The sequence below is a fragment of the Veillonella sp. LMAG:90 genome, from assembly GCF_008679445.1.
In the GTDB taxonomy this organism is placed as follows: domain Bacteria; phylum Bacillota; class Negativicutes; order Veillonellales; family Veillonellaceae; genus Veillonella_A.
The window spans coordinates 2,130,858-2,188,528 of record NZ_NAND01000001.1; the positions used below are offsets into that span (position 1 = coordinate 2,130,858).

Annotated in this window: 57 protein-coding genes and 1 other annotated feature (2 of these 58 cut by a window edge); of the genes, 4 read left to right on the forward strand and 53 right to left on the reverse strand. The window is 43.4% G+C overall.

Annotated elements, in window-relative coordinates:
• The 10 genes from rodA to CCC71_RS09475 form a co-directional block, all read right to left on the reverse strand.
• A protein-coding gene (gene rodA, locus CCC71_RS09430) for a rod shape-determining protein RodA (protein ID WP_021841678.1) crosses the window boundary here: on the reverse strand, nt 1–297 show its start. The gene continues 807 nt to the left of window position 1, outside the view; only the first 297 of its 1,104 coding nucleotides appear in the window; the start codon lies at nt 295–297; its stop codon lies beyond the left edge, outside the window.
• 22 nt (nt 298–319) lie between these two features.
• Nucleotides 320–1,849 carry an AAA family ATPase gene (locus CCC71_RS09435; RefSeq protein WP_156704640.1) on the reverse strand — a complete coding sequence of 510 codons (1,530 nt, stop codon included), beginning with the start codon at nt 1,847–1,849 and terminating at the stop codon, nt 320–322.
• 166 nt (nt 1,850–2,015) lie between these two features.
• Nucleotides 2,016–4,007 carry a penicillin-binding protein 2 gene (gene mrdA / locus CCC71_RS09440; RefSeq protein WP_296333526.1) on the reverse strand — a complete coding sequence of 664 codons (1,992 nt, stop codon included), beginning with the start codon at nt 4,005–4,007 and terminating at the stop codon, nt 2,016–2,018.
• 20 nt (nt 4,008–4,027) lie between these two features.
• Nucleotides 4,028–4,519 carry a rod shape-determining protein MreD gene (gene mreD, locus CCC71_RS09445; RefSeq protein ID WP_021841682.1) on the reverse strand — a complete coding sequence of 164 codons (492 nt, stop codon included), beginning with the start codon at nt 4,517–4,519 and terminating at the stop codon, nt 4,028–4,030.
• Nucleotides 4,516–5,433 (reverse strand): rod shape-determining protein MreC, encoded by a 918-nt coding sequence (gene mreC, locus CCC71_RS09450; protein WP_021841683.1) that lies wholly within the window; start codon nt 5,431–5,433, stop codon nt 4,516–4,518. The genes mreD and mreC overlap by 4 nt, the downstream gene beginning before the upstream one ends.
• A complete protein-coding gene (gene mreB, locus CCC71_RS09455; RefSeq protein WP_021841684.1) occupies nt 5,433–6,470 on the reverse strand; it encodes a rod shape-determining protein in 1,038 nt (345 codons plus the stop codon). Before mreB ends, mreC begins: the two co-directional genes overlap by 1 nt.
• 308 nt (nt 6,471–6,778) lie before the next feature.
• Nucleotides 6,779–7,477, reverse strand: a complete 699-nt coding sequence (radC, locus tag CCC71_RS09460; RefSeq protein WP_127058765.1) for a RadC family protein — start codon at nt 7,475–7,477, stop codon at nt 6,779–6,781.
• A gap of 73 nt (nt 7,478–7,550) precedes the next feature.
• The gene (locus tag CCC71_RS09465) at nt 7,551–8,147 is read right to left on the reverse strand and encodes a Maf family protein (RefSeq protein WP_156704644.1); all 597 of its coding nucleotides are present in this window, start codon (nt 8,145–8,147) and stop codon (nt 7,551–7,553) included.
• A 107-nt stretch (nt 8,148–8,254) separates the two neighbouring features.
• Nucleotides 8,255–9,469 carry an acetate/propionate family kinase gene (locus CCC71_RS09470; protein WP_127058763.1) on the reverse strand — a complete coding sequence of 405 codons (1,215 nt, stop codon included), beginning with the start codon at nt 9,467–9,469 and terminating at the stop codon, nt 8,255–8,257.
• Between the two features lie 3 nt (nt 9,470–9,472).
• Nucleotides 9,473–10,033, reverse strand: coding sequence for a hypothetical protein (locus CCC71_RS09475; protein ID WP_021841687.1), 561 nt, complete (start codon nt 10,031–10,033; stop codon nt 9,473–9,475).
• 249 nt (nt 10,034–10,282) lie between these two features.
• Between CCC71_RS09475 and CCC71_RS09480 the strand changes: the two genes are divergently transcribed.
• On the forward strand, nt 10,283–11,509 hold the full coding sequence (locus tag CCC71_RS09480) for a tRNA(Met) cytidine acetate ligase (protein ID WP_296333527.1): 1,227 nt from the start codon (nt 10,283–10,285) through the stop codon (nt 11,507–11,509).
• A 130-nt stretch (nt 11,510–11,639) separates the two neighbouring features.
• Here the strand turns inward: CCC71_RS09480 and pyrR are convergent, their stop codons facing one another.
• The 35 genes from pyrR to CCC71_RS09655 all read right to left on the reverse strand — a co-directional run bounded on the left by pyrR (nt 11,640) and on the right by CCC71_RS09655 (nt 47,017).
• Entirely contained in the window at nt 11,640–12,158 is a 519-nt protein-coding gene (pyrR, locus tag CCC71_RS09485; protein ID WP_021841689.1) for a bifunctional pyr operon transcriptional regulator/uracil phosphoribosyltransferase PyrR, read from the reverse strand.
• A 10-nt stretch (nt 12,159–12,168) separates the two neighbouring features.
• Nucleotides 12,169–13,116, reverse strand: a complete 948-nt coding sequence (locus CCC71_RS09490; RefSeq protein ID WP_156704671.1) for an RluA family pseudouridine synthase — start codon at nt 13,114–13,116, stop codon at nt 12,169–12,171.
• A gap of 65 nt (nt 13,117–13,181) precedes the next feature.
• The gene (lspA, locus tag CCC71_RS09495) at nt 13,182–13,625 is read right to left on the reverse strand and encodes a signal peptidase II (RefSeq protein ID WP_021841691.1); all 444 of its coding nucleotides are present in this window, start codon (nt 13,623–13,625) and stop codon (nt 13,182–13,184) included.
• A gap of 179 nt (nt 13,626–13,804) precedes the next feature.
• On the reverse strand, nt 13,805–13,972 hold the full coding sequence (locus CCC71_RS09500; RefSeq protein ID WP_021841692.1) for a DUF362 domain-containing protein: 168 nt from the start codon (nt 13,970–13,972) through the stop codon (nt 13,805–13,807).
• A 304-nt stretch (nt 13,973–14,276) separates the two neighbouring features.
• A complete protein-coding gene (locus CCC71_RS09505) occupies nt 14,277–14,678 on the reverse strand; it encodes a hypothetical protein (protein ID WP_021841693.1) in 402 nt (133 codons plus the stop codon).
• A gap of 1 nt (nt 14,679) precedes the next feature.
• Nucleotides 14,680–15,324, reverse strand: coding sequence for a hypothetical protein (locus CCC71_RS09510; protein ID WP_021841694.1), 645 nt, complete (start codon nt 15,322–15,324; stop codon nt 14,680–14,682).
• Nucleotides 15,325–15,459: 135 nt separating this feature from the next.
• Nucleotides 15,460–16,758 carry an SLC13 family permease gene (locus tag CCC71_RS09515; protein WP_296333528.1) on the reverse strand — a complete coding sequence of 433 codons (1,299 nt, stop codon included), beginning with the start codon at nt 16,756–16,758 and terminating at the stop codon, nt 15,460–15,462.
• 145 nt (nt 16,759–16,903) lie between these two features.
• Nucleotides 16,904–17,146 (reverse strand): hypothetical protein, encoded by a 243-nt coding sequence (locus tag CCC71_RS09520; RefSeq protein ID WP_295224243.1) that lies wholly within the window; start codon nt 17,144–17,146, stop codon nt 16,904–16,906.
• Between the two features lie 201 nt (nt 17,147–17,347).
• Nucleotides 17,348–18,469, reverse strand: coding sequence for a methylmalonyl-CoA decarboxylase subunit beta (gene mmdB, locus CCC71_RS09525; protein ID WP_021841697.1), 1,122 nt, complete (start codon nt 18,467–18,469; stop codon nt 17,348–17,350).
• A 65-nt stretch (nt 18,470–18,534) separates the two neighbouring features.
• Nucleotides 18,535–18,921, reverse strand: coding sequence for a methylmalonyl-CoA decarboxylase subunit gamma (gene mmdC / locus CCC71_RS09530; RefSeq protein WP_021841698.1), 387 nt, complete (start codon nt 18,919–18,921; stop codon nt 18,535–18,537).
• Nucleotides 18,922–18,985: 64 nt separating this feature from the next.
• Nucleotides 18,986–19,159, reverse strand: coding sequence for a methylmalonyl-CoA decarboxylase subunit epsilon (gene mmdE / locus CCC71_RS09535; protein WP_021841699.1), 174 nt, complete (start codon nt 19,157–19,159; stop codon nt 18,986–18,988).
• 26 nt (nt 19,160–19,185) lie between these two features.
• Nucleotides 19,186–19,524, reverse strand: a complete 339-nt coding sequence (gene mmdD, locus CCC71_RS09540; RefSeq protein ID WP_021841700.1) for a methylmalonyl-CoA decarboxylase subunit delta — start codon at nt 19,522–19,524, stop codon at nt 19,186–19,188.
• Nucleotides 19,525–19,605: 81 nt separating this feature from the next.
• Complete coding sequence (gene mmdA, locus CCC71_RS09545) at nt 19,606–21,135, reverse strand: methylmalonyl-CoA decarboxylase subunit alpha (RefSeq protein WP_021841701.1); 1,530 nt, start codon at nt 21,133–21,135, stop codon at nt 19,606–19,608.
• Between the two features lie 47 nt (nt 21,136–21,182).
• A complete protein-coding gene (mce, locus tag CCC71_RS09550; RefSeq protein WP_021841702.1) occupies nt 21,183–21,605 on the reverse strand; it encodes a methylmalonyl-CoA epimerase in 423 nt (140 codons plus the stop codon).
• Between the two features lie 47 nt (nt 21,606–21,652).
• Nucleotides 21,653–22,594 carry a methylmalonyl Co-A mutase-associated GTPase MeaB gene (meaB, locus tag CCC71_RS09555; protein ID WP_296333529.1) on the reverse strand — a complete coding sequence of 314 codons (942 nt, stop codon included), beginning with the start codon at nt 22,592–22,594 and terminating at the stop codon, nt 21,653–21,655.
• 72 nt (nt 22,595–22,666) lie between these two features.
• Nucleotides 22,667–23,062 (reverse strand): cobalamin B12-binding domain-containing protein, encoded by a 396-nt coding sequence (locus CCC71_RS09560; RefSeq protein ID WP_021841704.1) that lies wholly within the window; start codon nt 23,060–23,062, stop codon nt 22,667–22,669.
• Nucleotides 23,063–23,108: 46 nt separating this feature from the next.
• The gene (locus CCC71_RS09565) at nt 23,109–24,755 is read right to left on the reverse strand and encodes an acyl-CoA mutase large subunit family protein (protein WP_021841705.1); all 1,647 of its coding nucleotides are present in this window, start codon (nt 24,753–24,755) and stop codon (nt 23,109–23,111) included.
• 28 nt (nt 24,756–24,783) lie between these two features.
• Nucleotides 24,784–26,286 carry an acetyl-CoA hydrolase/transferase family protein gene (locus CCC71_RS09570; RefSeq protein WP_021841706.1) on the reverse strand — a complete coding sequence of 501 codons (1,503 nt, stop codon included), beginning with the start codon at nt 26,284–26,286 and terminating at the stop codon, nt 24,784–24,786.
• A gap of 478 nt (nt 26,287–26,764) precedes the next feature.
• Nucleotides 26,765–28,039 (reverse strand): O-antigen ligase family protein, encoded by a 1,275-nt coding sequence (locus tag CCC71_RS09575; RefSeq protein WP_021841707.1) that lies wholly within the window; start codon nt 28,037–28,039, stop codon nt 26,765–26,767.
• 11 nt (nt 28,040–28,050) lie between these two features.
• Nucleotides 28,051–29,334, reverse strand: coding sequence for a bifunctional folylpolyglutamate synthase/dihydrofolate synthase (locus tag CCC71_RS09580; RefSeq protein WP_021841708.1), 1,284 nt, complete (start codon nt 29,332–29,334; stop codon nt 28,051–28,053).
• A 9-nt stretch (nt 29,335–29,343) separates the two neighbouring features.
• Entirely contained in the window at nt 29,344–32,001 is a 2,658-nt protein-coding gene (locus CCC71_RS09585; RefSeq protein WP_021841709.1) for a valine--tRNA ligase, read from the reverse strand.
• Between the two features lie 41 nt (nt 32,002–32,042).
• Nucleotides 32,043–32,266 (reverse strand) — a binding site (T-box leader).
• A gap of 123 nt (nt 32,267–32,389) precedes the next feature.
• Nucleotides 32,390–33,313 (reverse strand): twin-arginine translocase subunit TatC, encoded by a 924-nt coding sequence (tatC, locus tag CCC71_RS09590; RefSeq protein WP_021841710.1) that lies wholly within the window; start codon nt 33,311–33,313, stop codon nt 32,390–32,392.
• Between the two features lie 3 nt (nt 33,314–33,316).
• The gene (locus tag CCC71_RS09595; protein ID WP_226973971.1) at nt 33,317–34,288 is read right to left on the reverse strand and encodes a polyprenyl synthetase family protein; all 972 of its coding nucleotides are present in this window, start codon (nt 34,286–34,288) and stop codon (nt 33,317–33,319) included.
• Complete coding sequence (gene yihA, locus CCC71_RS09600) at nt 34,285–34,980, reverse strand: ribosome biogenesis GTP-binding protein YihA/YsxC (protein WP_127059189.1); 696 nt, start codon at nt 34,978–34,980, stop codon at nt 34,285–34,287. Before yihA ends, CCC71_RS09595 begins: the two co-directional genes overlap by 4 nt.
• On the reverse strand, nt 34,977–37,289 hold the full coding sequence (lon, locus tag CCC71_RS09605) for an endopeptidase La (protein WP_021841713.1): 2,313 nt from the start codon (nt 37,287–37,289) through the stop codon (nt 34,977–34,979). Before lon ends, yihA begins: the two co-directional genes overlap by 4 nt.
• 73 nt (nt 37,290–37,362) lie before the next feature.
• Complete coding sequence (gene clpX / locus CCC71_RS09610; protein ID WP_021841714.1) at nt 37,363–38,613, reverse strand: ATP-dependent Clp protease ATP-binding subunit ClpX; 1,251 nt, start codon at nt 38,611–38,613, stop codon at nt 37,363–37,365.
• 15 nt (nt 38,614–38,628) lie between these two features.
• Complete coding sequence (gene clpP / locus CCC71_RS09615; protein WP_021841715.1) at nt 38,629–39,222, reverse strand: ATP-dependent Clp endopeptidase proteolytic subunit ClpP; 594 nt, start codon at nt 39,220–39,222, stop codon at nt 38,629–38,631.
• Nucleotides 39,223–39,265: 43 nt separating this feature from the next.
• On the reverse strand, nt 39,266–40,573 hold the full coding sequence (tig, locus tag CCC71_RS09620; RefSeq protein WP_021841716.1) for a trigger factor: 1,308 nt from the start codon (nt 40,571–40,573) through the stop codon (nt 39,266–39,268).
• 121 nt (nt 40,574–40,694) lie between these two features.
• Nucleotides 40,695–41,150: a CBS domain-containing protein gene (locus CCC71_RS09625; RefSeq protein ID WP_021841717.1), complete on the reverse strand. Its 456-nt coding sequence runs from the start codon at nt 41,148–41,150 to the stop codon at nt 40,695–40,697.
• Between the two features lie 234 nt (nt 41,151–41,384).
• The gene (locus tag CCC71_RS09630; protein WP_021841718.1) at nt 41,385–42,314 is read right to left on the reverse strand and encodes a hypothetical protein; all 930 of its coding nucleotides are present in this window, start codon (nt 42,312–42,314) and stop codon (nt 41,385–41,387) included.
• A gap of 22 nt (nt 42,315–42,336) precedes the next feature.
• Nucleotides 42,337–42,813: a 23S rRNA (pseudouridine(1915)-N(3))-methyltransferase RlmH gene (gene rlmH, locus CCC71_RS09635; RefSeq protein ID WP_021841719.1), complete on the reverse strand. Its 477-nt coding sequence runs from the start codon at nt 42,811–42,813 to the stop codon at nt 42,337–42,339.
• 33 nt (nt 42,814–42,846) lie between these two features.
• Nucleotides 42,847–43,968, reverse strand: coding sequence for a S1C family serine protease (locus CCC71_RS09640; protein WP_021841720.1), 1,122 nt, complete (start codon nt 43,966–43,968; stop codon nt 42,847–42,849).
• Between the two features lie 26 nt (nt 43,969–43,994).
• Nucleotides 43,995–44,864 carry an MBL fold metallo-hydrolase gene (locus CCC71_RS09645; protein ID WP_021841721.1) on the reverse strand — a complete coding sequence of 290 codons (870 nt, stop codon included), beginning with the start codon at nt 44,862–44,864 and terminating at the stop codon, nt 43,995–43,997.
• Between the two features lie 92 nt (nt 44,865–44,956).
• On the reverse strand, nt 44,957–45,790 hold the full coding sequence (gene larE / locus CCC71_RS09650; protein WP_156704661.1) for an ATP-dependent sacrificial sulfur transferase LarE: 834 nt from the start codon (nt 45,788–45,790) through the stop codon (nt 44,957–44,959).
• A 99-nt stretch (nt 45,791–45,889) separates the two neighbouring features.
• A complete protein-coding gene (locus tag CCC71_RS09655) occupies nt 45,890–47,017 on the reverse strand; it encodes a RuBisCO large subunit C-terminal-like domain-containing protein (RefSeq protein ID WP_156704673.1) in 1,128 nt (375 codons plus the stop codon).
• 245 nt (nt 47,018–47,262) lie between these two features.
• On the opposite strand from CCC71_RS09655, the gene CCC71_RS09660 reads away from it, so the two are divergent.
• Nucleotides 47,263–48,429 (forward strand): pyridoxal phosphate-dependent aminotransferase, encoded by a 1,167-nt coding sequence (locus CCC71_RS09660; RefSeq protein WP_021841724.1) that lies wholly within the window; start codon nt 47,263–47,265, stop codon nt 48,427–48,429.
• A 367-nt stretch (nt 48,430–48,796) separates the two neighbouring features.
• Here the strand turns inward: CCC71_RS09660 and CCC71_RS09665 are convergent, their stop codons facing one another.
• The 8 genes from CCC71_RS09665 to CCC71_RS09700 form a co-directional block, all read right to left on the reverse strand.
• A complete protein-coding gene (locus tag CCC71_RS09665) occupies nt 48,797–49,216 on the reverse strand; it encodes a flavodoxin (protein ID WP_021841725.1) in 420 nt (139 codons plus the stop codon).
• A 14-nt stretch (nt 49,217–49,230) separates the two neighbouring features.
• Nucleotides 49,231–49,800 (reverse strand): DUF3793 family protein, encoded by a 570-nt coding sequence (locus tag CCC71_RS09670; RefSeq protein ID WP_021841726.1) that lies wholly within the window; start codon nt 49,798–49,800, stop codon nt 49,231–49,233.
• A 522-nt stretch (nt 49,801–50,322) separates the two neighbouring features.
• On the reverse strand, nt 50,323–50,700 hold the full coding sequence (locus CCC71_RS09675; RefSeq protein ID WP_226973970.1) for a thioesterase family protein: 378 nt from the start codon (nt 50,698–50,700) through the stop codon (nt 50,323–50,325).
• Between the two features lie 339 nt (nt 50,701–51,039).
• A complete protein-coding gene (ttdB, locus tag CCC71_RS09680) occupies nt 51,040–51,657 on the reverse strand; it encodes a L(+)-tartrate dehydratase subunit beta (RefSeq protein ID WP_021841728.1) in 618 nt (205 codons plus the stop codon).
• Nucleotides 51,657–52,556, reverse strand: a complete 900-nt coding sequence (gene ttdA / locus CCC71_RS09685; protein WP_021841729.1) for a L(+)-tartrate dehydratase subunit alpha — start codon at nt 52,554–52,556, stop codon at nt 51,657–51,659. Before ttdA ends, ttdB begins: the two co-directional genes overlap by 1 nt.
• 104 nt (nt 52,557–52,660) lie before the next feature.
• Nucleotides 52,661–53,929: an SLC13 family permease gene (locus tag CCC71_RS09690; protein ID WP_296333533.1), complete on the reverse strand. Its 1,269-nt coding sequence runs from the start codon at nt 53,927–53,929 to the stop codon at nt 52,661–52,663.
• A 294-nt stretch (nt 53,930–54,223) separates the two neighbouring features.
• Nucleotides 54,224–55,318: an AraC family transcriptional regulator gene (locus CCC71_RS09695; RefSeq protein ID WP_296333534.1), complete on the reverse strand. Its 1,095-nt coding sequence runs from the start codon at nt 55,316–55,318 to the stop codon at nt 54,224–54,226.
• An 8-nt stretch (nt 55,319–55,326) separates the two neighbouring features.
• Complete coding sequence (locus CCC71_RS09700) at nt 55,327–55,899, reverse strand: DNA-3-methyladenine glycosylase I (RefSeq protein ID WP_021841732.1); 573 nt, start codon at nt 55,897–55,899, stop codon at nt 55,327–55,329.
• A gap of 211 nt (nt 55,900–56,110) precedes the next feature.
• On the opposite strand from CCC71_RS09700, the gene dcuC reads away from it, so the two are divergent.
• On the forward strand, nt 56,111–57,397 hold the full coding sequence (dcuC, locus tag CCC71_RS09705; RefSeq protein ID WP_226973967.1) for a C4-dicarboxylate transporter DcuC: 1,287 nt from the start codon (nt 56,111–56,113) through the stop codon (nt 57,395–57,397).
• 124 nt (nt 57,398–57,521) lie between these two features.
• Nucleotides 57,522–57,671, forward strand: the beginning of a protein-coding gene (locus tag CCC71_RS09710) for a M20/M25/M40 family metallo-hydrolase (RefSeq protein ID WP_021841734.1). Its footprint extends 969 nt past the window's final position; only the first 150 of its 1,119 coding nucleotides appear in the window; it begins with the start codon at nt 57,522–57,524; the stop codon falls past the right edge of the window.

Consider the following 57,671-nt stretch of genomic DNA (forward strand, 5'->3'; position numbering starts at 1 on the left):
CTGCGCACCTAAAGCGGATGTACCGATAAGCATAACCGCTACCAACAGTAATATGGTAATAAAATACAGTGGCCGTCCCCACGAACGAAGGCGACGATAATCAAACCATTGCATCATAACAATAACTACTGTGTTAATTACAAAAAACATAAGTTGTTTACTCACTAAATCGTTTATGTCGAGACCATCACGATTTACATGAGTGGCACTGCCAATGATGACAACACCTACGCTAATGAGCAGGAGCGTACAAATTACGACGGTCCAGTCCCATTCGCGCCAGATTCTATGCCACATATATACCTCCTAGCGCATACGGCTACGACCATAGGCTTGAAATTTTCTTTTTAAAAACTTCAAACAAGCTCATTTTCTTAGGCTGTGCCGGTTCTTCTTTCTCTTCTGCCGATTCATCTGTTACTGCTTTAATTTCAGCAGCTGTTTCCTCAGCAACTTCTTTCGCTTTATCTACTACTTCTTCCGTTTTATCTTCTACAGTTGCCACTACTTCTTCAACTTTATCTGTTACAGCTTCTACTAAGTCCTCAGCTTTTTCTGCCACCGCTTCAGCTTTGTCGGTTGCGGCATCTGCCACTGCTTCAGCTTTATCTGATACGGCATCTGCCACTGCTTCAGCTTTGTCTGATGCGGCATGTGTCACTGCTTCAGCTTTGTCGGTTACAGAATCAACTATATCTTCCGCTTTAGCCGCTGCCGTTTCAGCCGTAGATTTGGCTGCTTCAACAGCTACTTTCGCCGAAGATGCTACCGGTGCGGTCATCTCGGTTTTAACCGCCTCAACCATGGATTTTGCTTCAACCGCACTGTCCTCAGAGGCTTCATCTGCCACATCGCTGACAGCCGGAACAGCACCAACTTTAGCGCCATTGCCAACCAATTCATTTTGGGTAGCCACATCGCTATGGGCCGACACAGAGTCTCGATTTACTTCTAAAGTCTCAACTTCAACGCGTTCGCCTTCTACAATTCTGTCTACCATAGGCTCAGCTGTAGCGGCTTCGGCTACGGCCGCAGTCACTGCTGCTTCAACCTTCGTATTGGCCGTTGGCGTTATTTCTTTTGCTATTTCCTCAGCCGCTTGTAATTGATACCAACGGTCCAGCAATTTTTCTTCCGGCCAAACTTCGGATGTTTCAATGTATTCAAGGAGCGGTACCATCATGGTATCCACTGCATCATCACAGAATTCATGTAATGTACCATCCTGTGCCCAGCTCATAAGCTTAATGCTGTGAGGCAGAATGGTTGCTAATTGTTCTACCTGTAACGTCGCCAAAGCTTCTTCAACGGCTACGGCTACTTCACTGCGGCCTACGTTATTTAAAATTAAAGCATAGTTGAACTGACGTTCTTCGTGACAAAGCTGCATAACGCGCTGCACCGCACGAAGCGATACCCACATAGGTTCCGCTACGAGCAATAATTGATCAGCGGCTTTGAAAACGGCTTCATTGCCGCGACCGATACCGGCCGGCGCATCAATAATGACGAAATCATAACTTTCCGCCAGTTTTTTTATAAGTTTCGCATAACCTTTGCGCCCCACATCTTCCCAGCGGCGAGTCTGAGTTGCCGGTAAAAAGTCAAAATCGTCCGTTAACGGTATAATAGCACTGTCCTGATTGCAGTTATCTTTCCAAATATCTACAGCATCAAAAAAGATATCATTTTCTTTGCCAATGACTAAGTCTAAATCACGCATCCCAAAATCGGCATCGGTAATTAACACGCGATGACCTCGACGATTTAAAGCAGCACCAATATACGCTGTCATTGTAGTTTTACCAACGCCGCCCTTACCGGACATAATAGCTATAACCTTTCCCATAGCAACTCCTTTCCTTTCTCACTACCATAACCCACTACACAATCAATCTCAAACATACCTATAGCAGTAAAAAATTCAGAAAATAAACACATAACAAATACTAAAATTATTAACACTTAACAGATACTAAAACTTAACCGTTAAACTTGAATAACTAAACAATGTTTTAACGTTGTTGCGGTCCTGTTACCGCTGTATTCGATGAATTATCACCGCCTGCAGCGGTTGAACCGTTTGCTGTATTACCGGTATTAGTTGAAGTAGTTCCTAGAGAATTATTATTTGCTGCACTATTAGTATTGACACCGGTTGACGAACCATTCCCATTAGTACCGTTTTTATTATCAGTACCGGCACCATTAATATGGAAATATTCAGCTAGTACGTCTCTAACAATCGGACCGGCCGAGCCGGCACCAAAACTACCTTGTTCTACCAAAGCAACTACAACAATACGCGGTTTATCATATGGTGCATAGGCTACAAACCAACCATGGTCACGGCCGGTGGAGTTTTCCGCCGTACCGGTTTTACCGGCGATTTCAATAGGCCACCCTTTAAAGAGCGCACCTGCTGTACCGCCTTCGGCTGTTACGTCGCGCAATGCATTACGGATTAAATCCATAACTGTTTTTGAAACTTGTAATACGCCCATTTTTTTAGGTCCGAAAATTTCTGCCGGTGTACCGTCGCTATTATCGATACGACTTACTACATATGGTTGGTAACGAATACCACCATTAGCTACTTCCGACATCATCATAGCCATCTGAATTGGCGTTACCAAGGTAAAGGACTGACCGATGGCCGCATCGAAGGTTTCCCCTAAATACCAGTCTTGATCAAATACTTTACGCTTGTATTCCGGACTTGCCAAGTTACCGCTGGATTCACCATAGAGCTTAATGCCCGTTTTTTCACCCAACCCAAACAACTTCGCAAAACGGTCCAGTTCTTCAATGCCTACACGATTACCCATTTCATAGAAATAAACGTTATCCGATTTGGCCAAGGCTGTATTAAAATCAAGCCAGCCTAAAGCTTCACCTTCGGCATTTCGCTTGTCGATTAACCAGTGACGACCACTATCGAATATCATCTCGTTAGGCGTTACTTTTTTTAGTTCCAATGCAGCTGCACCGGTAATAATTTTAAATGGTGAGCCCGGTGGATATTCACCGGAAATAACCTTATTATCAAACGGATGATTTGGGTCGTTATTAAGTTGATTCCATTGTGCCGATGTAATACCACGGGCAAACCAGTTCGGATTGAAACCCGGTGCACTTACCATGGCGAGAATAGCCCCCGTATTCGGGTCCATAGCTACAACCGCCGCACCTTGGGCCGGAATGCCTTGAGAACGGAGTGACGCCAATTGATCGGCTACCGCTTTTTCAGCCGCTTTTTGTAACGGTAAATCAATGGTCAAATGAATGTCTCGCCCCGGAATAGTGTCCTTACGGCCCACTTCCGCCACGGGGCGACCGGTAGCATCTACTTCTACCTGCTTACCGCCGTCGATGCCACGCAATACATCATCATACATTTTTTCAAGACCGGAGCGTCCTAAAATAGTGCCCGGTCCTACCGGTGTTTCTGGATTTTCCGCTTTAAGCTCATTCAATTCATCTTCGCTGACTTCACCTACATAACCGAAGAGTTGTGATGCCAAAGAATCATATGGATAGTATCTCAATGGCTCTACATCAATGGTTACGCCCAGCAATTCATGGCGATGTTCTTCAATCATAGTTACGCGGTCCATCGTAATGTCCGTGGCCAAGCGAATCGGCTCATAGCCGCCCTTATGGGCTGCAATTTTACTTTGAATCACGTCCGGCTTAATATTAAGCATTGTGGCCAAACGGTTGAGTTCGCCCGGATCGATATCCTGCCCGGTTGGTACAATGGATACCGTATAAGCTGGCCGTGAACCGGCTACAATCTGACCGTTACGATCATACATGACCCCGCGCGCCGCCGTTACCGACACCATGCGCAGGCGATTGCCTTCCGCCTTGGTGTGGTAATATTCGCCATCCATAATCTGCAGATAAAATAAGCGAATAATAAGAATAACAAATATAGCGCTGACTATATACATTAAGGCATCAAAACGGCCTTTTTTATTCTTTTTATATAATGCTTCAAGCACGCCGATGCCTCCTTAATTGACTACCAAATATATTCGTCTTTCTCCTCCATGTTCCATAAAATTTCATGAATCATAATGCCCAAGAGCCCGTTGAGCCACCAAACAGGCCAAATATGATGCCATAAATACGAACCTACGAGAATATCTTCACGCCCCAACCAGAGCATACCAATGCGGAAAATAATATCCGCCAAAGTACCTACGGAAACCCACGCAAAGGTAATATACCACTGCTCTTCGTATACGCTGAATGACCAGATGCTCACAATGTAAGCAACGGCGATATATGGGAATAAGTGAAGTCCAAAAGAATTCGAGATCAAAATATCATGGACTAAACCGCCTGTAATAGCGGCCATAAGGCCGATACGACGGCCTTTGAGCAAAGATAATACAATAACCCAAACCAGAATCAAATTCGGTATCCACCCTTGCCTAAAGAGCATGGGCAATACATCGGCTTGAATCAAAAAGGTAAATATACCCATGAGTATGTATATTAGAGTTCTCATTGCTGCGTCGCTCCTTTTACCCCTTCAACTTGGTCACGCTGTGTTTGCGGTACCAATTTTGGAGTTAAGCTTGGCTTATCCAATTCGCCTTCGCGAGAGCGCATAATAACGAATACTTCTTCTACATTGCGTAAATCGGCCGATAATTGTACGACCGCGTTTTTAACAAAACCTTCCGAATCATTATCAATTCGCGTTACATGACCAACCAAGAGACCTTTCGGGTAAATCCCGCCGTAGCCGGAGGTAATCAAGGTATCGCCATTCAATACGTCGCCATCGCGAGCCACGTTAACCAATAAAGGCTCATCCGGATTGCTACCGTTACCTTTAACAATTGACGCTACACGCGATTCTGGACGCTGTACGATAACGCCGATAGCCGTACGCGGATCAAGTATGGTCTGTACGCGAGCTGAATGAGTATATACGTCGCTGATAAAACCAACTACCCCACCGGGAATCACAACTGGCATATTCGGTTCCAAACCGTCTTCACTACCGCGATCAATAGTAAAGGTATTGGTCCAAGTCCCCACATCGCGGGTCACCACAGTCGCCGCCATCATATCAAATTGAGGATGATTGTTCTGAAAAGACAATAACTGACGTAAACGCATGTTTTCAGCTACTACTTCATCATAGTTTGTTACGCGTTGCAGTAATTGTGCATTTTCTTCACGAATAGCGTCTATTTCTTTAGTACCATTAATAGCTGTATCAATAACGGCAATGCCGGTATGAATGGATCCTAAAAATCGCGAAGCGCCATAAGTAAACGGTGTTGTTACTCGCTCCAACGGTACCGTTACATACGGAATAGCAGTTCGTTGTTTCCACGCATAGCCTAAGAGCGCTAAAAATACGCAGCATAATCCTACTACGACTATTAACCGTCGTTCTGATGAAAACATTACGCCCTTCCTTTCCGATTTTTCGATGCAATAATAAAACGATCCATCCGTGCAAATTCTTTGGACGCTTGGCCCAAACCAACCGCCACCGCATACCCCGGTTCCGGCGGTACCTGCACAGGAATCCCCAATTCTTCACTAATGCGCTGACCAAGGCCTTCCATAAGTGCCGTAGCACCGGTTAAAGTCATACCGCGCTCCATAATATCCGCTGCCAATTCAGGTGGCGTCTGTTCCACAACGGATTTAATTTCATCTACAATCCGTTGTAATGTGTCCTGCATAACCTGGTAAACTTCCGATTTACGAATAATAATTCGTTTCATCAGACCATTGGCAATATCGCGCCCCATGAAAGAAACTTCCAATTCTTCCTGTGGCGGCAAGGCCGTTCCCAGTTCCATTTTAATACCTTCCACCGTTTCTACAGCGACCATTACGGAATAGGTATTTTTAATATATTGTAATATAGCTTCATTAAAATCATGACCGCCAATACGTGCGGAGTGAGCAATAACCTTGCCCCCTAAGGACATAACGCCGATATCGGTGGTACCGCCGCCAATATCTACAGCCATACTGCCACATGCTTCAAATACCGGCAAATTACAGCCTAAAGCAGCCGCCACCGGTGCTTCCACCAAGTACGCTTCGCGCGCTCCGGCCTGAATAATAGCGTCCGTCATGGCTCGTTTTTCCACATCTGTAATACCGCAAGGCACGGCCATAATAACACGCGTACGACCTACGGTACGAGACGCCTTACTCATGAAGTGGCGCAACATAGTGAGCATAACACGATAATCTACAATAAAACCGTCGCGCAACGGGCGAAGTTCATCCAGCATGTCAGGGGTTCTAAGCAAAAGTCGTTCCGCATCGGCACCAACAGCTACGATACCTTCCTGTTTCGTATCGGTAGCCACCAGTGACGGTTCGGACAATACGACCCCGCGCCCCTGCACATGTACATGGGTATTCACGGTTCCAATATCTATGCCTAAATCTCGTCCTAAGGACGAAAAAATACGAATCATATGTTTAGTCTCCTTACTTTACTCATCCCTATATTATACTATCGGCAGTAAGGATAAATCAACCAAATCGGCGCTTGTTCTCTAATTATCACGCCCTATTCATACTGCTGTATTTTTGTAAAAACAGGCCCGGCAAACATAAATCTCATCGCCAAAAATTCATTTTCAAATCTTCCTTTTTATACTCAGCCTGTCCCTTTATTATAGCATTTACCGTGAATTCGTTTAGACAATTTTTTCTATAAAAGAGCTTTTTAGCAAAGAATGCAGCAATTTTCATCAGCCATTTTCGCAAAGCCTTCTGTAACCTATAATAGTCCCTTCTCACAGAGACTGGTATAGCGGCCATCACCGATAACTACATGATCCAGCACGGGAATGCCCATCAGCTTGCCCGCTTTAATAAACAGTTTCGTAATACCGATATCTTCAGAACTGGGTTCCGGATCACCGGATGGATGGTTATGAATTAAAATGAGGCTCGCCGCATTGGCCTGCATAGCTTGACGAAACACGGTACGCTGCTCTGCCAAACTACCGGTTAAACCGCCGATTGAGATGGTTTCCACATCAATTAATTTATTTTTACAAGTTAAAAAGGCGGCACAGAAATGCTCTTCTTTTTCATAACGCAAGCGCTCCATAATATAGGATGCCACCGCTTTAGGGCTACTGAAATCTTCAAAATGCTCCTTCACTCGCAGCTGACCGAGACGACGCCCCAATTCAATGGCCGCACAAACGGTAACCGCCTTATCGCGACCGATGCCCTTAATCTTTTGTAAAGCACCTACGGTCGTATCATTCAGTCCATACGCGCCATGACTTACTGTATCAAGGACTTCTTTGGCCAAATCCAATACGGATGACCCCTGTCGTCCCGTTCTGAGTAAAATCGCCAATAACTCAACCGTGCTTACGCCGGCGGCTCCCAAAGTTAAAAATTTTTCACGTGGTTTCTGCCATGGCTGCCATTCTCTGACAACGCCTGTATATGTCTTAATCATATGTCCCCCTAAATCACTAACCCAACTCACTAACCTAAATTACCAAGCTAATTCACTAACCTAATTCACGCTGTTAGTCCGGCGCCCCCATGCGCCGTAAATATCGCGCTACCACTTCCACCGGAAGGCCAACCACATTCGTATAAGAACCTTCAATGCGCTCTACTAAATAAGCCCCCTGCCCCTGTATGCCATAAGCACCGGCTTTATCGAGTGGTTCACCGGTAGCCACATACGCTTTTATTTCCGCATCACTAAGCGAGTAAAAAAGAACCTTTGTTACGACGTGAAACACCTCTTGCTTAATTAACTCCTTGTCTCCATCGTAATAACAAAGCGCCACCCCGGTCACCACTTCGTGTGTATCACCAGACAATTCACGGAGCATCTGAACGGCCTCTTTTTCATTAGCCGGTTTGCCCAACACATGGCCCTTATGAGCCACAATCGTATCGGAACCAATAACCACATAAGTTTTATCGACCCCGGTCTCCGGAACCAACGCCGCCAAGGCCTTCCCCAAAGCCTGCGCTTCCACCAATTCATAGGGACTCTCAAACTCCTCATTATGCTCTTCATAGGTGCTCGTCACAACTTCAAATTCAATGTGTAATTGTTCCAATAAATCACGGCGCCGCGGCGACGCCGATGCCAAATATATTTTCATCAGTTATGTTTACCCCCGAATATGCCGTAAACTACAACGCGCAGTACCTCGAAAGGTACTGCGCGAGCATATCATCATTAGATTTTACAATCGTCAATCAGACTATTATATTACCAGTTTTTCATCACAAGACTTGCAGTAATACGTTTAGTATCACGAGCAATCATGATTTCTTCGTTAGTAGGAACTACGAAGATTTTAACTTTGGAACCTTCTACGCTGATTTCAGTTTCTTTACCGCGTACGTTGTTGCGTTCACGATCAAGACGAGTTCCGAGGTATTCAAGACCGTTACAAATAGCGTCACGGTTACCAATACCGTTTTCACCGATACCGGCTGTGAATACGATTACGTCTACGCCGCCCATAACAGCTGCATAAGCACCGATTGTGGAGCGAACTTTGTAGTGGAACATATCAAGTGCCAACTGAGCACGTTTGTTGCCTTCTTCAGCCGCTTCTTCGATTACGCGGAAGTCGTTGGACACACCGGAAATACCGAATACACCGGATTTCTTGTTCATGATGGCGTCGATTTCATGGTATGTCATATCCCATTTATCCATCAAGAAAGGAACGATAGCAGGGTCGATATCGCCGCAACGAGTACCCATAATCAAACCGGACAATGGCGTGAAGCCCATGGAAGTATCGATGGAACGACCGGCTTTAATAGCAGCCACACTGGAACCGTTACCAAGGTGACAAGAAATGATGCGCAAATCACTCATGTGTTTGCCCATTAATTCAGCTACGCGCTGAGCCACGTATTTATGGCTGGTGCCGTGGAAGCCGTAACGACGAACACCGAGTTCAGTGTATGCTTCGTATGGCAAACCGTAAAGGAATGCTTCAGCAGGCATAGTCTGATGGAAAGCCGTATCAAATACAGCTACCTGAGGTACTTTTGGCATGATAGCTTCGCAAGCTTCGATACCTTGGATGTTTGGTGGGTTATGAAGCGGTGCAATTTTAGCACATTCTTCTAAAGCTTCCATAACGGCCGGTGTAATCAACACGGAGTCAGCAAACTTTTCAGCACCATGAACCACACGATGACCAACTGCATCAATTTCATCCATGGAAGAAATTACGCCGAATTCTGCATCAATCAAGATGTCGAGCAAAATTTTAAGCGCTTGTTTGTGGTCCAAAATTGGTTCTACGCGTTCCAACTTTTCAGCATCCGGACGTTTGTGAGTGAAGATAGCATCTTCCGCACCGATTTTTTCAAATTGTCCTTTAGCTAATACCGCTTCATTGTCCATGTCAATGAGTTGGTATTTTAAAGAAGAACTACCACAGTTTACTACTAAAACATTCATTACTTATCCCTCTTTCTTAGTAATTTGAATTTTTCCTACCACAAGGTCAGAAATCTGAGCTCCCATTGTGCTGTCAACAGGATACTGATAGGTTATATTCCACAATACACCTTTATCGGCAAATGTGTATTGAAAGAAACGAATTTGGATTTTGTTAGCTACCAGTGTAGCTGACGAGATAAAGGCTTGAACACCGTCTACCGTTTTCATCTCATCCGACCATGTCAAATTGTTGCCGAAGCTTTTTTCATAAAAAGCTTTAGATTCAGCACCATAAGCCGCTGCTGTCGGCAAAGGTTGACCCGCTTTCGGGGAGATGGCTTCAATGGAAACCAGGAAGTTTTTATCGGCCCCTAAATACGTCGTTACAGGATACCCCAACGCATTTTTGGTCGTATTAGGCTGAACACCTATATCGTAAGGCAAGGCAACGGTAATTTCCGAGTTGCCGCTCTTAATTACTTTATGACCGAAACTATAAGAATCCAATGCATTATCACTGCCACAGCCGCTAATCGCAAGCATCAGCAAAGCCATGCAAAAAACAGTGAACCATTTCTTCATAATATCCCTCGATTCAAAACGTCTGTACAAGTAAAGCGTACGTTTAAATTATACCATTCTTTGCAATTACTTGCACGCCTCTTTTTAGACATATTCACTATTATTTTTATTCATATGTATATTTACTGTAATTTTATTGTAAAAATTAAGTTTTTTCAAAAAAATTGCCTCTCTACAACTGAAAATACGCCCTCTCATTCTGTGCTATAATGAAATAAATAACACGTAAATTTTCAAAGGAGTAACATTATGAATTGTATCGGAATCATTGCCGAATATAACCCCTTTCACAAAGGGCACGAACATCAACTGAAAGAATTGGCAAAACGCTATCCCGATGCACTGCGTCTTGTTGTTATGAGCGGTTCCTTCGTGCAACGCGGCGAACCGGCTCTTTTTGATAAATTCACCAGGGCCCGTTGGGCTCTATTAAACGGCGCTCACGCTGTCATCGAACTTCCTACGGTGTACGCTACGGCCAACGCCGAACGGTTTGCCGCCGGCGGGGTCAGATTATTGCACCGATTAGGAGCTCGCGCCCTCGCTTTCGGCACCGAAACGGAAGATGCCTCTTTATTACAAAAAATCGCCCGCCTTAGCCTGAGCAGTACCGTACAAACGGCCTGCCGTGAAGCGCTGAAAAAGGGTGAATTTTACGGTACCGCTTTACGCCAAGCTATTATTACTGAATGTCCGGATGCGGCGGCTATCGTCAATCAACCAAACGCCTTGCTTGGTCTCGAATATACCAAAGCCATTCATCAATATGGCTTAGCGATGAATATCATCCCCATTTTGCGGGAAGGTGAACATCATAGTGACAAACTCGCAAGTAACTGGCCATCCGGCACAGCCTTGCGCCGCCAAATCAGAAATCTCGACGCGCTCACCGATTTTCCTTCAACGGATAACGTATCCCCCTATATTTCAGCTAATTTACAAGGCGAATATAAAGAGTCTGTCGAATCGGGCGCTTATTCTAATTTAGCCAGATACTATGACCTCGTGCTCTATGAAAGCCGAAAACAAGGGGCCGCTCAATTAGAGGCATTAGCCGATTTTAAAGAAGGTCTCCACCAAATTTGGACTTCGGTCAGTCAAAAAGCATCTTGGCCGGAAGCGCGTGAGCAATTAAAATCGAAGCGTTATTCCTATGCCCGCCTTGATCGCATGGCTTCTTATACGGTCCTTGGCATTACTAGGGAATTACAAAATGAAGCTCACACAGAAGGGCCGCAATATGCACGCCTCCTTGGTTTTACCGATGAAGCCAGACCTTGGCTGCAACGTAAAGAGTTTACGGTGCCCCTCATCCAGAAGTGGGCTCCTTTTATAAATACGGCCTCCGGCCTCACCGCTGAATTAGCTGCACTGGACCAACGAGCTACAGATATTCAAAAGCTGTGCCTAACCAATCCAATCAAACGACAAGGCGGCGAAGATTTCTACTTTACGCCTTGGTATATAAAAAAATAAGTGTTTCATAGTTCTATATTGCTGCTATGACGTTAAGAAATATACATACCAAAAGGACATTGCCAAAATAAGGCAATGTCCTTTTATTTGCCATCAACCGAAGCTTCCTGCTATTATCATATTTTCAATCTTACGAAATAGTAACGCTATCTTCCCCGTCCTGCTCTTTAACATTTACGCGCACGGTTTCCATATGAGATGTAGGAATATTTTTCCCCACATAATCGGCGCGAATCGGCAATTCGCGGTGTCCTCGGTCAACGAGTACGGCTAATTGAATAGCCCGCGGTCTGCCCACTTCCATTAAGGCATTAAGGGCGGAACGAATGGTTCGCCCCGTATAGAGAACATCATCTACCAAAATAACCAGTTTCCCCGTCGTATCTAACGTGAACGGCGGCCCTTCTTTGCCCTTGGTCGTTCTGTCATCACGGTACATAGCCACGTTGATAGTTGCCACATCAATATGCACGCCTTCGATAGCTTCAATCTGAGCTTGTAAACGCTCCGCTAAATAAATGCCGCGCCGTTCAATGCCTAAAATGAGTGCATGTTCCAGGCCTTTATTACGTTCTAAAATTTCATGGCTAATGCGGCGAATGGCCCGCATCATAGCCTGTTCATCCATTAGAATTCGTTTTTCCTGCATAGCTGACTCCTTATACATTATGAGTTTTAGCATAGTCTAAGCAAGCTAAAAAGTCCTCCGGTAACGGCGCTTCAAAATACATATCCTGTCCCGAAATAGGGTGTTTCAAGGCTAAACTGAAGGAATGTAAGGCTTGCCCTTCAATAGGAAAATCCATCTTACGATAGCCGTAGAACGGATCGTTGACCACCGGATGGCCGATATGAGCAAAATGAACACGAATCTGATGTGTCCGGCCTGTTTCCAGTACACATTGAACCAAGGTATGTTTGCCGAATCGTTCTACAACCGTGAAATGTGTAATCGCTTCCTTACTGTTTTCAAACACAACGGCCATTTTCATTCTGTCTTTCGGATGACGTCCGATAGGCGCCTTAATCGTGCCTCGTTCTTCCACAATATTGCCGTGTACCAATGCATAATAGGTACGCGTTGCCGAATGGGCTTTTACCTGTTCAGCCAAACCGATGTGAGCCAAATCATTCTTCGCTGCCATCATGACGCCCGATGTATCTTTATCGAGTCGATGAACGATGCCCGGACGAATTTCACCATTAATTCCCGATAAATCCTTACAATGGAATAATAAAGCATTTACCAGTGTGCCCGTATAATTACCTACCGCCGGATGCACTACCATACCACGCGGTTTATTGATGATAATAATATCGTGATCTTCATAGAGGATGTCGAGAGGAATATCTTCCGGTTTTACTTCAACCGCTTGCGGCTTCGGCACGGCCACAAAAATCTTTGAACCGGCCGTAAGCTTTAAATTACTTTTGGCCGCTTTTTGATTAACCGTGACAGCCCCGCTTTTAATCAATTGTTGTACATAACTGCGAGACCCTTCCATAATCGATGTTAAATATACATCTAGTCGTTCCCCTTCTTTATCGTCCGGAACGGTTAAGGTAATCGTCTTATCAATTCCTGCATTACCGTCCACTGCTTCCATCGTATCCAAAGATTCATCCATATATTGCAAAGATTCATCCATAGTATGTAAAGTATCTGATTTCATTACTTACCTCCTTCATGCGGTGTTCGCCAAACATGAATTGCCAATAGCACCACACCGACACAAATCCCGATATCGGCTACATTAAAAATGGGCCATATACGAAAATCAAAGAAGTCCACTACGGCGCCCAAGTGATATCGGTCCCAGCCATTGCCCAGAGCACCGCTAACCAATAAGGCGGTCCCCAGTTTTGTAAAAACATCGCCGTTTAAAATATATCGGCGAAAATACCATAACGCACCGAGTAAGACAACGACTATAGCCAAGAAAAAAAGTCGCTGATTCGCCAATATGCCAAAGGCTGCGCCTTTATTTAAAATATATGTCAAATGAAAGACATTAGGTATGACCGGTAGGGATTCCCCCAGCAAGAACGATGCCTGCACCCATTGCTTTGTCAATTGATCTAATACGAACCATGCAATACCAATTATAATATACACTCTATCCATCCTTTATCAGTTTATAGTCTAGCCAGTTTATTCTAAAATGCCTGTATTCCATATCATTAGGGCATTTCCTTTACTATGTATTATGACATAAAACGCTCGGTTTGGTCTACTCTATATAAAAAAGGGCAAGAAAAAAAGCCCTCTATCTAGAGGGCTTTGAGCATCCAAGATTATTCAGCTGGATGAATAGTGCCTACAGGGCATACGGATTCGCAAGAACCGCAGTCGATGCAAGTTTCATTGATTTCGTATTTGAGTTCGCCTTCGCTGATAGCGCCTACTGGGCATACAGAAGCACAAGAACCACATTTAATACATTCGTCACCGATCAATCTCATAGTTGGACACCTCCACATAATATACCGGATAATTTCTGAATTATCATTTCTTTAAGGAACTTACCTTAACTTTATATTCTCATTATGGCACGATTTTTCCTTCTTGTCAAACTTATGGAGAATGATTTCTTATTATTTTTACGCAAGTTAAATTGACTTATTTACATAGTAGGAATGCCACTTTACGGGTTATTGATAGACATTTTCAATATACATTTTTAAGTTTTTGTCCAACCATAGGCCCACAGTGCATTCTCATTTAAGATGTGAACCATGCTCAATTTCAAATGACTAGCATTATCAATTACTTTTTGCGTTTACTGTGATCTTTAGGGAATTTAATTTTAGGATTCGGCAACCCTAATTCTTGTGAAGCATCACGAATTTGTTCATTCAGCTCTTCCACAATGGTACGCAATCTTTGTTTACGTTTAAATCGACCATCTACTGTAATTTTACTATTATAAAAAACAGCCGCCCCTATGAGCATTAATGCTAAGCCACCTAAAAACATCGGTTCATAAATACTTGGATGTTCCACCAAATATACCATGACGGTACCGGCAGCAATTAAAATAAAACCAATGAGGGAGATAGCCAGCGGAGGCCGATCCTCCAATTGAATTAGCTTACGCCATTCCTCTAAACGGGCGGCTCGTTCATCAATCAGTTCCTTACGTCTTTTGGTTAATTCTTCATGATTCATCTTAGCGACTGCCCTCCTCTTCCGTATGTGCTGTATCAGTCGACTCTTCAGACGCGCCTGATAGTTTCTTAAAATATTCTTCTACCGACTCATCATGCATTACAGCATCACGTCTTGCATAAGAATATAACATGACATCGGCTTGCGGTGCACAGATTCTATTCGGCACAAAGCGATCGAATGCCTCAAAAAAAGCCGGATCGGCTTTTAACAATACACGACCATTTTTAATCTTCTTACCGTTAACAATGGAATATATTAACGCCCAAATAGGACGATTATCTACCGTTGAACATTTCCGATATTTATAACGCAAACGGAATTTGCTGATGAATTCGGTCTTATGAGCATACACCCCATCGATCATATTGTACGGAATTTCCATCTTTTTAGTGTAAAACAGGATTTTCTCGACAATAACCAATTTATCTCCAGTTAATAGATATGTATATTGTGCAACAGCGGACTTTAAAATGACAAATAAAGCCACCACTTCAACAAATAATTCATCTAAGATAATAATGCCCTTGGCAATACTTCTGGATATGGTCCAGCCCATAGCAATCAATAATAAAATACAGAAGAAGGCTATAACAAAAGCAGCCGTTATACTACGTTTTGATTCAGCCTTTCCAAAAATCTTCATAATCATAAACTCCCATAAAAATACCGTTCAATAAAATAAAAAATGTTGAAGCAGCACGTAAAGCGCACCGCCTCAACATTAATTATAAAGTATTTTTTAGTATTATCTCAACTAAAGTTACTTTCTGACCGGTAATTATTTACCAGGGAAGAAAGGCCATACCATTGGAATGATCAAGATACTTACGATGAAGCATACAACGATCAATGGAACACCGGCTTTAACATAGTCCATGAATTTGTATTGACCAGGGCCAAGTACCAATGTGTTTGGAGGCGTACCAACAGGTGTACCAAAAGCACAAGATGCAGCAACGCCGATAGCCATTAATACGGCATGAGGGTCAGCACCCATACCTTTTGCAATTGCGATGCCGATAGGAGCAAGCAATGCACAAGATGCGGTATTGGACATGAACTGAGTCATAACGCAAGATAATAAGAACAATACTGCTGTTGCGAAGTAAGGGCTAGGATCGGAACCCATAACGCCAAGTACTGAGTCAGCGATTAATTGACCGGCACCGGATTTATCCATAGCACCTGCTACAGGCATCATACCTGCGAACAAGAAGATGGTTACCCAGTCAATCGAAGTGTAAGCTTGTTTTTCTTCCAAGCAACCGGTAAGTACACAAGCTAAAGCGCCCATAACGGCTACCAAGCTCAATGGTAAGTTAATACCAATGGATTTCAATGGATCGCCTAAGATCATCAATACGATAACTGTTAAAAGAATTAAACCGGAGTATAATTGTTTCTTAGGATCGTTAGAAATATCTTCAGCAGCTACTTCTTGTTCAACATCACCAACATCGGTAATCTGATGTTTAGGTAAGAAGTATTTACCGATGAACATCATGAAAGCGATAGTGGCAACAGTCAAAGGAATACCAATCCAAGCAAATTCAAAGAAACCGAATGGTTCAATACCGGCTTTGGATAAGGCACCGTTAACGATAATGTTTGGAGGTGTACCAACCATTGTGATAATACCACCGATACCGGCAGCGAATGCTAATGGCATTAACTGACGGCTGGCAGGAATTTTAGCAACCGCACAGATACCAACTACTACCGGTAATAAAGCAGCAGCTGTACCGGTGTTAGACAAGAATGCGGACATGACGGCTGTAACAGCCATGATTGCGAACATCAAGCCGTTTTCACTGGTACCGGCTTTGGATACTACGGTTTCCCCAATTTTCTGGGCTAAACCGGTGTAGAATAAAGCACCGCCTACAACGAACATACCGGCGAATAATACTACTGTACTATCGGATAAGCCGGAAAAAGCTTCTTTACTACTAATGATACCCATCAATGCTAAAGCAATGGCACCACCCAAGGAGGTAATAGCAAGTGGGATAATTTCAGTTACAAAGAAAACCGCCATAACAGCGAGTACGATCAACGTTTGTACTGCAGCATCCATGTAAAGTCATCTCCTTTTAATACATCAATATTCACTAAACGTATTAATAGGACCCTTATTTCAGGAAGTGAACTTCGATTATTCAATTATATCTTTTCAACTATCCGATTACATATAATCAGAATATCCTACCTCATACTAAGGACTATAAATGATACAGACCAAAGACAACCGCCCCGATGGCAACAGCCATGCCTGTTGTTATAAAAATGCCCTCCTTAGTATTGGGATAGCCAAAAAATAAGAGTTCACTAATAACACCCCGTCGATTAAAGAAGGAATACTTTTTACGACGTTGGAACCATTGAGCTTTACGCTCAGGTCCGATAATTAAGGCTACAACTAAAAAGACAATAAGTGCCCACGCGAAAGAAATTAAAATTTTCAATTCTATGGAGAACAAGTCTAAATCACCTCTACATTAAATTATAAATGCAATACGATTTATCGATACTAATCTGTAATATCCCCAAAGAATACTTCGAGCAGAACCTATTGTCAAAGTATCTCTTCACATTACTGTAAATCGACAAGTAAAAAGCTAACCTTGGGGGGGAGAATCCCTCCAAGCCAGCATTTCAATATTTAATTACTTAGCACCCAACATGGCAAGCATAGTACCGGCTGCAACTGCAGTACCGATAACGCCGGCTACGTTAGGACCCATAGCATGCATCAACAAGAAGTTGGCAGGGTTTGCTTTAGCACCTACTACCTGAGATACACGAGCTGCCATTGGAACCGCGGATACACCGGCGGAACCAATGAGTGGGTTTGTTTTACCGCCATCCAACATGTACATGATTTTACCGAACAATACGCCACCGGCTGTACCGAAGATGAACGCAACTAAACCTAAGATGATAATCTTAATGGTTTCAATTGTTAAGAAGTGTTCAGCATTCATAGTAAGACCGGTACCTGTTGCCAAGAAGATGGTAACGGTATTGATCAAAGCGTTTTGAGAAGTATCGGATAAACGTTCAGTTACACCGGATTCACGGAACAAGTTACCTAACATCAACATACCTAACAAGGAAGTGATGGATGGTAATAACAAGGAAATGAAGATAGTGGAAAGGATTGGGAATGCAATTCTTTCAAAACGAGAAACTTCACGAAGCTGTTCCATAACAACTTCACGTTCCTTCTGCGTTGTTAACAACTTCATTACCGGTGGTTGGATTAATGGTACTAAGGACATATAAGAATAGGCCGCTACGGCGATAGCACCGAGTAATTCTGGTGCCAATTTAGTAGCCAAGTAAATGGATGTAGGACCATCAGCACCACCAATAATACCAATTGCAGCTGCCTGTGGTGCAGTGAAACCAATCACCATAGCACCGGCTAACGCAACGAAAACACCGATTTGAGCTGCTGCCCCTAAGAACAATGTTTTAGGGTTAGCAATTAAAGGACCGAAGTCAGTCATCGCACCTACACCTAAGAAGATAAGTGGAGGGAAGATTTCATTAGCAACCCCGGCGCTGATAAGGGCCATAACCCCTTCTTCAAAACCATTGCGAGGAATGTTGGCGAGTATACAACCAAATGCGATTGGCGAGAGCAATAATGGTTCAAATTCTTTAGCAAATGCCATGTATAATAATAGTAAACCTACTAAAATCATAACAGCATTACCCCAGTTGAAGTTGACGAACCCACTGTCTGTCCAAACTGAAGAGACCGCTACGATAAATGCATCCATGTGTGATCTCCTTTCTCAGAGAACTTAATTACTGATATAATCAACAATTCACTACAAATATTTTATTAGCCTAAAACTACCATGTCTTCGCCGGTAGCTACAGTCTGGTTAGCGGATACGCGAACTTCAGATACAGTAGCGTCCTGTGGAGCGTAGATTTCGTTCTGCATTTTCATAGCTTCAAGAACTAATAAAAGGTCGCCTTTTTTAACTGCTTGGCCAGCTGAAACGGCAACAGATAAAATTTTACCAGGCATTGGAGCTTTAACTGTAGTTGCACCAGCTGCTACAGGAGCTGCTGCTTTAGGAGCTGGAGCTGCTGCAGGTGCTGGAGCCGGAGCTGCTTTAGGTGCAGGAGCTGCTGCTGGAGCTGGAGCTGCGCCGCCAGCTTTTACTTCATTAACTTCAACATCATATACAGTACCATTTACAGTTACGCTAAATTTTTTCATTTTGTTATCCTCCAAACATATAAACTTCAATGCTAATTGCTAATTCTTCATCACAATATTACAATTAACGACTCATGCGCAAACGTCCGTCCAATTTCCAATTATAAATATTTACACTTGGACGAATACTGGCAATCTGATTAACCGAGTAACCCATAGCACTAATAGCGCTGGCAATTACTGCAACTACTTCATCATTGACTTTGTTGCTACCGGTTTTAGATTCCGTCTTGCTCATGTTTACACCTCCTAGATTACGTTTGACTAGTATCTACCACTTAGTCTGCCATCTAGTGTCCAGTTACGGCTGGTTGTAGCCGGACGAATTGATGCAATTTGATCTGACGAGTAACCCATAGCCACGATGGCTCCCGTAATAGCGGCTACTACAGGTTCATCATTAGCTACCACTGGCGCTGCTGCAGTCACAGGAGCAGCTGCTGGCGCTACGCTTTTGGCCGGTTCACTAGGCTTTTTTTTTGTAGGGTCAAGTTTATGAGTAATGACCATGATTGCACCTAATACAGCCAACACGGCAAATACGACAGTCATATTGATTGCCATAAATAGCCACGGGTTCATAGCACTTTCGTTTCCTCCCATAATAAATTCCTCTTTCTATCTAACAATAAAGAATAAGAATTTTGATACTCCAAATCAAAACTAAGTTTTACATTCTAAAAATTACAATGGAATGTTACCATGTTTTTTAGCTGCGCGAGATTCGCTCTTACTTGCAAGCATAGCGAGTGCATTAATAATTGCAGGACGAGTAACCTTAGGTTCGATTACAGCGTCAACGAAACCGCGTTCAGCTGCTTTGTATGGTGTAGCAAATTCTTCAACATATTTGGCAGTTTTTTCATCTTTGTCTGCATCTTTACGGAAGATGATATTAGCTGCACCTGCAGGACCCATAACTGCGATTTCAGATGTAGGCCATGCATATACTTGATCGGCACCGAGGTCTTGAGAACACATAGCGAGATAAGAACCACCGTATGCTTTTCGAGTAATAACTGTAATCTTAGGTACTGTAGCTTCGGAATAAGCGTATAACATTTTCGCACCATGACGAATGATACCGCCCCATTCTTGGTTAGTACCAGGCAAGAAACCAGGAACGTCTACGAAGTTAACGATTGGAATATTGAATGCATCACAGAAGCGGATAAAGCGAGAAGATTTATCGGATGCATTAATATCGAGACAACCTGCCATTACTTTTGGCTGGTTAGCAATAATACCTACGCTTTGGCCGTTGAAACGAGCGAAGCATGTAATAATATTAGTTGCATAGAAAGGTTGAACTTCATAGTATTCACCATTATCTACAACAGCAGAGATTACGTCTAACATATTATAAGGCATATTGCTGTTGTCTGGCAATAATGTGTTAAGTTCTTCAGAAATACGGTTTGGATCATCGCCGGTATCAACGAGCGGTACATCTTCCATATTGTTGCTTGGTAAGAAGCTTAACAAGTAACGAATCTGTTGGATGCAATCATCTTCGTCTTCAGCAGCAAAGTGAGCAACACCGGATACACTGTTGTGTGCCATAGCACCACCAAGTGCTTCTGCCGTTACATCTTCAGCCGTTACCGATTTAATTACAGCCGGGCCGGTGATGAACATTTGGGAAGTGTTCTTAACCATGTAGATGAAGTCAGTCAATGCAGGAGAATAAACTGCACCGCCTGCGCATGGTCCCATGATTACGGAAATCTGAGGGATAACACCGGATGCGTTGGTATTTTCGAAGAAGATTTTACCATAGCCTGCCAATGCGTCAACAGCTTCCTGAATACGAGCTCCGCCGGAATCGTTAATACCGATAATAGGAGCGCCCATTTTCATGGCTAAACGTTGTACTTTAACGATTTTAGCAGCATGCATTTCACCTAAGGAGCCACCTTCTACTGTGAAGTCTTGAGCGAAAGCATACACTAAACGACCGTCGATAGTACCCCAACCGGTTACTACACCTTCACCAGGTAATTCTTTTTTGTCTTGACCGAAGTTTACACAACGATGTTTAACAAATTGATCCAATTCAACGAAGCTACCTTCGTCAAATAACTTAGCGATACGTTCGCGGGCAGTCATTTTGCCTTTGTTGTGCTGGGATTCAATACGTTTTTCCCCGCCGCCAAGTTTCACAACTTCTAACTTTTTGTGTAACAACTCAATCTTTTCTTGGACTGTTGCCATCACTACACCTCCATAGAGTTTTATATAAATAAATTATATATCTTATATTACTTCATTCTCTGGCAAAGTTCAAGAAGAACGCCACCAGTTGCTTTTGGATGAATGAAAGCAATAGCAGATCCGCCTGCACCGTAGCGAGGTTTTTCGTCGATCATGCGAACGCCTTTTTCCATTAAATCAGCGATTGCAGCTTCGATGTTGTCTACACGTAAAGCAACGTGTTGGATACCGTTACGGCCACCATTTTTTTCGATAAATTTGCCAATAGGGCCATCAGGAGTAGTGGATTCCAAGAATTCCAATTCAGCGTCGCCACATGGGAAGAAGCTTACTTTTACTTTTTGTTCTTCTACTACTTCATCTTCAGGAAGATGTTCAATACCTAATGTGTTTTTGTAGAATTCTTTAGTTGCTGCTAAATCACTAACACCAATACCGATGTGATCTACGTTTAATACTTTAAATGCCATGGTTAAAATCTCCTTTGCATTTGATAGGCCTTAGAAGGCTGGTATCATTAAATTTTTAAAACATCTGCCAAGACTTTGTTGACCACTGTATATGGGTCATTTTGACGCTGGTTAACAGCGTCAACTTGGCTATTAAAGTCGTCACTCGCTACCACTACATCGGCAACACGACGTCCGATTTGTTCATTAATCATCGCGATAATTTCATTTCTTGTTCTATCCTGACGGCGAACAGTTAATTCGTCGCTGTCTTCCAAGAATTCAAAATGTTCATCCAACGCTTCGACTAATTCATCAACACCTTCGTCTTTGCTCGCAATGGTACGTTTAATAGGAGGACGCCATTTAACCTCACGGGAGTCTAAGTCGAGCATCATTTCAATTTCAACGTTCAGTTTATCACAGCCATCGCGGTCAGCTTTGTTAATGGCGAATACATCGCCGATTTCCAAAATACCGGCCTTAATAGCTTGGATATCATCACCGAGACCCGGTACAAGTACAACCAAAACGCTATCGGCATTTTTGACGATATCGACTTCTGATTGACCAACACCTACGGTTTCAATAATAACAAGATCCATACCGAACGCATCCATCAGCTTAACTGCATCAGATGATTTCTTAGATAATCCGCCTAAGCTGCCACGAGTACCCATACTGCGAATGAATACATTTTCGTTTAACGTCAAATCATTCATTCGAATACGGTCACCCAAGATGGCACCACCGGAGAACGGACTGGTCGGATCCACCGCAACGATACCGATTTTTTTACCTTGCTGTAAGTATTGTTTAACAATTTTATCAGTCAAGGTACTCTTACCGGCGCCGGGAGCCCCGGTAACACCTAAAATACGAGCATGACCCGTTTTAGGATAAATCGCTTTCATAATGTCGATTGCTTCATCATATTCACTTTCGACTGCAGTGATGGCTCTCGCCAAGGCCAGTCGGGAACCGTTTAATAGTTCTTTGACTAAATCCATTGGTTGCACCGCCTTCTTATATAGTGACAGGCCCAGACTTGTAAAAATCCGAGCCTGTTACTAAAAAACATCTTATTTTACGTTAGCTTTGATAAATTCGATTACGTCGCCTGTAGGAGTGCCAGGAGTAAATACTGCTGCAACGCCTGCTTCTTTAAGACCAGGGATATCAGCATCAGGAATTACGCCGCCGCCTACTACAAGAACGTCGCCCATACCTTTTTCTTTTAACATTTCAACGATTTTAGGGAATAATGTGTTGTGAGCACCGGAAAGAAGGCTCAATGCAACAACATTAACATCTTCCTGTTCAGCTGCTGCAACAATTTGTTCCGGCGTCTGACGAAGACCAGTATAAATTACTTCAAAACCAGCATCGCGAAGTGCGCGAGCTACAACTTTAGCACCACGGTCATGACCGTCAAGACCTGGTTTTGCTACTAATACACGAATACGTTTTTCTGCCATGATAGATTACCTCCGAACTAATCGTTACGCTAATTATACTTGAGAATTATAACGTGGAGTGAGCTTGGTATTCGCCGAATACTTCACGTAATACGTTACAAATTTCGCCTAATGTTGCATAAGTACGAACTGCATCAAGAATTAATGGCATAAGGTTAACATTTTCATCTTTTGCCCCTTCTTTAAGTGCTGTCAATGCTTTTTCAACTGCAGCGTTGTCGCGTTCTGCACGAACTTGCTGAGTTTTCTTAGCCTGGTTAACACCTACGGAAGCGTCTACGCGAAGAAGACCTTCAACAGGTTTTTCTTCAACCTGGAATTTGTTAACGCCTACGATAGTGCGGAGACCGGATTCAACTTCCATCTGCCATTTGTAAGCGGATTCCTGAATTTCTTTCTGGATGTAACCTTTTTCAATAGCAACTACAGCGCCGCCCATTTCGTCGATTTTCTTAATGTATTCAGCAGCTTCATCATAAATTGCATTAGTCATAGCTTCTACATAGTAGGAACCGCCCAATGGGTCAATTACGTCAGCTAAGCCGGATTCATAAGCAACGATCTGTTGAGTACGAAGAGCAACCTGTACGGAAGCTTCTGTAGGAAGAGCCAAAGCTTCGTCACGGGAGTTAGTATGTAAGGACTGAGTACCACCCATTACAGCAGCGGCAGTCTGTAAAGCTACACGAACGATGTTGTTATCAACTTGTTGTGCAGTCAACATGGAACCGGCAGTCTGAGTATGTACACGAAGCATCATGGATTTAGCTTTTTTAGCGCCAAAACGTTCTTTCATGATGTGAGCCCATAAACGACGGGACGCACGGAATTTAGCAACTTCTTCAAGTACGTTGTTATGAGCATTCCAGAAGAAGGATAAACGACCAGCGAAAGCATCAACGTCTAAGCCGGCTTTCAAAGCAGCTTCTACGTAAGCAATACCGTCAGCGATTGTGAATGCGATTTCCTGTGCAGCAGTGGAACCGGCTTCACGAATATGGTAACCGGAAATGGAGATTGTGTTCCATTTTGGTACATTCTGAGAGCAATATTCGAAAATATTGGTAATCAAGCGCATGGATGGTTTTGGTGGGAAAATGTAAGTACCACGAGCGGCATATTCTTTAAGAATATCGTTCTGGATAGTACCCATCAAAGCGGATGCAGGTACGCCCTGTTTTTCAGCTACTGCAATGTACATAGCAAGAAGAACGGATGCAGGAGCATTGATTGTCATGGAAGTGGAAACTTTACCGAGGTCAATGCCGTCGAACAAGATTTCCATATCTTTCAAGGAGTCAATTGCTACCCCTACTTTACCAACTTCGCCTTCAGCCATAGCGTCATCGGAGTCATAACCGATCTGAGTTGGCAAGTCAAATGCACAGCTAAGGCCGGTAGCACCGGATTCGATAAGGTAACGATAACGTTTGTTAGATTCTTCAGCAGTTGCGAAACCGGCATACATACGCATTGTCCAGAAACGGCCACGGTACATTGTAGGTTGTACACCACGAGTGTAAGGATATTCACCAGGGAATCCTAAATCTCTTTCGTAGTCGAAACCTTCGATGTCAAGTGGAGTGTATAAACGATTGTACTTCAAGTTTTTACGTTCTGGGAATTTAGCAATCTTTTCTGCAACTTCTGCCTCGTATTTGGCGAGATTAGCTTTTAGAGCTTCGTTAGCCATAATTTTCATCATCCTCCTAAATATACCTTTACTTCTTCATGCTTCCAGTTTCTTGGAAACGTTTATGCCAAGAAAGAGCTTCGTCGAGCAAAATCGGTGTATGGGCGTGTTTTGTCGCTACAATGGCTCTTTCGAGGTAATCTTCTAACATTGGTTTGTAATCCGGATGTGCACAGTTTTTAATGATTAAGCGAGCACGTTCTTCAGGTGACAAACCACGGCAGTCAGCCACACCTTGTTCAGTACAGAATACCATTACATCGTGTTCTGTATGGTCAATGTGCGAGCACATTGGAACAACGGAGCTGATAGCACCATCTTTCGCTACCGAATTAGTACAGAAGATGGAGATATATGCGTTACGAGCGAAGTCGCCGGAACCGCCGATACCGTTCATCATCTTGCTACCCATGATATGAGTGGAGTTTACATTACCAAAAATATCAAATTCAATAGCTGTATTCATAGCAATAACGCCGAGGCGTCGAGCTAATTCAGGACTATTGGAAAGTTCTTGCGGACGAAGAATAATTTTCTTCGAGTACAAATCAACGTTGTCATAGAAACGTTTTAAGCCGTCCGGAGATGGCGATAATGCCGTACCGGAACATACTTCAACTTTACCGGCATCAATAAGGTCAAACATGCCATCTTGAATTACTTCGGTAAAGATTGAAAGGTTAGTGAACGGACCTTGTGCCAAACCACTGATAACAGCATTTGCTACCGAACCTACACCGGATTGTAACGGCAATAAATTCTTAGGTAAACGGCCATGTTTAATTTCATTCTGGAAGAATTCGATTAAATGTTGGCTCATTGCTTTAGCATCATCATCAATAGCTGCCAAAGGACGAGTTTTATCGGTAATATCGCAAGGTACGATAGCTACGATTTTTTCAGGATCACATGGGATATAAGGAGTACCCACACGGTTACCAGGGCCTGTAATAGGCAATGGTTGACGATATGGAGGATCCAATGGTTCGTAGATATCATGCATACCTACTAAACTCATAGGTTGCGATACATTGACTTCAACAATAACTTTCTTAGCTTTATGAATGTAGGTAGGTGTGTTACCAACCGATGTGGAAGGAATAATACCACCGTCTTCACGGATGCATACAGCTTCTACGATGGCTACATCGCAGTCGCCGAAGAAACCATAGCGAACATTCTGAGCTACATGGCTGAGATGCATATCATTATAACGTACTTTCGCAGCGTTCAATGCTTTACGCATATCACCATTTGTCTGGTAAGGGAAACGACGGGCAATCCCATTAACTCGAACTAAAGCACCGTCAGCTTCATCACCAACTGAAGCGCCTGTCCACAAGTCAATTTGAAATGGATCGCTTTCCATTCGTTTAGCTAAGGCCAAAGGAACTGCTTTCGGATAACCGGATGGGGTAAAACCACTAATACCCACATGGTCGCCCGGGTTGATCAACAAAGCTGCTTCTTCAGCTGTAACGATTTTAGCTTGAAGAGCACTGCCTTGTACGCGATCGAGGATGTTAATCATCACTACCATCTCCTTTAAAAAGTTTGAATGACATTAAATTGTACTTCCGCATTCCAACACTAATACATATTCGACAAAAGTTTAAAATATCCTCTTTTTTTGTGAATATTTTTTTATTTTTATTCACAGTTTACCGTATCGAAAATCTTCTCTTTCATCGACATAATTAGATGTTGTTTAAAGAATTATACTTTAAACTATAGCTAAGTTTAGAAGAATTATTTTCCTTTGTCAACCAATATGCATAAATGATATTTCATATACAAAAAAGTATAGGTATGATGAATTAATCTCATCATACCTATACTTTTTCAGGTTTATTGTTAACCAAATATCTAAAATTATCGGTTATCAATAAATTAGATTATCAATTTTTTTAATCATTTACATCAGAATATTTCAATCCAATATATCAATGTTTGTCTATTAATTACAGCGACTTTAGTAAGTACACGAATTAACTTGCTAATCGAATATATTAATTTTTTATATCTGTTGTCAGTTCATTCTCAAGTGGTTTGTTCCCCCGTTTTTTATAAGTATATAAAACGGATGAAGCCCAACCTAAGAGTTGCCAAAAAATTACCGATACCTGATGACTAAACAAATCATGGTCAAACAAGCCGCTAACCGTTATGCCTACTACAACGGCACCGATACCATACTTCACGATGTTACTTATAGTTGCTTTCGGCAAACGCAAAGCATACACAGCATGGCCATATATTGCGACAAAATAGAAGAGTGCGCCGGGAATTCCTATTTCTGCCAACATATTTAAAAACATGTTATGGGCATGATAAATTATCACATCAGGGGCCTGAATGTAGTAATTATAATGTGGATATTCAAACCAGAAGGCATCCCAACCGATCCCCAGAATCGGATAATCCGCAATCATATAGGTTGTACTGTCCCATAAAGCCCAGCGCAACACAGCGGATGTATCGTTACCGTCGAACAGGGACCAAAGCCTTGATGCCACTTCCCCATGGTAGCCAAAAAGAACAATAGGGATTATTAATAACGATAAAAGCAAGCGCCGATCGATAGTCAGCCCCCAATACACCACAACACAGGCAAAGCTAAGCCATATGCCCCGCGAATAGGTTAGGGTCATACAAATCAGGAAAAACAATGCCATCAGCACCATCCAGGCCAATAAGCGCCAACGCTTTTCTTTAAGGCCTTGAAAAATTCCCGTTCCTACCATGGACAATACAATTAATAAATATTCACCGAATAAATTCGGATTTTGCAATGTAGCAAACATGCGCCGCTTCAAGAGCGGAAAATGCGCCGCATCCACCCACTGTTTTAATAATTCCATGGACGTCGTCATATATTGATAGACGCCAACCAAACAAACAATGAAGGCCGACCACATGAAAATACGCAAGAAAACACGCCACTGCTCGGGCTCGCGCAAATAGCGATAGGTGAGGAAATAAATACCGCCGTACATGCCTACATTATAAAGCCAGCTGGCCGTTGTCCACATCGGCCGAGCTGATCCGAGGGCTGATAATAAACTCCACCCCATAAAGCCCAACACGCACCACTGAAGCCACGATGCGGGTTTTGACAATGGTCTGTAACGCAAGGTATCCCAAACGCTGAGCAAAAGAGCAATAATGACCAGTGCATCCCCGAGCCACGGATGTAAAGGCATAACCAACACCACGGCATACAGGAGTCGTGTAATATAATGTTGCAACGGACGGCCCCCGTCAATAGATACTGCACCTGTCATTACTTCATCCTTTACTGAGCTTTTAACCACTCTTCTGCTTCACCTAAAATATACAAGGAACCGGCTACTACAATAATATCGCCGGCCTGGGTAGCGGCCATGGCTTTTTGCATGCCTTCACTGACAGTTTGAGCCGTCTGAGCTACACCCGGCACAAATTCAGCCAATTCTTCCGGTGTGGATGTGCGCGGCGTCGGAGCCGGCACCGTAATTACAGTATCGTAAGGGTTTACCAAATCCTCTACAACTGTTTTGACTTCTTTATCTTTTAAGACGGACAACACTACCGTTTTCTGTCTGTCTTTAAATACTTCTTCATACGTTAAGCGGAATGCTTCGGCACCGCCCGCATTATGGGCACCATCAAAAATAAAGGTACGGTCTAGTTTTTTGATGATTTCAAAACGGCCGGCCCAATGAGCCCGAGCCAAGCCTTCGCGCAACGTTTCCTCGCTGATTACTTCATCACGTTCCATTAAAACGCGAACGGCACGAAAGGCACAGGCCATATTAACAGCTTGATGAACGCCTACCATTTTGGTAAACAGCATATCTTTATGACCACTCTTATCTTCCAAGGTAATCATCTGACCATCTTCAGTGACAGTGCGACTGCTGATTGAAAAATCTTCGTTAAACACATACGCTTTAGAATTCAATTCTTTGGCTTTATCCTTAATAACAGCCAAGGCTTCCCCTTGAGCCGCCGTCACTACGGGAATTCCCGGTTTAATAATGCCCGCTTTATGGGTAGCAATTTCACGGAGGGTGTTACCGCAATACGCCTGATGGTCCATGGATACATTGGTGATTACGGATACTTCGGGGAAAATCACATTCGTTGAATCCAATAAACCGCCGAGGCCTACTTCGATGACTGCATAGTTAACCTGCTGTTCCATGAAGAACAAGAAAGCAGCTGCCGTCAATACTTCAAACTGAGTCGGTGATTCCGATCCTTTCGCTTCAATTTTAGCTACAGCGTCTTTTACTTTTGCAATCAATTCACCAAACGCTTCTTCGGTAATATTGCGACCATTTACCGCAATGCGTTCCGTATAACTGATTAAATGGGGTGATGTGAAACGACCGGAACGGTGTCCGCTGGTGGTGAGTACCGAATCGATATACACCGTAACGGAACCTTTACCGTTGGTCCCCGTCACATGGACGGTTTTGTAGGCCCGTTCAGGATGCCCCAATTCGTCCAATAACGCATGAATGCGTTCCAAACCGGGTTTGATGCCAAAGGATGCACAACTGTCTAAATAGGCCACTGCCTCTGCGTACGTCATGATTACCTCCTATAAGGTTTTAAGAAATTCTTCACGTTCAATAACAGCTTGTTGTTTTTGCTGATATTCAGCCAATTTGGCTTGTTCTTTTGCAACTACATCTGCCGGAGCCTTGGCCACGAAGCCCGGATTACCTAATTTACCTTCTAAACGAGCAATTTCCTTCTTAAGTGTTTCTTTTTCTTTTGTCAAACGTTCCCGTTCTTTGGTTACGTCGATTAAGTCTTTGAGTAAGAGATATACTTCAAGACCGTTAACTACCGTTACGGTAGCATTTTCAGGTTTCGCATCATCGGCACCCAAAATAGTTACCGATTCAGCCCAGCCCAAAGTCTTAAAGTAATCTTGATGTTCGCTTACCATGGTGCGGAGCGATTCATCAGTGACAGCTAAAATAACAGCGCTGCGTTTACCCATCGGTACATTCATTTCGGCGCGCATGTTACGAATCCCTTTAATGGCATCCATCATGATGTTCATTTGCGCAGCAGCGGTGCTCTGATCAGCGAACGGTAAAGCCGTTGGCCATGGAGCCACTACGATGCTTCCCCCTTCATGAGGGAGATGTTGCCAGATGTGTTCTGTAACAAATGGCATAAACGGATGCAACAATTCGAGCATATGACGCAAAATAGTTACCAATAAGTATTGAACTACCGCACGGTCACGACCGCCTTCTTTATTATAAAGACGCGGCTTAGCCAATTCGATAAACCAATCGCAATAGCTGTTCCAAATAAAGTCATAAACACCGGCAGCTGCTTCACCTAACTCAAATTTATCGAGATTATTGGTGATGGTGGCCACAGCATTATTGTAGGTATCAATAATCCAGCGATCTGCCAACGTAAAGTCTTCTTCACTAGGAACAAACTCAGGATCGTAATTATCTAAGTTCATTATAACAAATTTTGCGGCATTCCAAATCTTATTTGCAAAATTTCGATTAGCTTCTACGCGTTCCATGTAAAAACGCATATCATTCCCCGGTGTATTGCCGGTTACCAACGTAAAGCGAAGTGCATCGGCGCCGTATTCGTTGATTACATCAAGCGGATTAATACCGTTGCCTAAAGATTTACTCATTTTACGACCTTGGCTGTCGCGTACGAGACCATGAATGAATACATGTTTAAACGGAATTTCTTTTTCAAATTCAAGACCCATGAAAATCATGCGGGCTACCCAGAAGAAAATAATGTCATAACCGGTTACCATTACACTAGTCGGATACCAATGAGCCAATTCCTTGGTCTGTTCCGGCCAGCCCATAGTCGCAAACGGCCATAAAGCGGAGCTGAACCAAGTATCCAGTACGTCTTCTTCCTGATGAACATGACCGCCACATTTAGGACATTCCGTAACGTCATCTTTGGATACAATCACTTCACCGCAATCATCGCAATACCAAGCAGGAATGCGGTGACCCCACCATAACTGACGAGAAATACACCAGTCACGGATGTTTTCTAACCAATTAGTGTACGTTTTGGTGAAACGTTCCGGTACGAATTCGATGTCTTTATCTTTAACAACTTTTAAAGCAGGTTCGGCAAGGGGTGCCATTTTTACAAACCACTGTTTCGATACGAGCGGTTCTACGATGGTATTACAACGGGAGCAATGACCTACACTGTGTTCATGGTCTTCGATTTTGGCAAGGAGGCCCTGTTCTTTAAGTTCGGCTACTACTTGTTTACGAGCGGCTTCACGGGTCATGTCTTCAAAATGACCGGCTTCGCTGTTCATCGTCGCATCAAGATTCATAACTACGATAGATTCGAGGTTATGACGTTGACCCATTTCAAAGTCGTTAGGGTCATGAGCCGGTGTAATTTTTACACAGCCCGTACCAAAGCCTGGATCTACATAATCATCGGCAATTACCGGAATTTCACGATTTACGAATGGCAATAACAATGTTTTACCGATAATATCTTTATAACGATCATCTTCAGGGTTAACGGCTACGGCCACGTCACCGAACATAGTTTCCGGACGGGTTGTAGCAACCGTTACGAAGCGACCTTCTTCACCGACTACAGGATATTTGATGAACCATAAATGGCCTGCTTCATCACTGTGCTCAACTTCAATGTCACTAAGAACGGTATGACAACTAGGACACCAGTTGGCAATGCGTTCACCGCGATAAATAAGACCTTTTTCATATAAGCTTACGAATACTTCGCGAACAGCTTTGTAGTAGCCTTCGTCCAAGGTAAAGCGTTCACGGGTCCAGTCACAGGAAGCGCCTAAGCTGCGAATCTGTTTAACAATAGTGCTGCCATATTCTTCTTTCCATTGCCAAACACGTTTAACGAACTCTTCACGGCCAAGATCATAACGAGACTTGCCTTCTGTTTCTTTGAGGTTCTGTTCTACTTTTACCTGCGTAGCAATACCGGCATGGTCGGTACCCGGCATCCAAAGCACATTGTAGCCCTGCATACGTTTGAAGCGAATCAGAATATCCTGCAAGGTATTGTCGAGCGCATGCCCCATATGAAGTTGCCCCGTTACATTAGGCGGTGGCAATACGATACTGAACGGCTTTTTACTTTCATCTACTTCTTCGTGGAAGTATCCCTGTTTTTCCCAAAATTCATACCAATTCTGCTCAATTTCCCCCGGATTATAGGTTGTTAAATTCTTGAACTCACTCATCTCAAGTTCCTCCTCTATGATATAAAAAAAGCCCTCTCGTCCATTAGGACGAAAGGGCTTAACTTCCGCGGTACCACCTAGATTATTGCCGTTGCAATCACTCATTACCTCTAACGGGGTTAACCGGACAAAACTACACACAATCCAAAGATTGCTTCATCAAGTCAGCTCAAAGGCTACCCTCTTCCTTTCACGTACGTTGCTCGCACCTTACCAACGCTCTCTGCCACGCTATGAGAAGATTTTTCCTTATCTCAGCTTTGTTATACAAATATCAATTAATACGGCTGTAATCATACGGTAATCAGGCCCTACCTGATATACGAGAATTTAAACAACTGTATCTATACTCATAATATCTAAAAATGTCCAACCTGTCAATTTTTACTTACCGTTTCATCACCTTGGCTACCATCCAAAGACTTAGTTCATAAAGAATAATCATCGGCATGGCAATCATAGTCTGCGAAAACATATCCGGTGTCGGCGATATGAAGCCCCCTATAACAAAGGACAGGAAGATAAAGATTTTTCGTTTGGAGCGCAAAAAATCCGACGTAATCAGATTCAGTTTGGCCAAAATAATCATAACAATGGGCAATTCGAATATGAATCCGAAAGGTAGCACAAATGCTATGACAAAATCTAAGTATTGCCCGATAGAAAATAGGGGCTGCAATTCATCGGTGGCAAAACCAATGAAAAATTTAATGGCCACCGGTAATACCAAAGCATAAGAAAACACGATGCCAATAGCAAACAGCATAATCGCAAACGGTAAGAACCAATTGGTTAACTTTTTCTCTTGTTGTGTTAGTGCCGGAATAACAAAGACCCATATTTCATAGAGCCACACCGGTGAGGCTGCAATAACGCCGGCCACAAAAGCTACTTTCATATAGGTAAAAAAAGCTTCCGTCGGGCGCATATAGTACAACTTACCGGCCGGCGCCACAATCATGGCCAATATATCATCTACATAATAATAGGCGACACAAAAGCCCACCAAAATAGCGAGGACCGAAATAATTATCCGCTTACGCAGTTCACCCAGGTGACCTACTAAGGACATGGCTTTATTTTCAGCCATAATCTGCTCTTCCAGCGGTGTATACTGCGACTCAGTCGCAGCAAGATCAACAGTCGCTACATCACCGGATACAGCCTTCAACTCCTCAGCCGATGTTTCGTCATTTACTTCACCGCGGCGAATTCGTTCGGCTGCCTTTAGGCGTTCTTTTTGCGCCAAAACACTATTCAAGGAAGGCTTTCGTTTCGGGTCATTAAAATCACGTACCTGAAACGATTCCATATATTACACCTTTCTATCAGCCAATGAATCCAATACTTCATAAAGGACAGCTTTACCGGCAAAATCAGGCAAAGCCTCTAATGCTTCGTGAGCATCACGACGATAATCGGCTTCCAATGCTTCTGCATTGGCCACCCCGCCTTGAGCCGCCACATAAGCAATCAGTTCATCCGGCGCCTGACCGTCGGCAATAGCTTGCACGGCTTTAGTGACTTCCGCTTTATTGGCCTCGTTAATGACAGATAATAACGGATAGGTAATGAGACCTTCACGTAAGTCTTTGCCTACAGGTTTGCCCGTTGTTTCAGCGGTAGCAGCATAATCCATGATATCGTCGGTAATCTGGAATGCCATCCCCAGGCCATGACCGTATTGTTTTAATAAACGAATGTCGGTTTCCGACCATTTACCGAGAATGCCGCCCAATTCCAAACAAGCTTCTATAAAATCAGCCGTTTTCTTTTGGGTCTTCGTCAAATAACGTTCAATGCCCTGATCGAGACGATACACATCTTCCATCTGCATGAATTCCCCTTCCACCAAGGCGGAAATAATAAACGAAAAAACATGCAAACATGCTACCGAACCAATTTGTGCCACCACGTCAAACGCTTTGGCAAATAAGTAGTCACCGCTTAAAATGGCTACCTTATTGCCCTTACTGCAATGAATGGCTGTGGCGCCACGGCGCACGGCAGCCTGATCGAGTACATCATCATGAATCAATGTGGCTAAATGCAGCATTTCTACAGCTGCGGCAATACGGACACGATCCGCTTCCGATGCTTTACCGGCACCGGCTATAAGCAGACATAACCGAGCCCTTAAGCGTTTACCGCCGGCCGCCGAAATGGGGCGAATTAAGCGGTTAAAATCTTCAGAACCGGTTTGCAAGGACTCCGCCAAATAGGCTTCCACTTTTACGAGGTCTGCTTTTACTTGTTCAATTAATGCCAGTTCTTTTTCCAAACTCATTCGTCGACCCCCACAATCACTTGATTAATACGCTTTAACAACAATTCACGGCCCGTATGCTTAAGCGAGCTGTACGGAATAGCCGGTGCTTCACAAGGGAAATTCTCCTTAATAAAGCGCATGTTTTGTTGTCGTTCCTTACTGTTTAATTTATCAACCTTCGTCACCACAATTTGTAACGGTACCCCCGCCTCACGAAGCCAATTGAAGGCTTCTTGATCGATTGGTAATTCCGGATGACGGCCGTCTACCAACAAACAGAGCAACATCAGTCGTTCTGATTGTAAAATATAATCGGCAATAAAGGAAGACCATATATTTCGATTACTCTTATCAGTTTTTGCGTACCCATAACCCGGCAAATCCACCAAGAACCACTCATAACGGCGTTCTTCGGTTTCACTGATATCCTCTTTGGACGTAATTGTGAAAAAATTTATCGTCTTCGTTTTACCGGGCTGGCCGCTCACCAAGGCAAGGCCTCGGTGATTGCACAGCGAGTTAATCAAAGAAGATTTGCCCACATTGGAGCGCCCCAAGAAGGCCACTTCCACCGTATCCCCTTCCGGATATTGGTCGGGGCGTACGGCAGAAGCCACATATTTGGACGCAATAATACGAGGTCCTTGCGGCTCTTTACGGGTATATACAGGTTTTGGTTGTCTTGGTGTGTTTTTCTTCTGCTTCATCATTTTACAAATGCTCTTGCTAACACTTCATCCATTGTTTTTACCGGCGTAATTTTAAGGCCTTCAATAACAGATGTCGGCATCTCTTCAAGGTCCTTAATATTGCCTTGCGGAATCAATACTTCTTTAATACCGTAGCGTAAAGCTGCCAGTAATTTTTCTTTCAAACCGCCAATCGGCAAGACGCGACCGCGCAAAGTAATTTCGCCGGTCATAGCTAAATCGGAACGAACTTTACGGTTTGTTAAAGCCGATACAATAGCCAATGTCATGGTAATACCGGCCGACGGACCGTCTTTAGGGGTGGCCCCTTCCGGTAAATGTACATGTAAATCCATAGTTTTATGGAAGTCTGCCGGAATATCTAACTCCTTAGCATTATGACGAATGTAGGATAAGGCGGCTTGACCGGATTCCTGCATGACTTTGCCGAGGCTGCCGGTTAAGGACAACTTGCCGCTGCCGGGCATCGTAGTCGCTTCACAAGGAAGTACTACACCGCCCACGGATGTCCAAGCAAGGCCGCAAACGAGACCTACTTGAGCATTCTTCTCCCGTTCCTGTTCCAAATAGATTGGCGCACCCAAATAGTTGGACAAGTTTTTAACAGTTACACGCGGCGTTGCTTCCGAACCGTTGATAATTTCAAAAGCCAATTTGCGGAAAATCTTGGCAATCGTTTTTTCCAAAGTACGAACACCGGCTTCGCGAGTATATTCGGAAATTACTTTACGAAGTACCGCATCGGATAATTTCACATTATGACCGCTTAAACCGTTTTTCTTAATTTGTTTCGGTACCAAATAACGTTTAGCGATTTCCAATTTTTCATCTTCCATGTAGCTGGATAATTCAATCACTTCCATGCGGTCCATCAAAGGTGCCGGAATATTGCCCGGTACATTGGCCGTCGTAATCCAGAATACATCGGAGAAGTCAAACGGAATTTCAATAAAATGATCGCTGAACGTCTTGTTCTGCTCAGGATCGAGCACTTCCAATAATGCGGACGAAGGATCGCCTTTGTAGTCGGATGCCAATTTATCAATTTCATCCAACAAGAATACAGGATTTCTTGTACCGGCATTCTTAAGGCCCTGAATCATACGGCCCGGTAACGCGCCGATGTAGGTACGACGATGACCGCGGATTTCCGCTTCGTCACGAACGCCGCCTAAGGAAGCGCGGATAAATTTACGATTCATAGCTTTAGCAATAGATGTAGCCAAGGATGTTTTACCAACTCCCGGAGGTCCTACCAAGCAAAGAATAGAGCCACTCAAGGAATCGGATAATTTACGAACCGCCAAGAATTCCAAGATACGTTCCTTGACCTTTTTGAGGCCATAGTGATCATGGTCTAAAATTTTAGCCGCTTCGCCGATATCGAGACGGTCTTCGCTTACTTTATCCCAAGGTAGGGACAATACCCAATCGAGGTAATTGCGCAAAATATTCGCTTCCGGCATCATGGATGGCATGCGGCTGTAACGACTGATTTCTTTTTCAATACGTTCACGCACTTCGTCGGACACATTGATTTTCTTAAGCTGTTCACGCAATTCTTCCGCTTCTTCATCAGGATCGGATTTATCACCCAATTCATTGTGAATTACGCGGATTTTTTCACGCAAGAAATATTCTTTCTGCGCTTTTTCCATCTGTTGACGCACTTGGTTATTAATGGAGTTTTCCAAATCAGAGATTTGAAGTTCCATATTTAAGGCGCCTACAACCATATTTAAACGACGTAACACATTGAGTTCGCTCAAAAAGCTTTGACGCGTAACGAGTTCCGTCTGTAAGAATTGTACAATTTGGTCAGCCGTTTCGGATGCGTCGGTGCGCTCCATAACACGACGAATTTCATCTTCCGTAACAAGTTTGGTTTCTTCGGCCCATTTCAAGAAATTGGACTGAGCCAGACGACGATAAGCTTCAATTTCTACATGATCGTCATACTGGGAAACCAATGTTTCCATAGTGGCGCGATAATATACGCCACTTTCATCTATATCAACCACTTTAGCGCGGGCAATACCTTCAACTAAAATGCGAACCAAGCCCCCCGGCAAGCGTAGCATTTGTTTGATTTTGACGATGGTCCCTACTTCGGCAATATCCTTTTGTGTCGGGTTCTCCACTTCGTCATCTAATTGAGCGGATACGGCGAGCAAACGCTCATTAGCCATGGCTTCTTCAACGGCCCGAATGGATTTGTCACGACCGATGTCCAGTCGAACTTCTACTTTTGGGAACACTACCATACCGCGTAACGGTACTAAAGGCAGCGAAAAATTCGTCTCACTCATATAGGCTCCTTTTCAAGTTTATATTTACAAAAAGAAACTCATTCCAAAGGAAATGAGTTTCTTAGACTTACAATTAATTCATGCCCTTTACGGCAGACTCATTCTTGAGTATAGGTTCAGCTGTGCCTTTCACAGCATCACGGGTAATGATACAATCGGTAACACCCTTTTGCGAAGGAATATCATACATAACTTGCTTCATTACTTTCTCAATGATGGATCGTAATCCACGAGCTCCCGTATTACGCTTCATTGCTTCAGCCGCAATTTCCTCTAAAGCATCTTTCTCAAACGTTAAGGATACATCTTCCAAAGAGAGCATCTTTTCGTATTGTTTCGTTAATGCATTGCGAGGCTCTGTTAAAATGCGAATTAAGCCTTCCTTATCTAAAGGATCGAGCGTTACCATAACAGGCAAACGTCCGATAAATTCAGGAATCAGACCAAATTTCTGCAAATCTTCCGGAACAACTTCCTTCAAAATAGCAGATACGTCTTTTTCTTCCTGTTTTTGAATATCGGCACCAAATCCTAATGTCTTCTTAGCCGTGCGTTTAGAAATAACCTTTTCCAGGCCATCAAATGCACCGCCGCAAATGAACAATATATTCGTGGTGTCAATTTGGATTAATTCCTGGTGCGGATGTTTACGCCCACCTTGCGGTGGCACAGATGCAACCGTACCTTCCAATATTTTTAGCAATGCCTGCTGCACACCTTCACCGGATACATCGCGGGTGATGGACGGATTTTCAGATTTACGAGCAATCTTGTCAATCTCATCGATATACACAATGCCGCGCTCTGCTTTGGCCACATCATAATCAGCGGCCTGAATGAGTTTGAGCAAAATGTTCTCTACATCTTCACCTACATAACCGGCTTCGGTTAAGCTGGTAGCGTCAGCAATGGCAAACGGAACTTCCAGCATTTTTGCCAAAGTCTGTGCCAATAACGTCTTACCGCTACCGGTTGGTCCGATAAACAACACGTTGGCTTTCTGTAATTCTACATCATCCACGGTATTATTTACCTGCAACCGTTTATAGTGATTATAAACAGCAACGGCCAAGGAGACTTTAGCAGCCTCCTGACCAATTACATATTCATCCAAATAAGCCTTAATTTCATGAGGCGTAGGTACATGCTTTAATGAAAACCCTGCTTCATCACTATGACCAAGTTCCTCATCAATAATATTCTGACAAACTTCTACGCATTCGTCACAAATATATACATTAGGACCTGCCACTAATTTACGAACTTCGTCGCCGGTGCGCCCGCAGAAGCTACAACGCAACGTTTCTTTTTCGTCTTTTTTCAAGCTGAGTCCTCCTAATTACTTGTCTGTTGCTACAGGACGAGTCAATACCTCATCAATTAAACCGTATTTCACAGCATCTTCGGCACTCATGAAGTTGTCGCGATCCGTATCACGGGCGATAACATCAATCGGCTGCCCACTGTGAGATGCCAATAAGCCATTCAATTCTTCACGCATACGCAAAATTTCACGAGCATGAATTTCAATTTCAGAAGCCTGACCTTGTACGCCGCCAAGCGGTTGGTGAATCATCACGCGGGCATGTGGCAATGCATAACGCTTAGCTTTAGCACCGGCTGTCAATAATACAGCACCCATGCTGGCTGCGGAACCTACACAAATGGTAGATACATCCGGCTTAATATACTGCATTGTATCATAAATCGCCATGCCGGCAGTTACTACACCACCGGGGCTGTTAATGTACAAATGAATGTCTTTATCAGGGTCTTCCGCTTCCAAGAACAGTAATTGTGCAATGACAAGGTTAGCCACATCATCATTGATAGGGCCGCCCAAGAAGACAATTCTGTCTTTTAACAAGCGAGAATAAATATCATAGGAACGTTCGCCACGTCCGCTTTGTTCTACAACGATTGGTACATACATAAAATTTTACCTCATGGGTCCATGTACCTATATAGCCCGTGGATTATTTTTCCTCGGATTCTGCGCCTTTAGCCTGTTCGATAATTAAACGAGCGGCTTTTTTACGAGCTACAGAATTTCTCAACATAGCTACACGGCCTTCTTTAACAATAATATTCATAACTTCTTTAGGATCTGCCCCGAATTGTTGAGCCATCATGTAGATTTCCATGTTCATATCTTCTGGTTTTACTTCTACATTTTCAGCTTTAGCAATGGCTTCCAATACTAAATCGGCGCGAACGTTTTCAGCTGCATTAGCTTTGTATTCTTCGCGAAGGCTTTCCATAGTTTTGTTGGAGAATTTCAAGTAGTCTTCCAATTTCAAGCCACGGCTTTCCAAATTCATAGCCATTTCTTGAATCATCTGTTCAACGCGATCGTCAACCATGATTTCAGGAATATCTACGGATGCGTTTTTAACTGCTTGTTCAATAATAGCAGCATTGTAAGCATCGATAGCACGATGTGCAGCGTCTTCTTCCATGTTTTTGCGAAGATCCGCTTTTAATTCTTCCATAGTTTCATAAGAGCTGGCTTCTTTAGCAAATTCGTCGTTCAATTCAGGTAATTCTTTGCGTTTAATATCGTGAACATGAACTTTGAATACAGCTTCTTTGTTAGCCAATTCTTTTACAAAGTAATCTTCAGGGAAGGTTACCTTAACTTCTACATCATCGCCGGCTGCGTGACCGATCAATTGGTCTTCAAAACCCGGGATGAAGCTGCCGGAACCGATTTGAAGCGGGTAGGATTTACCTTCGCCACCGTCAAAAGGTTTGCCGTCGATAGAACCGGCAAAGTCGATAACAGCAAAGTCATCTTTCTGTAATTTAGCATCTGCATCAGCTACTACCATTTTAGCTTGCTGGTTGCGGATATTATCTAACTGTTCCTGAATCTGTTCATCAGTTACCGTAGCATCCTGTTTTTCAGCTTCAAGGCCTTTGTATTCGCCAAGAGTAACTTCAGGGCGTTTAGTAAGAGTTGCTTTGAATACTAAATCTTTACCTTCTTCAAACGTTACGCGTTCGATTTCAGGTTCACTTACAGGAATGATTTCATTAGCAGTCAAAGCTTCTTGGTAAGCGCGACCGGCAATTACGTCAAAAGCTTCTTCCAAAATAGCTTCTTTGCCGAAGTTCATTTCTAAAATACGGCGAGGTGCTTTACCTTTACGGAAGCCCGGAATATTTACCTGGCCGGCAATGCGTTTTACAGCTTGCTGAATACCTTTGGTTACGTCTTTAGCAGGTACTTCGATTGTTAAGGTTACCTTATGTTGATCAACAGGGGTTACAGTTGCATTCATGAAAATATGTCCTCCTTGAGGGCTAAATGCCCAAAATTTCTGTTTTATAATATTGCATTCCTTATCTTATCATAAAATTTGAATGTATGCAATTTTATGTGATAAAAGTAGCGATTTTATTTTAATTTTCTTTCGCAATCAATTCCATTACATCGCGACGACTGAATACGCCCACTACCGTGTTAGTTTCATCAACTACGGGCACGGTCTTCAAATGTTTTTCCAGCATAGTGGCCACTACACCTTCCACTTCATCTTTTGGCGAGCACGTAATAACTTCGGTAGTCATTAATTCTTCTACATGAGCGGCCAAGAGTTTCTTGAACTGTGCATTGTATTCGCCAATGCCACTGTAATAGATGCTGGCGCCCAAAACATTGACATAGTGCGGTGCATGAGGGCGAATCTTTTTATAAAGTAAATCCCCTTCTGTGATGATGCCGATTAATTTATTATCTTCATCCACTACGGTCAAAGCGGCTACCTGATATTTAACAAGCAACTTAGCTGCTTCATTGATTGACAACTCTTTACTGATTGTTGCGGGATATTTGTTCATAGCTTCAGCGATTAACATAGGATTACCTCCCTCACTATAAAATTTACTATTAGTGCTGAATGTAAAAACATCGAATTCTAAGGCTGATTGTAAAAACTTTAAATCATTTATTCCATAATTCTTAATTCTGCACTAATCGCAATTACAACTTATATATATCTTTGACAATATACTCGTAAAATCCTGCTTTATAATTTATTTTTATCTTTATTTAGTGCAAAACAATTCTTTATTTTAGTACAAAACAACTCTTTATTTTAGTACAAAATAAGCAATCACTGCCAACACAATAACGGCAAATACAATGACAACCTGCCAGCCGCGACGATTGCCACCCTCACCGCCTTCGTCGACGCCGATTAAATTGCCGTCCTCATCATAACGATTGCGGTACTGCCCTTCCAAGTCGTCATAGTCTCTTACATCTTCCACCTGTTTCTTATAGCGTCGCGCCGCAACCTGCCTGGCACGCTCCTGCACATCAAGTTCCATCTGACTTACTTGAAGTGTGGTAAGATCCTTTTTCAAAGACTCCAAAAGGCCGCTGATGAATACGAGACGCCCTTCCAGAATTTTATTTACATCAAAGGATCGTTGGAGCCATGACTGATAAGCTACCTTCAATACCTTATGATTTGCATCGCCCGCCGTACCTTCTGTTTTGATGAGGCTCGCCGTTTTGCTTTCATTTGCCAAGGCGTCCAAAAAGGTCTGTGCATAGCGACTGAACTCGACCAATAACTTCGTCAAATCGCCGCTTTGCATGCCCAACTCTTCTTTGCGATGCATAATGTATTGCGGTGTAAAATTGCCTTTTTCCAACTTTTGAATGGACATAGCCGCATCAGCGTAGGCCCCTAAGGTTGAATTCACTATGCGGGTTGTATTTGCAACCTCTTCCAACGTTTTTTGCAAAAAATCATTCCGTTCTTTCAGCTCCGCCGCAACCGCTACCTGCATATCAAGAGCGGCTACAGCTTCGGCCAATACAGCGGCCTGTTGCTGCAATAAGGCCAAATTATTGTGAATGATTGTCTGCGCCGTCTTAGCGGCCTCAATATAGGTTCTATAAAATCCGTCACTGCCCTCGTTCTGTTGCACCTGCCAGAGCGTTTCCAGACTCGGCATGCCACTGAAATTGGCATTTGCTTCATTATTCGTTGTATCTACTTTATCTGTCACTCTATTACCTCCATCTGCTCCCTTACCAATGATAAGGTTCATGACGATTAATTTTACAAGCGCGGTAAATCTGTTCTACCAATAAGAGCCGCACCATTTGATGGGTGAAGGTCATGGGGCTGAAAGATAATCTTAAATCGGCTCGCGACCTAAGCCCTTCCGACACCCCAAAGGCACCACCGATGATAAAAGTCATCTCACTGATACCTTGCACTTCCAAGTCGGCAATCTTTTCTGCCAAGGCCTCCGACGACATGGTTTTGCCCTTCACGTCCAGTAAAACGACAAAGCTCTTCGGGTTTATTTGTTTGAGCAATCGTTCCCCTTCCTCCGCCACAATAGCCTGACGTTTGCTATCATCGGCACTGGGCAATTTACTCTCGTTCAATTCCGTAATTGTCACACCGCCATATACCGTAAGGCGTTTCACAAATTCGGCCACCCCATCGCGCAGATAAGCGGTTTTAAGCTTGCCTACGGCTAATACGGTAAATTTCATAACTCAGATTCCACCTGCCTCCCCGTAATTTTATTAATTCGTTGAATCCGGCAATGTGCCAAGAGTAATGGACACCGTGTGTTCAGCACCATTGCTGAGCACCGTAAGATCCAACGATTCGCCCGGTTTATGATTATCTAAAATTTGTTTCAACTGCATTAAGTTGGTAATAGATTTCTCACCTACCGCTGTGATGATATCACCTTCATTGATATCGCTGTTAGCGGCCGGTCCGTCGCTATAAACGCGCGCTACCAATAAACCGTCTGTTTTAAGTTGTAAGCCGTATTTCGCCGCATTTTGTTTATCCAAAAGGCCTAACCCCAAATACGCACGAACTACTTTACCTTTTTCAATCAGTTCTTTAACAATCGGTTTTACTTCATTGATAGGAATAGAGAAACCCATGCCTTCAATACCGGTCTGCGAAATTTTAGCACTGTTAATGCCCACAACATCGCCATCTGCATTAACGAGCACACCGCCGGAATTCCCCGGATTAATCGCCGCATCCGTTTGAATAAGCGGGAATCGTTGCGATTCCATATTGATTGTCCGATGCAAAGCACTGATAACACCGGCCGTAACAGTTCCTTGGAATTCTAAGCCTAACGGATTACCGATGGCGATAGCCGGTTCACCAACCTGCAATTGGTCAGAATCACCCAAAGTAGCTACCGGCATATTTTCGGTCGGGTCAATTTTAACAACCGCTAAGTCGGTCAACGGATCGACACCCACAATGGTACCGGGTTGTGAAGAACCATCACTTAAGGACACAGTAACCTTGCGATTATTCGCCTGCGCCACTACGTGATAATTAGTTACGATGTAGCCCGCTTTATCGATAATAACCCCGGAGCCTACGCCTTCACCAACCAATACTTGTTGGTCAAAAATATTACGATCATACACTTTAGTGGTAATGCCTACCACAGCCGGTCCTGCCTTCTTAACCGCCGACACTATCGCCGTATTGCGGTTATCGGAAAGGGGTACCGATTTTTTAGTACCATCGGCATTGACCGCCGTAGTTTCCTGGGTGATACTCTTAGTGTTACCAAAAAAATTACCCGTCAAATAACCGCCTACAGTACCCGCAATAATGAGCACTACAGCTAACAGAATAAATAAGCCTCTTCTTTTGTTATCCATAATAAACCTCCTGACTTAAGAATCAGCTACGCACGGATCGTTACCATTTCTTTCGGTTGACCGTGAAAAATTGTTATATCCTGCTTCATTATAAGCCCTTCCGCCGTTAATGCCGTGGTCACCGTGTCGGTTACTACAGCTTGTTCATTATTCTTTTCGGAGCGATGAGCCATAACTACTTGCAAATGTTCGGGACGCTTCATCATGAGTAATGCTTGCGCCGCGTGTTCATTACTTAAATGGCCGTAAGGACCGGCTACACGTTTTTTCAAATCAAAAGGATACGGGCCGTACTTGAGCATTTGCGGATCGTAATTTGCTTCTAAAACCAACAAATCACTTTCATCCATGTTTTTTAACATAGTGTCATCCACCAGCCCCGTATCGGTCATAAAGGTCAATTTATGCTTACCGTTATAACAACTGAGCCCCATAGGATCCGCCGCATCATGACTGGTACGGAACGTTTCTATTTGTAAATCACCGATGGTGAAATTATTCTTCGTCAAAACGCAAAAGGCCTTGGTGTCAAGGTTCTTACGATTTACGAGTTCACGCATCGTACCCGCTCTGGTATAGACAGGCACATTGCACTGTTTGAGTAATTGCGGCAGTCCCGCCATATGGTCGGTGTGCTCATGAGTAATGCAGATAGCACTTAATTTATCGAGACCTAAACCTACCGCTTTAAGGCCGTTGGTGATACGCCGGGCACTGATGCCGGCATCTACCAAAATTGTGGTATTTTTGTAGGTTATTAGCGTTGCATTACCTTGACTGCCACTGGCCAACACATGTACGGCAAACGGAGCTTCCGAAGACTCTAAAGTTTCGTAAGCCGCCGCTATAGCACGGGCTCGATCCGTCATTAAATTTGTCACTTCTTTGTCTTCCAAAATAACTCCTTCTTACTTCTTACTTCTTACTTCTTACTTTTCCTTATTTTATATCTTAATTCCCTTACTTTCGCTTTGTTGCTTTGTCGGTATTACTGTTTCACTTCACGATTCAAATTACCGCTCTTGAAGCTTTGTAAATCGACACTCACATAGGTGAAGCCGAATTCTTCAAACGCTTTACGAATCGCTTCACGCCGTTCATCATCGGCAAAAATCTGAAAATCTTCACGACTTACTTCAATGCGTGCCATACCTTCATGGTATCGCACCCGCAAAGGACCGTCAATGAATTGATGCAAATACTTTTCGCCTTTTTCAATCATCGTCAACGCTTCGCCGGTAATCTCATGATTGTAAGGAATACGCGTAGCCAAGCATGGCGAACTTGGTTTATCCCATACTTCTAAGCCCCAAGCCTTCGCTACGGCGCGAATATCATCCTTGGTAAAGCCGTTTTCCAACAAAGGACTGCGAACGGTGCCAAGCTCTTCCAAAACGCGCATACCGGGGCGATAGTCTTTTTTATCATCCAAATTACCACCGTCAAGCACGCCGTTAATCCCCTGTTCTTTAGCCCAGTCGATTAACTTCTGAAAACGATTTTTTTTGCAATAATAACAACGGTCCGGATCGTTGCGCGTAAAATCGGGCATCTCCAATTCGTTAATTTCCACTACCGTATGCTTGATACCTATAGCCTTGGCAAAGCGTTTGGCATCTTCAATTTCTTCCTCCGGTAAGGTTGGCGAACTCACTGTAAACGCCTGTGCGTTATCGCCCAATACTTTATGGGCCACCGCCGCTAAAAAGGTACTGTCTACACCGCCGGAAAACGCCACTACAGCGCTCCCCATACGCTGTAAAGCAGCTTCCAAGGCAGACAGTTTAGTCTGCAATTCAGTATTCAACTCACTTGAACTCATTTTTTGTCTCTCTTTCTCTTTGTATAAAACAGTTGGTGCACGTCATAAACAAACTGTTCTCACACAGTTCAAACTAAGATTCTGCCACCGCCTGTAAATTTAACTGTGCTGAGCTAATAACTCAACAAAAGCCTTCATATTGGCCGCCAAATCGGGACCGCGACGGAACATATCGCCACCGACCAAGAACATCGTATCCGGACCGTAAATATCCAGTAACTCCGGCAAACGTTTTTCCGTAACACCACCGCCCGGTGAAGGACACGTAGCTTTCAAACCTTCAATCGGATTCGTACAGTAGGCGGAAATACGTTGGCATTGCTGCGCCGTAAAGGTAAAACGGCCGCCATAGGACACAAAAATCGACATATCGGAACCAAACAAACGCGGCAATAAGCCCATCCATAAGTAGTCGGCAATACCGGAAATCCCCGGTAATACAAACCCGCCCATCATGGCCGGATGCGTAATAATCGGCAAGCCTAATTCATCATCCGTAGCCAAACGATGGAGCCACCCGTAACCAACTAAAGCCGGTGCCACCATTAACGCCGTAGCGCCCATGGCTTTAGCATAATGAGCTCGCTCCAACACCGCTTCACCGTCGGCCGATACATTGGCGGCATACAGCGTATGCTGCCCGGTTTGCGCATTTGTTTCAGCTACAGCGGCCGCACAACGTTTAATTCGTTCTTCAAACGTACAGAACGGTTGATTCGTAATGCCGTGATCATCTTTAATCACATCGGCTCCACCCTGCACATAGGCTTTACACATGTCCGCCAATTGAGCCGGTGATATTCCCATCGGCTTAATAACCGCTTGTATCATAGCGCGCTTTGGTGTTTTCACCAATTCACGGATACCGTTTAAACCAAATCGTGGTCCTTTAAAGCAATCAATCAGCGATGGCGCAAGGTCAATATCCACCACCCAAATATGAGGCTGCAAAGACGAATTACCAAACACCACATTCAAAAATTGCGTAGCTTCAAAAGCACTGCATTCCACACCATAGGAAATGCGAGCCAAATAATATTTGCCGTCACCGGTAGGTTCCAACGATTCAAGGCGCCCTACTATATCGCGTTTAATATCTTCATTCGTTACAAAATCATAAGGAAATTCAATGGTTTGTTCCACTTGTACACCCCAAGCAACGGCTTTCGCCTCTTCATAGCTCGGCGCTTCTATCTGATAGGTCACCACAAACCGCTCATTACACAAGGTCTCCATTTTTGCCTCCTTTTTACATACATCTCTAATGTATTATTTTACAATAAATCGACCATTTATTATAGATAATAATTCAATAAATTTCTATATACAGCCTTTCAATATGGCTAATCCTTCAACAAATTACTACTTGTTATAAGTATTTTATGATAAACTATAAAAAGAGAAAAGAGAGCCTCAATGTGATACAGAAGATTTGCCTATCATGTTGAGTCGTATTTAAGGAGGAACATACTATGAATTGGAACAATTACATCTCAAAAACAGCACAAGAATTGCCTGCTTCAGGCATTCGTAAAATTTGGGAGATGGCCTTATCCATGGATAATGTGCTGTCATTAGGCGTTGGCGAACCGGACTATGCACCACCGCAGAAAGTACTGGACGCCGCTATCAAAAGCCTTGAAAATAAAGAAACAAGTTATACCAGTAACGCCGGCTTATTACCGCTTCTCACGGCCATTCGAAAATGGTACGGCAAGCGCTATGGCGTTGACTATACCGAAAACGAAATGATGCTCACCGTCGGCGCCAGCGAAGCCATCGATTTAGCTATGCGTGTATTGCTAGATGAAGGGGACGAAGTCCTCATTCCGGATCCATCCTATGTGGCCTATGCAGCGGAAGTCAAACTAAATAAAGGCGTGGCTGTCATGGTGCCGACTCATTTGGAAGAAGGCTTCAAAATTACACCGACTGCCATTGAAAAAGCGGTTACTCCTAAAACTAAAGTGTTACTCATGGGGTACCCAAGTAATCCGACCGGCGCCATTTTAACACGGGAAGAACTGGAAGGCATTGCGGAGGTTGTAAAAAAACATGACCTCATCGTTGTAAGTGATGAGATTTATTCCGAATTAACCTATGGTCGCACTCATACGAGCATTGCCGCCTTACCGGGCATGAAAGAACGCACCCTTATTTTAAACGGTTTCTCCAAAGCTTACGCTATGACCGGTTTACGTATCGGCTTCCTCTTGGCTCCTGCGGAAATTATTGAACAGGCTATCAAAATTCACCAGTACAGCATTGTTGCACCGGCTACCCCGATTCAACATGCCGCCATCGTGGCACTCAACGAATGCGACGACAGCGTAGTTGCTATGCGTGAAGAATACGAAGCACGGCGCGATTTAATTGTTGCAGGCTTCCAAAAGATGGGGCTTCCCATCGCGGTTCCGGAAGGTGCCTTCTATGTATTCCCTGATATTTCAAGTTGCGGCTTAAGTGACTTTGATTTCGCCGTTCAGTTGTTACAACAGGAACACGTAGCCGTAGTACCTGGCTCCGCTTTCGGCGAATGCGGTAAAGGACGCATCCGCTGCTCCTACGCATCATCTCGCGAAACCATTCAGGAAGCGTTGAACCGAATTGAACGATTCATTAACGGTTTGAAAAAATAAAAATAAATTAAAAATGCGGTTGGAAGCAACTTGTCTTCAAACCGCATTTTTATGTCTGAGGATATATTTTATCACAACCCCATTTTAAAATTGTATTATATATCCTTCCATATTTATTTTATTTATTCAAACTATCCTTGAGGGCATCCAATTCTTGGCGTAGCTGAGCAATAATACTATCTTGCGCATTATCTCGCTCTTTTAACGCCTCATTTTCAGCTTTCAAATTCTGCACCGTATCCAGCAGATTAGTATCCTCTTACCTATATATGCTTAGGGGGCTGTAATCTTACAATTACAGCCCCCTAATATATTTACACAACAAAACTTTGCTATGTACTATTTTAAGTTATTGCTTATTCTAATTTTATGCGTCAGCCAATGCTTTACCGCGTGCTTCGCAGTCTGCCAAAGCAGCATCATCAGGAGCACCGAAAACAGGCAAGTTATCAGCTACGATTTCAGCACCGGTTGCTTTTACGCGTTCAGCCCAATCTTCGAGCCAAGTACCGCCCCAACCATAGGAGCCGAAAAGAATTACTTTTTTGCCGGATAATTTAGGTTCCAAAGCTGTGTAGAATGGTTCGAATTCCATTTCTTCCAACTGTTCAGCACCCATATCAGCACAACCTAAAGCTAATTTGTCAAAAGCAGCTGCTTCATCAGCGGAAATTTCAGACACGGATTTAACGACTACTTCTTGACCTGCACCGGCAATACCTTTACCGATTGCTTCTGCCATTGCTTGTGTGTTACCTGTACCAGACCAATAAATTACACCAATCATGTGATTACCTCCTACTAGCATGCCGTTACGGCTACCAAAGACTCTAATTGTTTACCATTTAAAAGCTGGGTATGACAGTAATTTCTGCATGCCCGAAAACAGTGAAACGAATGCATGGCGGACATAGGATTGCCATAGACTTTCCATTCGCCGCAAAGCTTATAGCCCGCGCCTTTCATACGAATAAAAGAGCGTACATCGTGGAGTGGATAGCCCAAGAACAGACCGATTTCATGAGGAAAGTCCATCCGTTCTTCCAAACGACCTTTTAAGCGCTCAAACCACGTTTCCAAAGATTCCGTCGGCAAATAGCCGTAGAGTTTTAAAAACGCAGCATGTTCGGGACGACGTAAATATTCCTCTAACATTCGTTTGCGGAACACCAACAATAATCTTCGCCGATCGCAATGACACAGTTCATAAAAGAACAAGCCGCGATCATTAAATTTCTCATTATACGCCGACAAAGCCGTTGTCAAATGCAAATCCATATCTCGTGGAATGGCCACAAGATTCGCCACCTTGATTCCCCGTATTGCCGGCGCACAATGATAACCGATAATAGAATCTATTTCGCTTACCATAGTTCACCCTGCCTCTCATTGTTTTCAGGAGAACACTTGCTCTCAAGGCTGTCATACTAGTAAATCCGGATTTATGAATAGTAGCTTTTACCAAGCTACTATGACTTGGTTTTAAAATAATTAAGCTAACTATCTTCTTAATTCATCATACAATCAAAGCGCTGTTCTGTCAATATAATTGACAGTTATTTTCAATTATGAAATTTAAGCAAAGAACCTATAGCTTTCACTTAAACGATAGTTATCGATGTGCACTAAAAGTCTACAACCTTTGTAAAACAAAGAGGATGGGGTATCTTTATTGTATACCTCATCCTCTTTTAAAACGGTAGCCACAGCTACATTCCAGCTCCATCCGGACATTTTTACTGAGAAAATAATTCAATATTACAGAAATTATGTTTCGTTTCCAACACTAGCGCCATTATGTTTCCAACACTAGCTCCATAATGTTTCCGGCACGGCGCCATTATGTTTCCGGCTCGACGTCATTATGTTTCCGGCACATCACCATTAAACTTCCTATTTTAACTTACTCATGAACTTTTCGTTGTTGATGACAAATCGTTCGTGCGTTCCCTTCCCAATACAAGTATCGCCTTCATAAGCAGCCACTTCATAGCTGATTTTACGGCCATCCACAGCTGATACCTTCGCTTCCGCACGAATCTGAGCACCCATAGCCGATGCCTTATCGTGGGAAATACTGAGGGAAATACCCACCGTACCGTCACCATCCGGTAATCTACCGGCCAAAGCGGCTACCGCCGCTTCTTCCATAAGGGCACACATTGCAGGCGTAGCGAATACTTCAAGAGCACCGCTTTTCATCGTTTTGGCAATATTGTGCTCATTAACAACCACTGTTGCCTCACCCTTTAATCCCACTTCTATATTCATAATGAAACCTCCTGTAGCTATACCTAATCACCATTAATACGTTTAATGTAATCCCCTACCGGCCAAATACTGCAACTAATTCCAGCCATCCACTATGGCAATCTCAACCGGCGATTTGACTATTACATTATATTCTAAAAACAGTATACTACATTTCAAGAGGCCTTGCTGAAAATTATTATTAAAATGCAAAAAGCCGCCCCTTGCGGGACGACCTTTGCAGCGAGTATAAAATTGTAACCTCGTATGGCTCTCCCTTATGCATCGCAATTAGCAGTAAACGATGTATATGGTTAACACCATGAACGGGTTAATAAATAATTAGGTATAAACGAATTCTTATTTAATGAAGCTTACGTGTTTGTTAATTTCAGCAAGCACTTTTTCTTTCGTTTCGTTGTATTCCACTTTTTTCTGTTCGAACCAGTTGTTGCCATAGGTGTCGATGGACACGATCAATGGACCGAATTCTTTAACACGGCAAGTCCACAATGTTTCCGGCATGCCTAACTCTTTCCAGTTAGCTTGTTCGATTTCTTCTACTTCTGTAGCGGCCAATACGGCATTACCGGCCGGGAATACCAAGTGCAACGCTTTGAATTCCTGACAAGCTTTTTGAGTGCCCGGGCCCATACCGCCTTTACCGACGATGAGGCGAACACCGGTATGTTTTACGAAATCGTATTCGAATTTTTCCATACGCATACTGGTCGTAGGACCTACGGAAATCATTTCGTATTTACCGTTAGCTTCATCGATAGTTTTTACAATCGGACCGGCGTGCAAAATAGCACCGTTGCGAACGTCAACCGGCAGTTCACGACCGTATTCAATCAAACGGCGATGAGCTACGTCACGGCAAGTTGTAATGTGGCCCGTTAAATATACAATATCACCGGCTTTAATGCCTTCTAAATCTTCTGCGGAAATCGGTGTTGTTAAGATTTTCTTTTCCATTAGTATTTCACCCCACTATGCGATAAAACAGTACACTGACCATCTTTAGTAAACACTAAGTGACCACGACGGTGATTCCAGCAACCAACGTTAACAGCTACGCTCAAAACGGAAGGATGACGGGTACCGTTTTCGATATTAACACCCATAACGGATTTGTCGCCGCCCATACCTTGCGGTCCTAAATGAAGGGCATTGATGCCATCTTCCAACAATTGTTCCATATACGCTGCGTTTTTATTAGGATTATGAGAACCTACCGGACGCATGATCGCTTTTTTGGAGTATAAAGCTGCGGTGTCAATGGAGGTAGCAATACCTACGCCTACCAATAACGGTGGGCATGCATTTAAGCCGTAAGACGTCATCAAATCGAGTACGAATTTGGCAACCCCTTCGTAACCTTCGCCCGGCATTAAAGTTTTACCGCTGCCCGGCAAGGAGCAACCGCCGCCGGCCATGTAAGGGTAAATTTCTACATCGTCACGGTCAGGAACAATGTCCCAAAGAATGTATGGAGCCGTTAAGCCGATGTTTTTCTTCGTGTTGAATTCGTCAAATGTTTCTACACAGTTATGACGCAATGGAGTTTCCTGCGTAGCCTGATAGGTAGCATCGCGCAAAATAGTTTCCAATTCGCCGATTAACGGGAAGTTGGCACCACATTTTACCCAATACTGCAATACGCCTGTATCCTGACAGGATGGACGGCTCAATTCTTTAGCCAATTCCATATTCTTGTGCATTGTGTCATAAATCGTTTTTGCCAACGGATTCTTTTCGTCCGCTGCCAATTCTTTTAATTTAGCGTCAACATCATCCGGCAATACTTTAGAAAAATAGCCTACAAAATCCGCAAGAATTTGAGTCATTCGTTGACTCATTTTTTCCTTATCCATACATATCCTCCTTTAACTTATGGGATGTACCGATCCCAAATTACAATCTGTACATATAGAAAAACCTAGAAAAATTTTTATCAAAAATGTTTTGCCGCTTAAAATCAAGGGTAAAACGGGAAGAAAATCGGTAATAAAATGAGTGAAGTGATCATTGCTAAGATTAGGTAAGGACCACCTACTTTGACATAGTCCATAAAACTATAGCCTGCTACGTTATATACCATCGTATTCGGCGGACAACCGATTGGTGTAGCAAAGGCTACGGAACCGCCTATAACGGTCGCCATGAGTACCGCTTTCGGGTCGGCCCCAACCTGCTGTGCCAAGGCCAAGCTGATTGGCACCAATAAAGCAGTCGTCGCTGTATTGGACATGAACTGAGTCAAAATAGCAGCGATACAGAATACAACGGCCAATAACATAAACGGCGACGGATTATCACCGAGGCTCTGAATAATCGTATCCGCAATCATAGCACCGGCGCCGGTTTTCACAAGAGCCTGAGCTAAGGCCAAGGAACCTACAAAGAGTAAAATCGTTTTCATATCAATAGCATTAACGGCTACTTTTTCAGAAATCGTGCGCGTCGCTACGAGGAATAAAGCCCCAATCCAGGCAATAACGTGTAATTTAATGCCCAATTGTGATTCAAAAATCATCCCCAGTACGGTCGCAACCAAGGTACCGGCAGCAAATACTTTGCGCCACATGGCCACTTTACTGTAATCGGCGTCAGTCGTATACTCCGTAGCCGGTGTGTGAGTTGGCTCTTCCGGCAATAACTTATGACCGATTAAAGCGAAGTACGCAATACCTACGAGCAATACCGGCAAACCTACCAAGGCATAGTCGAAGAAGGCGAAGGCCAAATTCTGCTGTGCCAAACCGGATTGAGCAATCATGTTGCCCGGTGAACCGATGAGACTCACATTACCACCGGCAGATGCGGCAATAGCTAAAGGCATTAACAGTTTCGTTGCCTTAATGCCGGTGCGCTGCACAAGACCCATGGCCAGTGGAATCAATACGGCGGTTGTACCCGTATTGGATAAGAATGTAGACATAAGACCCGTGATACACATTACGGCAATAATTAACTGACGTTCCGTTTTGGCAAAACGATTGATTAAACCGCCCACCGCATGAGCCACGCCGGTATCGAAAAAGGCGGCCCCTACAATGAACATGGCCATAAAGAGCAATACATTGGAATCCACAAAGCCTAAGAATGCTTCTTTCGGTGTGAGCACACCGGTCAAGGTCAAGCAAACGGCTACCGTCATAGCGGTTATGGACAAGGGGTTTTTCTCCCAAACGAACATGATAATGGCAAAAACTAAAAGAACTAGGGTTACAATAACACCATCCATCTTTGTCTCCTCTCGTACACTAATTGTATTGGTGATACTGTGAATGCATTCGATACTTTCATTATACGCATATACCATAATTCAGCTATCCAAATTACGCTATGAAAATTATTATCAATTACTCTTTATTATACGATTTGTTATATACTTTTAATGCAAATGATATAAAAAAACAACCGGCTTTTATTTTTAAAAACCGGCTATTATCATCACTCCCTACTTATCATATGACCGTATTCTTATTTCAAATAATATAAAAAAATGCCAACTTCCACTTTTTTTAGATAGCCGTATTTATTTATCTAAAATTTCATCCAAAGTAGCTAATGCGAGACGTAATTGTTCACGAGCGGCCACCAATTCAGCATCAGCGCTGCTTGACTCACTCATAGGATGCGCGCCTTTATCAGTCGGGGTCGCCTCATTTTCAGTCGTATTTTTTCTATAAGTCTCTAACCGCTCATTAATCCCCGCATCATCGACGGCAATATATTCCTTCCAATTATCCATCATCGTATGACGCTCTACCTTGCCGGCTACCTGACGATATTCCGTCGGCGTCGTATGAAAATGCTTGCGAAAGGCCGTATTAAAGGCTTTCACATCAGAAAAGCCACATTCATTGGCAATGTCTACGATTTGCTGCTTCGTATTAACTAACTGTACCGCTGCCTCTCTTAAGCGCATGCGCAGTACATAGGCCTTAAACGAAATGCCCAACTGCCGTTTAAAAAATTGCGACGCATAACTTTCGGTATAGCCGCCAATATCGGCTATCTCCCCCAAAGTCAACGGTTCTTTATAATGTTGATCAATGTAAGTAATCATTTTTTCAAAGGTAGCCGCCTGTTGCAAGGCCACCGGATTTCCCTGAGGCATATAGGAAACAGGCTTTAACAAATCGATTAAACAATGGAGAATACCTAAAAATTCCCTTTCTATTGCAATATCCGGTTCTTCTACCACATTAATGGTCGTAACCTCATCAACTTTATGTTTAGCCAACTGCCGCATCAATTCACTAAGTTGTGTCCGCAACTTGTCATACCCTGAATCGTATCGAGTCATTTCATCGGTGGCCAAAAAGAAACTGGATTGCCTAAATTCCTTGTCATATTGCGCCAGCATTTGCGGATGTAAATGTAACACCATAGCTATCGTATCCGGCTCCAAAGCCAACGTAGCATGCCCACACTGCGGCGGCAAGATAATAAAATCATCGGGGCCCAAATTGGTGTACTCATTGTCATGACATACCTCGACCGCTCCCTGCAGTACTAAGAGCACTTCAATCTCCGGATGCCAATTATAATGATACGTGCCAATCCGATAAATATATTGGCTGAAGGCTATATGTCCATGTTGGTATAAAAAATTATAAAAATGCATGATTCCTCCTACTTTGTTAAACGTTCATAACAAGGGCAACTCACAATATGGTCGTTTACCATGCCGATAGCCTGTAAAAAAGAATATACAATCGTAGGTCCCACAAAGGTAAAACCGCGTTTCTTCAAATCCTTACTGATTTGCTCCGCCAACGGTGTTATAGCCGGCACGTCCGCTTCTGTTTGCCAGTGACCAACTAAACTTTCGCCGTTCGTAAACGCCCAGATATACGCATCAAAAGATCCGAACTCGGCCTGAATTTTCTTAAATGCCAAGGCATTTTTACGAAGTGAAGCAATCTTAAGTCGATTCCGAATAATATTCGGATTCTCCAATAATTGAGACTCTTTGTCCGGCGTATAGGCCGCCACTTTATTTATATCGAAACCATCAAATGCTTCACGCATGGCTTCGCGACGTTTTAGTACTAACGTCCAACTGAGTCCGGCCTGCATAGTTTCCAGTACTAAAAACTCAAACAAAACGGAATCCTCATGGGTTGGCACGCCCCACTCGGTATCATGATATACTTGCTCTTCCAAGCTGCGTTTAGCCCACGCACATTCTCTGCCGGTTGTCATACGTCTACCTCCACCGTAAAGTAGCATATTTTAAACATAATTGCAAATACTCAAATCATATACGCCATTGAAAACACTCATAATGTATGCAAAATTAACATAATCAAAATTATATTTTATCATTTAAATGTGGCATTTTTTTCTAATTTAGCCTATAGTAGTATTATACCATGTTATATAGTAGGGGGTATTTCTTACGGAGGTGTTACCTATGATGCAACTGACAGGTGGTATTATCGTAATCATCGCATTTGCCGCCATCATTAGAAAGTATGAAACCCGCACCGTTCTACTTGTAGCCGGCGCACTTATGTGTTTCATCGGCGGCGTAATGGGCCAATTCATGGATTCGTTTGTCAAAACCATGATTCACGGTTCCTTAGTCCCAACTATTTGTACCGTAATGGGCTTTGCTTTCGTTATGAAGCATACGGAATGTGACCAACATTTAGTGCATGCATTATCAGGCCTTATTTCTAAAAGCCATGCCATTATCATTCCGCTTGCCATGCTCGTAACCTGGTGGCTCAACATCGCCGTTACCAGTGCAGCCGGTGCCGCTGCGGCTATCGGCAGTATCTTGATTCCCGCTTTAATTGCGGCCGGCGTACATCCGGCCATGGCCGGTGCCGCTATCTTAGCCGGCACTTGGGGCAGTGCCATCAGCCCCGGCAATACGCATGTGGCCTTCATTTCCAAGATGGCCAATGTAGATGTTATGTTCGTTGTCCTTGAAACTGCCTTACCGGCCATCATCGCATCCTTAGTAGTAGCCGTATCACTTACCTTAGTAGCGGCATTTCGCAAGGAAGGCCCAAGCAAGGCTCGCCAAGAAGCGTTAGCAGAACAAGGTACCGCTTCTATCGTAAGTAAATTCAAAGTTAACGGTCTTAAAGCTATGGCACCGATTGTGCCGCTCGTTATTTTAGTTGTAACCAACTTAAACATTGCTGCGCTCAAAGATATGGGGATTGCTAAAGTAAGCGTACCGGCCGCTATGATTATCGGCTGTGTAGTAGCTCTCATTATTGCCCGCGCCCATGCCCTTGAAGAAGTAACGAAAGACTTCTTCAAGGGCATGGGCGATGCCTACGGCAGCATCATCGGTCTTATCATCGCCGCTGCGGTTTTCACCAAAGGCATGCAGGCCATGGGCCTTACCGATGCGTTATTAACGTATATGAAGGATTCTCAATCATTCGCTAAAATTGCCGGCAGCTTCGGTCCGTTCATTATCGCTATCTTAAGCGGTTCCGGCGACGCAGCAGCGCTTGCCTTCAACGGTGCCATCACACCGCATGCAGCCAGCTTCGGCATGAACATGGTCGACCTTGGCTCCTTGGCACAGATTTCAGGGGCTATCGGTCGTTCTACTTCACCGGTAGCGGGTGCGGCCATTATTTGTGCATCCCTCGCCAATGTAGGTCCTATGGAGCTTGCCAAACGTAATATCGTGCCAATGTTAGTTGGCGTTATTACATTCCTTATTTTATTCTAAGTTGAAATTTGCATCCCCTATTCATTACTATATTAACCGGTACTATTAATTATTTATAACTGAAAACTCTCACATTATACAATTTCTTTATTTTATTCTCTCACATTATGTTTAGGAGGTTCTCATGATCCAAGAAAAGCGTATCCTTGATGAATTCTTAGAATTGATTCAAATTCCTTGCTCCACCCTTAAAGAACGTGAAATCGCCGACTTATTGACCAAGCGTTTAGAAGCTTTCGGTTTTACCGTTGAAGAAGATAATGCCGGTGAAAAA

Coding starts and splice junctions, on each gene's coding strand:
- mreB (WP_021841684.1), bottom strand. CDS start 6,470: ATGATTCGTATTTTTTCGTCCTTAGGACGAGATTTAGGCATAGATATT.
- mreD (WP_021841682.1), bottom strand. CDS start 4,519: ATGAGAACTCTAATATACATACTCATGGGTATATTTACCTTTTTGATT.
- CCC71_RS09700 (WP_021841732.1), bottom strand. CDS start 55,899: ATGACAACCGGCAGAGAATGTGCGTGGGCTAAACGCAGCTTGGAAGAG.
- rlmH (WP_021841719.1), bottom strand. CDS start 42,813: ATGAAATTTACCGTATTAGCCGTAGGCAAGCTTAAAACCGCTTATCTG.
- CCC71_RS09640 (WP_021841720.1), bottom strand. CDS start 43,968: ATGGATAACAAAAGAAGAGGCTTATTTATTCTGTTAGCTGTAGTGCTC.
- CCC71_RS09575 (WP_021841707.1), bottom strand. CDS start 28,039: ATGACAGGTGCAGTATCTATTGACGGGGGCCGTCCGTTGCAACATTAT.
- CCC71_RS09560 (WP_021841704.1), bottom strand. CDS start 23,062: ATGGCAGAAAAACGTATTCGTGTATTAGTAGCAAAACCAGGTCTTGAC.
- CCC71_RS09505 (WP_021841693.1), bottom strand. CDS start 14,678: ATGAATCATGAAGAATTAACCAAAAGACGTAAGGAACTGATTGATGAA.
- CCC71_RS09670 (WP_021841726.1), bottom strand. CDS start 49,800: ATGGTAAGCGAAATAGATTCTATTATCGGTTATCATTGTGCGCCGGCA.
- yihA (WP_127059189.1), bottom strand. CDS start 34,980: ATGATGAAGCAGAAGAAAAACACACCAAGACAACCAAAACCTGTATAT.
- pyrR (WP_021841689.1), bottom strand. CDS start 12,158: ATGCAGGAAAAACGAATTCTAATGGATGAACAGGCTATGATGCGGGCC.
- CCC71_RS09565 (WP_021841705.1), bottom strand. CDS start 24,755: ATGGCTAACGAAGCTCTAAAAGCTAATCTCGCCAAATACGAGGCAGAA.
- mmdE (WP_021841699.1), bottom strand. CDS start 19,159: ATGAGCAAGACGGAATCTAAAACCGGTAGCAACAAAGTCAATGATGAA.
- CCC71_RS09625 (WP_021841717.1), bottom strand. CDS start 41,150: ATGTTAATCGCTGAAGCTATGAACAAATATCCCGCAACAATCAGTAAA.
- CCC71_RS09695 (WP_296333534.1), bottom strand. CDS start 55,318: ATGCATTTTTATAATTTTTTATACCAACATGGACATATAGCCTTCAGC.
- CCC71_RS09595 (WP_226973971.1), bottom strand. CDS start 34,288: ATGAGTTTGGAAAAAGAACTGGCATTAATTGAACAAGTAAAAGCAGAC.
- tig (WP_021841716.1), bottom strand. CDS start 40,573: ATGAATGCAACTGTAACCCCTGTTGATCAACATAAGGTAACCTTAACA.
- ttdB (WP_021841728.1), bottom strand. CDS start 51,657: ATGGAAAAGAAAATCTTAACAACACCGATTTCCGCAGAAGATTTAGAA.
- CCC71_RS09515 (WP_296333528.1), bottom strand. CDS start 16,758: ATGGATGCTGCAGTACAAACGTTGATCGTACTCGCTGTTATGGCGGTT.
- CCC71_RS09475 (WP_021841687.1), bottom strand. CDS start 10,033: ATGAAGAAATGGTTCACTGTTTTTTGCATGGCTTTGCTGATGCTTGCG.
- larE (WP_156704661.1), bottom strand. CDS start 45,790: ATGAGTTCAAGTGAGTTGAATACTGAATTGCAGACTAAACTGTCTGCC.
- CCC71_RS09690 (WP_296333533.1), bottom strand. CDS start 53,929: ATGGATGGTGTTATTGTAACCCTAGTTCTTTTAGTTTTTGCCATTATC.
- lon (WP_021841713.1), bottom strand. CDS start 37,289: ATGAGTGAGACGAATTTTTCGCTGCCTTTAGTACCGTTACGCGGTATG.
- CCC71_RS09435 (WP_156704640.1), bottom strand. CDS start 1,849: ATGGGAAAGGTTATAGCTATTATGTCCGGTAAGGGCGGCGTTGGTAAA.
- tatC (WP_021841710.1), bottom strand. CDS start 33,313: ATGGAATCGTTTCAGGTACGTGATTTTAATGACCCGAAACGAAAGCCT.
- mmdD (WP_021841700.1), bottom strand. CDS start 19,524: ATGGGAGGAAACGAAAGTGCTATGAACCCGTGGCTATTTATGGCAATC.
- CCC71_RS09500 (WP_021841692.1), bottom strand. CDS start 13,972: ATGAGATTGATCGGTGACGAATGTATTAAATGTGGTTCTTGTGCTTCT.
- mce (WP_021841702.1), bottom strand. CDS start 21,605: ATGGCATTTAAAGTATTAAACGTAGATCACATCGGTATTGGTGTTAGT.
- mmdB (WP_021841697.1), bottom strand. CDS start 18,469: ATGGATGCATTTATCGTAGCGGTCTCTTCAGTTTGGACAGACAGTGGG.
- CCC71_RS09480 (WP_296333527.1), top strand. CDS start 10,283: ATGAATTGTATCGGAATCATTGCCGAATATAACCCCTTTCACAAAGGG.
- mmdC (WP_021841698.1), bottom strand. CDS start 18,921: ATGAAAAAATTTAGCGTAACTGTAAATGGTACTGTATATGATGTTGAA.
- ttdA (WP_021841729.1), bottom strand. CDS start 52,556: ATGGATAAGGAAAAAATGAGTCAACGAATGACTCAAATTCTTGCGGAT.
- CCC71_RS09490 (WP_156704671.1), bottom strand. CDS start 13,116: ATGGAAGCAGTGGACGGTAATGCAGGAATTGATAAGACGATTACCTTA.
- CCC71_RS09675 (WP_226973970.1), bottom strand. CDS start 50,700: ATGAATATAGAAGTGGGATTAAAGGGTGAGGCAACAGTGGTTGTTAAT.
- clpP (WP_021841715.1), bottom strand. CDS start 39,222: ATGTATGTACCAATCGTTGTAGAACAAAGCGGACGTGGCGAACGTTCC.
- CCC71_RS09470 (WP_127058763.1), bottom strand. CDS start 9,469: ATGAATGTTTTAGTAGTAAACTGTGGTAGTTCTTCTTTAAAATACCAA.
- CCC71_RS09580 (WP_021841708.1), bottom strand. CDS start 29,334: ATGACGTACGCAGAGGCAGTGGCCTATTTAGACAGTTGTGCATCCTTT.
- mmdA (WP_021841701.1), bottom strand. CDS start 21,135: ATGGCAACAGTCCAAGAAAAGATTGAGTTGTTACACAAAAAGTTAGAA.
- radC (WP_127058765.1), bottom strand. CDS start 7,477: ATGATTAAGACATATACAGGCGTTGTCAGAGAATGGCAGCCATGGCAG.
- CCC71_RS09510 (WP_021841694.1), bottom strand. CDS start 15,324: ATGAAGATTTTTGGAAAGGCTGAATCAAAACGTAGTATAACGGCTGCT.
- meaB (WP_296333529.1), bottom strand. CDS start 22,594: ATGGATTTAGTCAAAGAACTATTAAACGGTTCCCGACTGGCCTTGGCG.
- CCC71_RS09585 (WP_021841709.1), bottom strand. CDS start 32,001: ATGAGTGAGTTCAAGAATTTAACAACCTATAATCCGGGGGAAATTGAG.
- CCC71_RS09665 (WP_021841725.1), bottom strand. CDS start 49,216: ATGATTGGTGTAATTTATTGGTCTGGTACAGGTAACACACAAGCAATG.
- dcuC (WP_226973967.1), top strand. CDS start 56,111: ATGATGCAACTGACAGGTGGTATTATCGTAATCATCGCATTTGCCGCC.
- CCC71_RS09660 (WP_021841724.1), top strand. CDS start 47,263: ATGAATTGGAACAATTACATCTCAAAAACAGCACAAGAATTGCCTGCT.
- mreC (WP_021841683.1), bottom strand. CDS start 5,433: ATGTTTTCATCAGAACGACGGTTAATAGTCGTAGTAGGATTATGCTGC.
- CCC71_RS09570 (WP_021841706.1), bottom strand. CDS start 26,286: ATGATTAACATCCTCGATCGCGTACAAGGCAGTGCTCTTCAAGCTAAA.